We start from the raw sequence: 56,822 nt of genomic DNA on the forward strand, positions 1-56,822 counted from the left end.
ATTACACCCGGTGGATCTTCCGGGCGCTCTTCCGGACGCGCGTAGAAACGGGCACCATCTCCTTGCTCGCTCCACCTGCATCACAGCCGTCTCACAGCTCACTCAGCCCGTGCAGTCGACAGCAGGAAAGGACCCCCGATGCGCATCCGCTCGGCATTCACCGCCCTCGCGCTCACCACCGGCGCCCTCGTTGCCCCCGGCTTCGGCGTGCTCACCACGGCCACCGACGCCTTCGCCGTCACGAAGATCAGCCACGCCACCGCCACCTCGATGTTCCGCGAGGTGGGCATCACCTGGTCGTCGTCCGGCGGCTGCTCCGACCGCAACAACGCCACCTGTACGTCCTTCGACCAGCTCAATCTCCCCACGGCCCAGGGCGCCCAGACCCTCAAGCGGGCCAGCGGCTGCGCCCTGAACATCACCGGTGGCACGGAGACGGGCCATGCGAGCGGCACGTACTCGCACTGGAACGGCTACAAGCTCGACTACGGCAAGAACACCTGCGTCACGAACTACATCAAGGGCACCTTCACGTACATCGGCCTACGAGGTGACGGCGCACCGCAGTACAAGTCCGGCTCCGGGAACATCTACGCCGACGAGGGCAACCACTGGGACGTCCTCTACTACAACTGCGGCGGCTGCTGACCTCGTGGCCGCAGGGCGCGCTAGTGCGCGGCGAGCCGCTCCATGAGGGTGGCGCCGCGCGCCAGCAACTCCCGCTCCTGCGTGGTGAGTTCCCGCTCGATGGCCTGCGCCAGCCAGCCTGCCCTGCGGCCGCGCTCCGTCTCCAGGGCGGCCCGCCCGGCGGGCGAAAGCTCCACCAGGGACTTGCGGCCGTCCGTGGGGTGCGGGCGGCGGGTGACCAGGCCCTGCTCCGCGAGGAGGCCGACCGCGCGGGCCATCGACTGCGGACGCACGCGCTGGTCCGCCGCGAGATCGCTGGTGGTCATGGCGCCGTCCCGGTCCAGGACGCCGAGTACGGCGACCTGGCCGTGCGGAATCCGGTCCTCGTGCTGCACGCGGCGCGTGAGCCTGCCCATCGCGGTACGCAGTTCGACGGCTACGGCGGCGGATTCCGGGGTGGGCATAGGGCACTTTAACCCGCAGCTCTGCTGTGCAGCAGGGCTGCGCAGCCTGACTGAACAGCAGAGCTGAACAGCAGAACTGAACAGATGGACTGAACAGCAATGCTGTAGAGTTTTTCTCGTCGGGCTCAGCGCCAGCGTCGTCGCAGCCGGGGCCCGGCAGGCAACCACCCTGAGGAACTCTCATGTCCGTCAAGGCAGTTGGACCCACCGTCATCGAATCCGTCACCGCCCGCGCCGTCCTCGACAGTCGCGGCAACCCCACCGTCGAGGTGGACGTCGCCCTCGCCGACGGATCCCTGGGCCGCGCCACCGTCCCCTCCGGCGCCTCCACCGGAGCCCGCGAAGCCGTGGAACTGCGCGACGGCGACCCGAGGCGCTGGCACGGAAAGGGCGTCGACAGCGCGGTCGCCCACGTCAAGGGCGAGATCGCCGCCGCGGTCACCGGGCGCGACGCCGACGACCAGGCCGGCCTCGACGCCGCGCTGATCGCGCTCGACGGCACGCCCACCAAGGCCAGGCTCGGCGCGAACGCCCTGCTCGGCGTCTCCCTCGCCGCCGCGAAGGCGGCCGCCGCCGCACACCGCCAGCCGCTCTACCGCTACCTCGGCGGCGCCGACGCCCGCGTCCTGCCGATGCCGATGATGAACATCGTCAACGGCGGCGCCCACGCCGACAATCCGCTCGACTTCCAGGAGTTCATGATCGCCCCGGTCGGCGCGGCCACGTTCGCCGAGGCCGTCCGCATGGGCTCCGAGGTCTTCCACACGCTGCGCCGCGACCTCCTCGCCGCGGGGCACTCCACCGGCGTCGGCGACGAGGGCGGCTTCGCACCCGCGCTGCGCACCGCCGAGGAGGCCCTGGACTTCGTCATGGCCGCGATCGAGCGCACCGGGTACCGGCCGGGCGCGGACATCGGGCTCGTCATGGACCCGGCGTCGTCGGAGTTCCACCGGGACGGCGTGTACGCGTACACGGGCGAGGGCGTGCGCCGCACCTCGGCCGAACAGGTCGACTACCTGGCCAAGTTGATCGACGCGTACCCGATCGTGTCCGTCGAGGACCCGATGGCCGAGGACGACCTCGACGGCTGGCGCGCACTGACCGGCCGCGTCGGCGACCGCTGCCAGCTCACCGGCGACGACGTGTTCTGCACGAACGAGGCACTCGTCCGCGAAGGCATCCGGACGGGCGTCGGCAACGCGGTCCTGGTCAAGGTCAACCAGATCGGTACGTTGACGGAGGCGCTCGGCACGGTGTCCGCCGCGCGCCGGGCCGGCTGGGCGGTGGTCGTCTCGCACCGCTCGGGCGAGACGGAGGACACGACGATCGCGGACCTGGCCGTCGCCACGGGCTGCGGCCAGATCAAGACGGGCTCCCTGTCCCGCTCCGACCGCACGGCCAAGTACAACCAACTGATCCGGATCGAGGAGGAGTTGGGTTCCCGTGCGATCTACGCAGGGGCTCTGAAATCCAGCCCCTCCGGCGTTTGAGGAGCGGGGTCCGGGGCAGAGCCCCGCGACGGCAACTTGGACTTCCCGGAACCGATTGTTGGACTGCGGCAAGGGGTGCCGCCCGGAAACGTTGACCCGCTATGGGCTCCGCCGATACCCAGACCCCATGTCCCGAAGATCCCGAGCCCCTCATGCCCTGGCCCTGGCGACAGCCACCGTGGTCGCGCTCGCGGCCCCGGTGGCCGCGAAGGAGGCGCAGGACGAGCCCCCCGGCCTCGTCCTGGCCTCCCCGCAGCTGAAGGTCACCGTCGCCGAAGACTTCCCCCGCGTCCTGGCCTACGCGGACGCGACCGGCGCCCGCCTCCTCGGCAGCACCAGGCCCGTCACCGAGGTCACCCTCAACGGCAAGGCGTACGCCGTCCATCTCAAGGCCGCACCCGCGGTCAGCGGCGCGCAGGCGGCGTACACGCTCACGTTCCCCGACCTCCCGGGCGTCGAGATCGACGCGACGCTCGCCGTCTCCGGCCGGACCACGACCTTCAAGGTGACGGCCGTGCGCGACACCGCCGCCTTCCGGGTCGGCACGATCGACATCCCCGGCCACGACCTGGTCTCCGTGGGCAGTACGGACACCGGCGCGCAGACCGCGTTCACCAAGCTCGACCCGGACTCCACCCGCACCGCCGACGTCTTCGGCAAGGTCACCGCGGACACCCCGGCCGAGCAGTCCGCGACCGGAGCCTCGTACGCGATCGTCAACACGGGGCAGCTCGCGGCGGCCGTCGAGTCCAACTCCACGTACGACAAGCCGAGCGGCGCCACCGGCGGCGACGACGCCCGGTTCTGGCACCAGGCCCGCAAGGACGCCGACGGCAGCACGCGCGTCGGCGTCTGGTCCGGGCAGTGGACGTACCGCGGCGACGGAGCGCCGACTCCCGCCTCCGGCGCGGACCTTCCGTGGGCGAAGGTCGTCGTGACGCCCGACGCCAACGCCGACGGGAAGGTCGACTGGCAGGACGGCGCCGTCGCCTTCCGCTCCATCGGCATCAAGCCCAAGGGCGGCGAGGGGACCGCGGACCGGGTCATCACCCACATCCCGTTCAACTTCGCGAGCCAGGCCCAGCACCCGTTCCTGCGCACCCTCGACGACGTGAAGCGGATCTCGCTCGCGACGGACGACCTCGGCCAGTTCGCGCTGCTCAAGGGGTACGCCTCCGAGGGCCACGACTCCGCGCACCCCGACTACGGCGGCAACACCAACCAGCGCGCGGGCGGCCTGAAGGACCTCAACAAGCTGCTCGAGGCGGGCAAGAAGTACGGCGCCGAGTTCGGCGTCCACGTCAACGCCACCGAGGCGTACCCCGTCGCCAAGCACTTCAAGGACGACCTGATCGACCCCAAGGCGCCCGGCTGGAACTGGCTCGACCAGAGCTACTACATCAACCAGCGCCGCGACATCGACAGCGGCGACCTCGCCGCCCGCTTCAAGCAGCTGCGCGACGAGACCGACACGAACCTCACCACGGTCTACGTCGACGTGTACTACACGCACGGCTGGATCGCCGAGCAGACCGCGAAGGCCATCAACGGCCAGGGCTGGAACATGGCCACCGAGTGGGCCGACAAGTTCGAGCGGCAGTCCCTGTGGTCGCACTGGGCCAACGACCTCGACTACGGCGGCGCCACGAACAAGGGCCTCAACTCGAAGATCATCCGGTTCATCCGGAACAGCGAGAAGGACGTCTGGAACAACGACCCGGTCCTCGGTCAGAGCGCCCTCGTCGACTTCGAGGGCTGGACGGGCGAGAACGACTGGAACGACTTCTACGCCAACGTCTGGCAGCGCGACCTGCCCGCCAAGTACCTCCAGCACCAGCAGATCACCCGATGGGACGGCAACGACGTCACCTTCACCGGCGGCCTGCGCGGCACCGTCGAGAACGGCAAGCGCGCCTTCTACGATCACGGCCGCCTGGTCCTCGACGGCGACAGCTACCTGCTGCCCTGGAAGTCCGAGGACGGCGAGGCGAAGCTCTACCACTACAACAAGCAGGGCGGGACGACCAGTTGGGCCGTGCCGCGCGGCTCGTACACCGTCTACAAGCTCACCGACAACGGCCGCGTGAAGACCGGCACCGTCCGCACCGGTGCCGATGGCAAGGTCACCCTGAAGGCCGACGCCGGTCAGCCCTACGTCCTCTACCCGGCCGCCCGCACCCCGCGCGCCACCGACCCGGCCTGGGGCGAGGGCACCGGAGTGAAGGACCCCGGGTTCAACGACGCCCGCCTGACCGGCTGGGACAAGAGCGGCACGGTCGCCCGCGACACCGACGCGAACGGCCGCAACAGCGCCGCCCTCACCGGGACCGCAGCGGCCGCGATCTCCCAGCCCCTGAAGGGACTTGAGCCGGGCAAGCGCTACACCGCATCCGCCTGGGTCGAGGTCCAGCCGGGCGCCTCCCGCCGTACGACACTGTCGGCGGGCGGGGCCACCACGGGCACCGACCGCTCGACGCTGGCGAACACGATGGCGGCGAGCGACTGGAGCGGCACCCACATGCAGCGGATGAAGGTGAACTTCACCGCGCCCGCGCACGGCAATCCGACCCTGCGCATCGCCGCGGCCGCCGACACGAAGGGATCCAAGGTCCGCGTCGACGACGTACGCGTCGTCGCGAACGCCCCGACCACCGAGCCCGGCACGGTCGTCCACGAGGACTTCGAGGACGTCGACCAGGGCTGGGGCCCCTTCGACAAGGGCGACGCGGGCGGCGTCACCGACCCGCGGACGCACATCGCGCAGAAGAACGCCCCGTACACGCAGGCCGGTTGGAACGGAAAGCTGACCGACGACGTCATCGGCGACGGCTCCGAATCCCTCAAGTCGCACGAGGAGAACGACGGCGTCGTCTACCGCACGTCCACGTCCGACGTCCCCCTGAAGGACGGCCACGCCTACAAGGTCGACTTCTCCTACCAGTCGAGCCACGCGGGCGCCTACCAGTGGATCAGCGGCTACGATCGCGGCGCCGACGCCGTCGAGACGGCCGCCGTCCCGATCGCCCAGCAGCGTACGACCGGACACTTCACCACCACGGTCACGGCGGGCTGCGGCGACACCTGGACCGGTCTGCGCAAGCTGCCCGGCGCCCCGGACGGCGCGGACTTCGTCCTCGACGACTTCACCGTGACCGACCTCGGCCCGGCGAAGGAACCGGCCGCCTGCGGCACCCTCGCAGTGCGGGCGGGGGAGACCCTGGAGCCCGGACAGCCCAACAAGGTGGAGACGACCTTCACCAACTACGAGGCCCAGCCGGTCACGGACGCGTCCGTCTCCCTTGCCCTGCCCGAGGGCTGGAAGGCCGAACCGGCCGGACCCGTCGCGCTCGACCCGGTCGCACCCGGCGCCACGGCCACCACCACCTGGCAGGTCACCCCGCCCGCCGACGCCGCGTACCAGCCGTACGAGCTGCACGCGAAGGCCACGTACACGGTCGGCGGCGCGAGCCGTACCCTCGCGGCGCTCGCCGCGGTCCGCACGCTCCCGCCGCCGCCCACCAAGGACACGTACGCCAGTGACATGGACTGGACGTCGGCGGAGAACGGCTGGGGCCCGGTCGAGCGTGACCTCTCGGTCGGCGAACAGGGCCAGGGCGACGGCACCCCGCTCAAGATCGGCGGCGTCTCCTACGCCAAGGGTCTGGGCACGCACGCCCCCGCCAAGGTCCGCTACTACCTCGGCGGCCGGTGCACGTCCGTCACCGCCCAGGTCGGCGTCGACGACGTACAGACCAGCCGGGGGAGTGTGCAATTCTCGGTGGCGGCCGACGGCACCGAGAAGGTGAAGTCGCCGGTCCTCAAGGCCACCGACGCGGCCTGGTCGCTGACCGCCGACGTGACCGGCGCCAAGTATGTCGACCTGATCGTCGGGGACGGCGGCGACGGCAACGGGAACGACCACGCGGACTGGGGCGACGCCCGCTTCCACTGCGGAGTGTGACAGGCCTCTCACGCGTCGCCTTTGTGTGACCCCTACAAGCCGACGGGGGCCTGAGCAGTAGCTTCGGCTGCATGACGCCGGGGTTCTGTTCGGGCCTACCAGGAAAACGGGCCGGAGACTGTACAGAGTCGACGGCCCGTTTTCTTGGTCGGCTTCGTAAGGTCACTACATGACCGTTTTGGACGACTCCCCCGAGGGCGAGCCCACCGACGCGCGTGGGCGCGTGGCCGAGCTGCACGCGATCCGTGAGCAGGCCCTGCGCGGACCCAGCGACAAGGCGACCGAGGCGCAGCACGCCAAGGGCAAGCTGACGGCGCGCGAGCGCATCGAGCTGCTCCTGGACGAGGGATCGTTCAACGAGGTCGAGCAGCTGCGCCGGCACCGCGCGGTCGGCTTCGGCTTGGAGGCGAAGAAGCCCTACACCGACGGTGTCATCACCGGCTGGGGCACGGTCGAGGGCCGCACGGTCTTCGTCTACGCACACGACTTCCGGATCTTCGGCGGCGCCCTGGGCGAGGCCCACGCCACGAAGATCCACAAGATCATGGACATGGCCATCGCGGCCGGTGCCCCGCTGGTCTCCCTGAACGACGGCGCGGGCGCCCGTATCCAGGAGGGCGTCTCCGCCCTCGCGGGCTACGGCGGCATCTTCCAGCGCAACACCAAGGCGTCGGGTGTCATCCCGCAGATCTCGGTGATGCTCGGCCCGTGCGCGGGCGGCGCGGCCTACAGCCCGGCACTGACGGACTTCGTCTTCATGGTCCGTGAGACCTCGCAGATGTTCATCACCGGACCGGACGTCGTCAAGGCGGTCACCGGCGAGAACATCACGCAGAACGGCCTGGGCGGCGCCGACGTGCACGCCGAGACCTCGGGCGTCGCGCACTTCGCGTACGACGACGAGGAGACCTGCATCGCCGAGGTCCGCTACCTGATCTCGATGCTCCCGCAGAACAACCGCGAGAACCCGCCGACCGTCGAGTCCGACGACCCGGCGGACCGCCGCTCGGACGTCCTGCTGGACCTGGTTCCGGCCGACGGCAACCGCCCGTACGACATGGCCAAGGTCATCGAGGAGCTCGTCGACGACGGCGACTACCTCGAGGTCCACGAGCGCTGGGCGCGCAACATCATCTGCGCGCTTGCCCGCCTGGACGGCCAGGTCGTCGGCATCGTCGCCAACCAGCCGCAGTCCCTCGCGGGCGTCCTGGACATCGAGGCCAGCGAAAAAGCTGCCCGCTTTGTCCAAATGTGCGACGCTTTCAATATCCCCATCGTGACCCTCCTCGACGTGCCGGGGTTCCTCCCCGGAGTCGACCAGGAGCACGGCGGGATCATCCGGCACGGCGCGAAGCTGCTGTACGCGTACTGCAACGCCACCGTGCCGCGGATCTCGCTCATCCTGCGCAAGGCGTACGGAGGTGCCTACATCGTCATGGACAGCCAGTCCATCGGCGCCGACCTCACCTACGCCTGGCCGACCAACGAGATCGCCGTGATGGGCGCCGAGGGTGCGGCCAACGTGATCTTCCGCCGGCAGATCGCTGACGCCGACGACCCCGAGGCCATGCGCAAGAAGATGGTCAAGGAGTACAAGGCCGAGCTCATGCACCCCTACTACGCGGCCGAGCGCGGCCTCGTGGACGACGTGATCGACCCCGCGGCCACCCGCGAGGTCCTCATCCGCTCGCTCGCGATGCTGCGCAGCAAGCACGCCGACCTGCCGGCCCGCAAGCACGGCAACCCCCCGCAGTAACCCGCAGTACCCACTCCCTAGGAGACCTGCCGCATGTCCACCCCTGACATCCGCGTCGAGAAGGGCCACGCCGAGCCCGAGGAAGTCGCGGCCATCACCGCCATCCTCCTGGCCCGCGCCTCCGCCACCCCCGAGGCCCCGGCCCACCACGGCCGCAAGACCCGTGCCGCCTGGCGCCGCCTCGAGCGCGAGCCCGGCTTCCGCGCGCCGCACAGCTGGCGCTGACGCACCCCGCACGCATCGAAGGTCCCGTCTCCCGGGGAAGGAGGCGGGGCCTTTTCGTGTGCCGTTCTCGTGAGCCCGCACATTTTCGATACATCCGTTGCGAAAATCCCGGGGAGGGCTCTACGCTGCTTTACGAAACGGCCGTAGCGAAAAAGAGGGCGGGCGCATGGACACCGAGAAGGAGCCGACGGTCCGGCGCGGCAGGCCGCGCAGCGAGGGTGCGGACGCACGGATCGTCGACGCGGCTCTCGCGCTGCTGATCGAGCGCGGATACGACCGGTTCTCGGTCGACGAAGCGGCGTCGCGGGCAGGAGTCGCGAAGACCACGCTGTACCGCAGATGGCCCACCAAGGACCATCTGATCGTCGCCGTGGTCGGGCGGTTCCAGGACACCGTGCCGGTCGAGTACAGCGGCGACGTCCGGGCCGACCTCGTCCGCTACCTCACCGCGATCGTCTCCGGGCTCGACCGCATGCGCCGGGCGGGCCGCCCCGCGACGTCGGGGGACAGCTCCGCGGGGCTGGTCGCGGAGGTCGCCGCCGCGGCCGCCCGCCACCAGGACGTCGGCGCGGCCGTCCAGGAGATGTTCCGGCGCCGCAACGCGCTCGTGCTGGGCCTGCTCGAACAGGCAAGGGACCAGGGCGAGTTGCGCACCGGCATCGACCCGGAGGTCCTCTTCGACCAGCTCGCCGGCGCGCTCTACTACCGGCTCCTCATCACGGGGCGCCCCCTCGACGAGGCGTACGTGGAGCACCTCGTCGCCGACGCGCTGCGTGGCGCGTCCGCCTGACCGTCCATCATCCCCGCCGGACACCGACGAAAGAGGAACCCCTGATGGCTCGTACGTCGCTGCTCACGCGTAGACCCCGACTGCTCGTGGTGCTGGGGGCGTTGGTCGCCCTCCTCGCCGGATACACCACGTGGGCCCAGCTGCACGCCACGCGGCTGACCGCGTCGATCGAGATAGACGCCTCGCCCGAGGACGTCTGGCAGGTGCTGTCGGACCTCCCGGCCTATCGGGACTGGAACCCGTTCATGACCTCCGCCCGCGTGACCTCGTCCGGCGGCAGGCTCGACGAGGGGGCCCGGCTGAAGATCGTCCTGCACGACTCGGGCGGCGACAGCACCTTCGAGCCCCGGGTCCAAGTGGCCGACGCGGGGCGGGAGTTGAGGTGGCTGGGGAAGATGGGCCCGGGGTGGATCGCGGACGGAGAACACCGCTTCAGCATCGAGCGGCTCGGCCCCGGCCGCGTCCGCCTGACCCAGAGCGAACGCTTCACCGGAGTTGCCGTGCCCTTCGCCGCGGGCTACCTGAACTCCCGTACCCTGCCGCAGTTCCGGGCCATGAACGAGGCCCTCGCCGAGCGGGCCGAGGCCCTCGCCGGCTGAATCCGGACACGCCGAAGGGCCGCACCCAGGGGCAAGGGGTGCGGCCCTTCGGCACGAACTGGGCCGTGACTAGCGCAGTCGCGCCATCAGCGCGTGCTCGACGAGCGTGATCAGCGTCGACTTGGCGTCGGCCCGGTGTCGGGCGTCCGTCGTGATGATCGGGGTGTCGGGGCCGATCTGCAGCGCCTCGCGGACCTCGTCCGGGTTGTACGGCTGGTTGCCGTCGAAGCCGTTGAGGGCGATGACGAAGGGCAGGCCCGAGTTCTCGAAGTAGTCGACCGCGGGGAAGCAGTCGGCGAGGCGGCGGGTGTCGACCAGGACGACGGCGCCGATCGCGCCGCGCACGAGGTCGTCCCACATGAACCAGAAGCGGTCCTGTCCCGGCGTGCCGAACAGGTAGAGGATCAGGTCCTGGTCGAGCGTGATGCGGCCGAAGTCCATGGCGACCGTGGTGGTCGTCTTGTCCCCGGTGTGGGTCAGGTCGTCGATGCCCGCGGACGCGGACGTCATGACGGCCTCGGTGCGCAGCGGGTTGATCTCGGACACGGCGCCCACGAAGGTCGTCTTGCCGACACCGAACCCGCCGGCCACCACGATCTTCGCGGACGTGGTGGAACGACTTGGAGTTGCCGGCCCTCCGCTAGAGCTTGCGAAGTCCACTGAGCACCCTTTCGAGCAAAGTCACGTCTGGCTGGCCGCCGGCGTTCTCGTCGCCGCCGGGCTGATGGATGGCGACCAGGCCCGCCTCCGCCAAGTCGGCGACGAGAATCCTGGCCACGCCGAGGGGGATCGTCAGCAGGGCCGAGATCTCGGCCACCGACTTGATCTCCCGGCAGAGGTTGCAGATCCGCTGGTGCTCGGGCAGTTGGCCCTGCAACTGGTGCGGCTGCGCGGTGGTGTGCACCAGCGCCTCGATGGCGAGCTGGTAGCGCGGCCTGGTGCGGCCGCCCGTCATGGCGTACGGGCGCACCAGGGGATTGTTCGCAGCGGGCGCGGGCCTCGCGTCAGGGCGCGGCTGCGGCTGAACAGGCTGGATGCGCGGCGCCGGCGGCTGGTCGTAGGGACCGGGCTGCCGGGTCGGCCGGGCATGGCTCGGCGCCGAAGGGCCAGAAGGCACAGAGGGGGTCGAGGGGAAGTTGTACCGGTTCGAGCCGTCGCCCGCACCGGCCTGACCCTGACCCTGGGCAGGGCCGTAGGGCGGCCAGTTGGCCGACGAACCGCTCGGGGGTGTTGCTGAACCAGACACGTACTCCTCCTCCGACTGCGCTGGGCACCATCACTGTGGAGCCGCGTCCCGAAACTTTACGGCCACGGGACGCGAAAACGCACCGCCTGTCTGTTAGTTGAGAAGGCTTCCCTGAAGCTCCGCACGCAGGTCGGGGGTGAGAACCGAGCCCGCGCGGTCGACAAGAAGGGCCATCTCGTACCCAACGAGGCCAATGTCCGCCTCGGGGTGTGCAAGGACGGCGAGCGAAGAACCGTCGGAGATGGACATGATGAAGAGGAATCCCCGCTCCATCTCCACAACCGTCTGGTTCACCGCGCCGCCCTCGAAGATGCGGGACGCGCCCGCGGTCAGCGAGGTCAGTCCCGACGCGACGGCCGCCAACTGGTCGGCGCGGTCGCGGGGGAACCCTTCGGACATCGCCAGAAGGAGTCCGTCGGCGGAGACCACCACGGTGTGGGACACCCCGGGGGTGTTGTCCACGAAGTTGGTGATCAACCAGTTCAGGTTCTGTGCCGCCTGGCTCATCGGGCTCACACTAACGCTCCTGGATGTAGGTGCTGTCAGGACCACTGTGGTGAATACCGGTGGCCTGGCCGTTCGTCTGGATCACTGCTGTTCACCGCTGCCCTCGTCGCGACCCCGCTGCACGCCGCGACGCAGATTGCTCAACCTGCCCCGTACGTCCTCGGGGGCGCGGGAGACCTGCGGACCGCCCTGCGGCGTCGACTCCGCTGTGCCCTCGACCAGGTTGGCCTTGGGCACGCGGCGCGGCAGCCCGGACGAGGTGACCCCGCCCGCCTTCGGCTCCTTCAGCCGCTCCGCGCGCTCCCACCGCTCGTCGTTGGCGGAACGCCAGATGTCACTGGTGTCGCCGCCCGTCGACGGGGCGGGCGCCTGTGCCGGGGATTCCTCGCGCTGAGGGGCGCTGGAGCCCCGGCGCGGCAGACCGGCGTCGGTCATTTCGTGCGCGACGGAAGGAGAGGGGCCGGCCGAGGGTGCGGGGGTGTGCGGGGCGAAGCCTACGCTGTCCCGCTGCGCCGCGTCAGCCGCCCGATCGGATTCCGCTTCGGGTGCGTACGACGTCTGGAAGTCGCCCTGGTAGGCGTCCTGCGCCTGCCAGTCGGCCTGCTGCGCGGGCTCCTCGAAGGCGTTGTACGACTCCTGGGAGACTTCCGCATAGCCGTCCTGCGGGGCGTAGCCGGACGGGAAGCCGCCCTGCTGTCCACCGTCGTAGGCCGGCTGCGCGGGGGCGAAGGCGTCGTATCCGCCCTGCTGCCCGCCGTCGTAGGCGACCCCCTGCTCCTTGTAGACACCCTGAGCCTGATCGTCGTAGGCGACCTGCTGCTGGTGGTCGTAGCCGAGCTGCTGACCGTCGTACGCGGACTGCTGTTCTGCGTGGTCTGCGTGGTCTGCGCGGTCTGCGTACGCCGGCTGGTTCTGCTGGGGCTGCTGCGGGGCGACCTCGTCGCGGAACAGCGGGCGCTCGCCCGGCAGCTGGCCGTCCTGGCCCTGTGCGTGCGCCTCCAGGGCCGCACGCCGCTCCTCACGCATGAGGGAGCGGCCGACCGGGTCCAACTCACGGGCGTCGTCCGGGACTTCGTAGCGGCTGTCGTCGAAGCCGAGCTCGGCCGCCGTGCGCAGCGGAGCCTTCTCGAAGGCCTGCTGCGTCGGGATCATCGTCGAGACGGTGAACTCGCTGTGGTCGGGCTGCGCCTCGCCGCCGCCACCGCCGTGCGTGATCGCGTCCGGGAGCATGACCAGGGAGGTCGTGCCCGCCTGCTCGCCCGAGGGGCGCAGCTGGACGCGGATGCCGTGCCGGTCGGCGAGCCGGCCGACCACGAACAGGCCCATGCGCTGGGAGATCGCGGCGTCCACGGTCGGCGGGTTGGCCAGCTTGTGGTTGATGTCCGCGAAGTCCTCGGCGGTGAGGCCGATGCCCTTGTCGTGGATCTCGATCATGATGCGGCCGTCGGGGAGACGGGTCGCGGTGACGCGGACCTTGGTCTGCGGGGAGGAGAACGTGGTCGCGTTCTCCAGGAGCTCGGCGAGCGCGTGCACGAGGTCGGTGACCGCGCGGCCGTGGATGTCGGCCTCGGGGACGCCCTGCAGCTCGATGCGCTCGTACTGCTCCACCTCGGAGGTGGCGGCGCGCAGGACGTCGACCAGCGGGACCGGCTGGTCCCAGCGGCGGCCCGGCTCCTCGCCGGCGAGGACCAGGAGGTTCTCGCCGTTGCGGCGCATACGGGTCGCGAGGTGGTCCAGGCGGAAGAGGTTCTCCAGCTGGTCCGGGTCGGCCTCGTTGTTCTCCAGGTCGGTGATGAGGGTCAGCTGGCCCTCGATCAGCGACTGGTTGCGGCGCGAGAGGTTGGTGAAGATCGCGTTGATGTTGCCCCGCAGGAGGGCCTGCTCGGCGGCGAGCCGTACCGCTTCCCGGTGAACCTGGTCGAAGGCGCGGGCGACCTCGCCGATCTCGTCGGTCGTGGTGATCGGGATCGGCTGGACGCGGGTGTCCACGCGGCCCGGCTCGGTGCGCGAGAGCTGGTCGACCAGCATCGGCAGGCGCTGCTCGGCCACGTCGAACGCGGCGGAGCGCAGGCGGCGCATGGAGCGGGACATCTGGCGGGCCATCATCCCGGCGAGCAGGAACGCGGCGAGCAGGGCGATCACGACGGCGGCGCCGATGATGATCGCCTGGCGCTTGGCGTCGTCGGCGATGCCGGAGGCCTCGGTCACGGCCTTGTCGGCGAGATTCGACTCGATCGTGCGGTAGGCGTTGAACTTCGCGGTGTTGACCGCCCACCAGTTGTCGACCGTCACGCCCTTCTGCGCGAGCGCGAGACGGGCGCTGGGCTGGGTGCTCGGCATCGCCACCAGGTCGCCGACCATCTCGGTGGAGTCGGCCGGCGGCGGGACGTAGCTGGGGTTCTCCTGCTTGACGGCCGCGGCGCGCTTCACGCCGTCCGCCTTCAGCTGCTTGATCGCGGCGTCGAGCTTGTCGAGGTCGGCCTGCGTGCCGCCGCCCTTGTACTCCTCGATGGCGATGCCCTCGAGGTAGGCGTAACTGCCGAGCGCGGTGCGCTGCTTGGCGAAGGACGTCACGGTCGGGCCGGGCTTGACCAGCAGGTGCATGCCGATGGAGCGCTCCAGCGAGAGCGCCGCCTTGGTCAGCGAGATCGCGTAGACGGTGCGGCCGTAGCTGGTGATGTTTCCGGTGCCGAGGCCGAGCTCGTTGGCGAACTCCATCAGCGGGTGCTGGATGGCGACGTAGCCCTCTTCGGTCGCGACGCCGGGCAGCTTGGAGGTGTAGGCGGCGGCGCGCAGCTTCTCCAGGCCGCCCTCGACCTTGGTGAACTGCGCCATGCGGCGCTCGAGCCCGGCGGTGTGCGGCATGTTCTGCGCCGCGGCGTGGAACGCGGTCGCGGCGGCGTCCGTCGCCTTGCGCGCCTTGACCACCGCCGGGTCGTTCTTCTTGCCCTGGAGCAGGGGAGCGGCGGAGGCGTCGCGCTCCTGGATGAGCTGGTCGCCGTACGTCAGCGACGCCTGGACCAGGCGCGCGGTGTTCTCGGCGTCCTGGGCCTCGTGCCACGTGTCAATGGAGCTCTTCACCTGGAAGCCGCCCATGACAAGGCCGACGAGTACGGGTATGAGCAGGATCGCGTTCAGCTTCGTGGGCACGCGCCAGTTGCGCGGCGACATCCGGCCGCCCGACGGCGCGGGTGCCGCCTCGGCCGGTGCGGCCTGTGCCGCTGTGCGCGGCGGCGGGGTGAAGTTGCCCCGCGCCGACGCCGGCTCGGGACTGTTCTTGCTTCGCCTCACTCGACCAACAACCTCTCGGCGTCGGCACCTACTCCGTGCCGCTGTATGTCTCCAGGCCCGTTCTTACTGGGCAGTTCAGCGCATTCCAGCACGTCAGGAGGTGCACTTCCAAACAGTCGGAACCGGAAGCTCCGCGTGATGTATGCCCTAGATAAAACGGTCATAAAGAGCGAGCCCCGCCAAAAGGCGGGGCTCTTGTGAGCGCAGTGGAACCGGGTGTGCGCGACGTGTGTCGGCGCCACCGGAATTCTCTGTCGAAACGTTATGAACACAGTGGCCCCGCGTGTCAAAGGCCACAGGGGCCGCTGCGGGGCCTACGACAACTGCCGTACGGATCCAGCCACTTGGTGGCTGACTTCCGACCGCTTCTGTCTACTTGAGACGAGCCATCAGCGCGTGCTCCACCAGCGTGATCAGCGCACTCTTTGCATCCGCACGGTGTCGGGCGTCCGTCGTGATGATCGGGGTGTCGGGCCCGATCTGCAGCGCCTCGCGCACCTCTTCGGGAGCGTAGGGCTGGTGACCGTCGAAGCCGTTGAGGGCGACGACGAACGGCAGACCGGAGTTCTCGAAGTAGTCCACGGCCGGGAAGCAGTCGGCGAGGCGGCGCGTGTCCACGAGCACGACGGCGCCGATCGCGCCGCGCACGAGGTCGTCCCACATGAACCAGAAGCGGTCCTGTCCCGGCGTGCCGAACAGGTAGAGGATCAGGTCCTGGTCGAGCGTGATGCGGCCGAAGTCCATGGCGACCGTGGTGGTCGTCTTGTCCCCGGTGTGGGTCAGGTCGTCGATGCCCGCGGACGCGGACGTCATGACGGCCTCGGTGCGCAGCGGGTTGATCTCGGACACGGCGCCCACGAACGTGGTCTTGCCGACGCCGAAGCCACCGGCCACCACGATCTTGGCCGAGGTGGTCGAACGGGCGGCTCCCGTCGCGCCGTCAGAGCTTGCGAAGTCCACTGAGCACCCTTTCGAGCAGAGTCACGTCCGGCGCACCGCCGTTGTTCTCGTCGCCGCCCGGCTGGTGAATGGCGACGAGCCCGGCCTCGGCCAGGTCCGCGACGAGGATCCGGGCCACCCCGAGAGGCATCGACAGCAGGGCCGACACCTCCGCGACCGACTTCACCTCACGGCACAGGTGGCAGATGCGCTGGTGCTCGGGGAGCAGGGTCACCAGGGACGCCGGGTCGGCGGTCGTGGAGACGAGCGCCTCGATGGCGAGCTGGTAGCGCGGCCGGGTCCGGCCGCCGGTCATCGCGTAAGGGCGGACCAGCGGCTGGTCGCCCTCAGGACCGTAGGCGGCGTGTGCCGCGGCACTGCCGTACGGATCGTGAGGAGCGGTGGGCGGGGTCATGGATCCTCCGGGCGGGACGGCAGGTCGGGCACCTGTCGTCTGAGGGTGGGCCGGTGGGGGAGTTGTGACGGCCATTCGATGAAACGGAGCTGAAAGGGAGCTGATCGGAAGGGGATTGCGTGACTGCTGTGGTTTCCGGGGCTGGTGGTGCGTAAGACTGTGGAGACCGCCGGGGTTACCGGCCGTCACCCGCCTCAGTGCAGGAGGCTCCCCTGGAGCTCGGCACGCAGATCCGGGGTGAGCACGGCGCCCGCCCGGTCGACGAGGAGCGCCATCTCGTACCCGACGAGGCCGATGTCGCACTCGGGGTGCGCGAGCACGGCGAGGGAAGAGCCGTCGGAGACGGACATGATGAAGAGGAAGCCGCGCTCCATCTCCACGACCGTCTGGTTCACCGGCCCGCCCTCGAAGATTCTCGAGGCCCCGGCCGTCAGTGAGGTGAGCCCCGACGCCACGGCCGCCAGCTGGTCCGCGCGGTCGCGCGGGAATCCCTCGGACATCGCGAGCAGCAGACCGTCCGCGGACACCACCACCGTGTGCGAGACACCCGGGGTGTTGTCCACGAAGTTGGTGATCAACCAGTTCAGGTTCTGTGCCGCCTGGCTCATCTGGCTCAACTAACGCTCCTGCTGGTGAGTGGGGCTGGGGTAGCTGCCGGTCTGACCGGTGCCACCGGCGTTGCGACCCTGCTGGATGCCCCTACGGAGATTGGTCAGCCGTCCGCGTACGTCGTCGGGCGCACGCGAGACCTGAGGACCGGTCTGGTTCTGCTGCTCCTGTGCCGTGCCCGCCACGAGGTTCGCCCGGGGCACACGGCGCGGCAGGCCCGAGACGGTGACGCCGCCCGCGGCGGGCTTGCGCACCCGCTCGGCCTGACGCATCAGCTCGTCGTTCGGGGACTGTCGCCAATTGGCCTGGTTCTGGCCGGAGTCGGGGACGGGCGCGGCCGCGGGACGCGCGGCCGGGGCCGGCGTCTGCGGGCGCTGCGGAGCCTGCTGCGGGGCTCCGCGCTGCGGCAGCGGCTGCTGCGTGTGCTGCTGCGGCTGGGCGTACGGCTGCTGGTTCTGCGGCTGGCCCTGGACCGGCTGGCCCTGGTCCTGCTGCTGTCCCTGCTGACCGTGGAACCAGTTCGTCTCGAGCGTGTCGTACAGCGGCGTACGGCCGTCACCGATACCGGCCGGCGGCAGGTAGTCCTGCTGCGCGGGCTGCATCGGGACGCCCTGGGCACCCTGGTTCTGGCCGGACGGACGCGGCGCGGGCGGGTAGTCCTGCGCCCCGCGCTGCCGCGGCGCCGCCGGACGCTCGAACTGACCGGTGCCGGACAGGTCCTGAGGACGCTCGAACTGGCCGGTGCCCGAGGGGTCCTGAGGACGCGCGAACGGGTCCTGCGGGCGCTCGAACTGGCCGGTGCCGGACGACGAGCCGTTGCCGTTCGCCATGCCGTTGCCGTGGGACATCCCGTTCGCGCCACCGTGGTTCGGCGCGCCGCCGAAGACGTCGGAGCGGACGAACTGACCGGTGTTCTGGCCCTGGCTCTGACCCTGGCCCTGGCCGGGCTGGGGTGCGGGACGCGGCGCGTCGTAGTCGGGGCGGGCGAACTCGGCCGTGGAACCGGGGCCCTGGCGCTCGTCCTGGACCCGCGGGAACCGTGCCGTGGAGTCCGGCTCGTCGTGCTCGCGCGGGGCGTCGAGCCGCGGCTGCGCGTTCTCGTCGCTCCAACTCGGCACGCGGGGCTGCGGGTTGCCACCGGGCAGCTCGGCACGCGGGCCGCCGCGCGGGGGCAGCACCGGGCGTCGGCCCTGCTGCTCGGCGGGGTCGCTGTGCGTGCGCTGCTGCGGCGGGACCGGGCCCTGGGGGCGGGCGTCGAACATGCCCGGCTCCTGCTGGGCCCGCGCGGGCTGGGGAGCCTGCGGGGTCTGGGGCCGCTGCTGACCCTGGTGCCCGGGCTGCTGCTGTCCCTGCTGTCCCTGCTGACCTTGCTGACCGAAGTCGCGGGACCCCTGCGAGACCTGCGGGTTGTTCTGGTTGTGCTGGTTGTGCTGGGGGTTCTGGTTGTTCTGGTTGTTCTGGGGACCGCCGTCGCGGCCGGGCAGAGCGGCCCGGGGCCCACCGGTACCGGCACCGACCTGCGGCCGCGCCGCACCCGGGCCCGCACCGAGCCGGCCCGCGGCGCCACCACCGGCACCCGGCGTGACACCGCGCCGAGCGGCGGCGGCACCGGCCGCGGCCTGCGCGGCAGCGGGACCACCCGTGGTGCCGGGACCCGGAGCCTTCTTGCCGCCCTGGGCGACGTCGACGGGCAGCATGACGAGCGCGGTCGTACCGCCGGAGTCCGACGGACGGAGCTGGATGCGAATGCCGTGACGCTGCGACAGACGACCGACCACGAACAGACCCATGCGACGCGAGACGGACACGTCCACGGTCGGCGGGGACGCGAGCCGCTCGTTGATCGCGGCGAGGTCCTCGGGCGACAGACCGATACCGGTGTCGTGGATCTCGATCAGCACGCGCCCGTCGGGCAGCGCGTGACCGGTGACCTTGACCTTGGTCTGCGGCGACGAGAACGAGGTCGCGTTCTCGAGGAGCTCGGCGAGCAGGTGCACGAGGTCGTTGACGACGCGGCCGGCGACATCGGTCGCGGGCACGGCGGCCAGCTCGATGCGCTCGTACTGCTCCACCTCGGACGCGGCGGCACGCAGCACGTCGACGAGCGGCACGGGCCGCGTCCACCGGCGGCCGGGCTCCTCACCCGCGAGGACGAGGAGGTTCTCACCGTTACGGCGCATGCGGGTCGCGAGGTGGTCGAGCTTGAACAGCGACGACAGCTGGTCCGGGTCGGCCTCACGGGACTCGAGCTCGGAGATGAGCGACAGCTGACGCTGGATGAGGCCCTGGGAACGGCGCGAGAGGTTGGTGAACATCGCGTTGACGTTGCCCCGGAGGAGGGCCTGCTCGGCGGCGAGACGCACGGCCTCGCGGTGCACGTCGTCGAAGGCCGCGGCCACCTGGCCGATCTCGTCCCGGGAGTGCACACCGACGGACTCGACGGAGGTGTCGACGTCCTGCGGGTCCGACTCCGACAGCTGCTTGACCAGCTCGGGCAGCCGGTCCTGGGCGACCTTGGTCGCGGTGTCCTGCAGTCGCCGCAGCGACCGGATCATGGACCGGGCCACGACGAAGGCGCCGACGAGGGAGACGCCGAGCACGATCAGGATCAGCGCACCGTTGAGGATGGCGGACTGCTCGGAGGAGTTGCGCAGCTCGCGGGCCTGCTGCTCCATCTGGTTGAGCAGCGTCAGCTCGATCTTGGACATCTCCTGGATCCGGGAGCTGTCCGCGTCGACCCAGTCCTTGTAGGAGCGCTTGTCCTGGGTCTTGATGCCGTCCTGCTTGGCGAGGACTCGCTGTGCGTACTTGTCCGCTGCCTTGATGCTGGCGTTGTTCTCGTCCAGCGGCTTGAGGAGTTCTTCCGCGTCGATGTTGCCGTAGACGCTCTTGAAGGACTCCAACTGCGACGTCTGGTTCTCCTGGGCGGCTGCGGCATATTGCCGGTCGACCTCGGAGAGGGTGCCGAACGTGGTGCTGTTGGCCGGCAGCGCGGCGGCGATGACAGCACGCTGTTCGGACGCGTACTCCTTCGCGGAGGAGAACGCCGAGAGGGCGCGGGTGCGCTGGATCATCTCGGGGTTGCTGGTCGCCTGGGCCATGTCCGTGGACAGGGACAGCAACTGCTCGATGATGCGGGCGTACGCCTCGACGGTCTGCGAGGAGTTCGCCTTGCTGGCGTAGGCGTCCTGCCGGATCTTGTTGAGCGTGATCAGCTCGTGGGCGATCTGCACGGCGTGCTCGCGCACACCGTTGAGGCTGCCGGACTCGCCGTCGCTCTCGATGTTCGTCGTGCTCTGCAGGAAGGTGTCACGGGCGCGGTCGGTCTTGGTCCGCGAGGCCTTGATGCCGAAGTCTTCCGTCGCCTTGGAGCCGTTGGACAGCGGCCCCGCCGACTGGTCGCGCTCCTCCTGGAGCGCCGACGCCAGGTCGGTGGCCTGCTTCGTCATCTCGGTCAGCAGCTTCATGTTGTCGAGCTGCTGGATGTCGTCCAGGGACTCCGCGATGCGCAGTGCGCCCAGTGAGGTCGCGGCGACCACGGGCAGCGTCAGAAGCGCCACCAGACGGGTCGAGATGCGCCAGTTGCGCAGGGCTATTCGCGGACCGGGCCCGGTGGGTCCCTTGGCCTTCACCGAGGGTGCCGCGGGCGCGGTCGGGCCACCGGCCACCGTGGAGCGCCCGTCGCGCTCCCCGGTGTCGACGGACGCCGTGCGCCCCGGGTTCTGGGCGTGCGGGGCCTGGGAACCGCCGGCTATCGGGCCGGTCCCGCCGCGCGGCTCCGGCTCCGCCGCAGCGCTGCCATCCCTGTTCTTACGTCCCTGCACTAGCGTCGCAACCTCTGGACCAGGCGTCCCGCCCGCATGCGCGGCCAAGACGGTGTCGGCGTAGTTCGAGGGGCGACCTGAAACGCCCCCCTGTGGTCGTGAGTGACCGGCGCTGGCTCCCCCTCCCCGCCGCTGTTCGGCGCTCTTTCGCGCCCCTGCGCGCCGGTTCGATCCCGCGGCGGTCCCGCGAATTCCAGCACAGTGCAGGATCTCCAACAAGGCCCGAGGGGCGCACCGCCCCCTCCGTGACACCATGTGAGGGGAGTGTCACGAGACGTAGAAAGTGATCTAGAGGAAAGCGGTCATATGCGGCCATTCCAGGTACGGTCGGGGGGTGTCCCAGTCGCCATGATCGGGAGCGGAATGGTGGCTTCAGGGATGCAATGTCCGTTTCTCGTACGGGAGTTGACGGCCCGAAGTGCCCCATTTGCGTACGCGCTCGTGAGCAAACTCACACGAGCTGGATCACAACTTCCCGGCTTTCGGCGGGAATCAGATGTTTAGCCTGACGCTTTACAGGGATGGCCCAACAGACAACCGAGCAGTCGACCGAGAAGGTTCCAGAGCGAAGCCATGAAGACGACGACGATGTTCCTCAACCTCGCGAACCCGCGGCGCACCACGCTCGCGCACCTCAAGGACGCGGACGAGATCCAGGCGGCCCCGGCCCTCCCGGACCACGCGACGACGCTCCCCACGAACACGGCGAACCCGCGCCGCACCATCCTGATGGTCGCCCCGGAGGCAGCCCCCGTCGTCTGACGGACCACGCCCCCGCGCACCGCGTTAGCCTGGGACCCGTACCAAGACCCAGGCCCACCGGCACAGACAAAGGGGCGCAGCCACCCGTGCGCATCGCCAGATTCTCCATCGACGGGAACGTCGCCTTCGGCGCGGTCGAAGGCGACAAGCCTGAAGAGCTCGTCCTCGACATCATCAAGGGCATCCCGTTCGCGGACTTCGAGCTGAGCGGCACCAAGGTCCCGGTCAGCAAGGTCCGGCTGCTGCCGCCCGTGCTCCCGAACAAGGTGATCGCCTTCGGCCGCAACTACGCGGAGCACGCGAAGGAACTCGGCAACGAGGTCCCGGACGCCCCCTTCGCCTTCTTCAAGCCGTCGACCTCCGTGATCGGCCCCGGCGACGAGATCCAGTACCCGACCTTCTCCGAGGACCTGCACCACGAGGCGGAGCTCGCCGTGGTCATCGGCCGCATGTGCCGCGAGGTCCCGCGCGAGCGCGTCAACGACGTGATCCTCGGATACACCGCGGCGAACGACGTGACCGCCCGCGACGTCCAGAAGCGCGAGAAGCAGTGGGCCCGCGCCAAGGGCTTCGACACCTCCTGCCCGCTCGGCCCCTGGGTGGAGACGGACCTGGACGTGGCGGCGGCCTCCGACCTCACGATCCAGTGCACGGTCAACGGCCAGCAGCGCCAGCTCGGCCGTACGTCGGACATGATCACGCCCATCGCGGACCTGATCGCGAACATCTCCGAGGCCATGACGCTGCTTCCCGGCGACGTCATCCTCACGGGCACCCCGGAAGGGGTCGGCCCGCTCCGTGTCGGCGACGAGGTCGCCGTCACCATCGAAGGCATCGGCACTCTCACCAACAAGGTTGTCAAGCGTGGCTAGCGCATCCGCCCCAGCAGTCCGTGTCCGTTTCTGCCCCTCGCCCACTGGTAACCCGCACGTGGGCCTGGTCCGCACCGCCCTGTTCAACTGGGCCTTCGCGCGCCACAACCAGGGCACCCTGGTCTTCCGCATCGAGGACACCGACGCGGCCCGCGACTCGGAGGAGTCGTACGAGCAGCTCCTGGACTCGATGCGCTGGCTCGGCTTCGACTGGGACGAGGGCCCCGAGATCGGCGGCCCGCACGCGCCGTACCGCCAGTCGCAGCGGATGGACATCTACAAGGATGTCGCGCAGAAGCTTCTGGACAACGGGCGCGCGTACTACTGCTACTGCTCCACGGAGGAGCTGGACGCCCGCCGCGACGCCGCCCGCGCCGCCGGCAAGCCGTCCGGCTACGACGGCCACTGCCGCGAGCTGACCGCCGAGCAGAAGCAGGCGTACGAGGCGGAGGGTCGCAAGCCCATCGTCCGCTTCCGCATGCCCGACGAGACGATCACGTTCACGGACCTGGTCCGCGGCGACATCACGTACGAGCCGGAGAACGTCCCGGACTACGGCATCGTCCGCGCCAACGGTGCCCCCCTCTACACCCTCGTCAACCCGGTCGACGACGCGCTGATGGAGATCACGCACGTCCTGCGCGGCGAGGACCTGCTGTCCTCCACCCCTCGCCAGATCGCCCTCTACGCGGCGCTCAAGGACCTCGGCATCGCGAAGCAGACGCCGGTCTTCGGCCACCTCCCGTACGTCATGGGCGAGGGCAACAAGAAGCTCAGCAAGCGCGACCCCCAGTCGTCGCTGAACCTCTACCGCGAGCGCGGCTTCCTCCCCGAGGGCCTGCTCAACTACCTCTCGCTGCTCGGCTGGTCCCTCTCGGCGGACCGCGACATCTTCTCGATCGACGAGATGGTGGCCGCCTTCGACGTCAAGGACGTCCAGCCGAACCCGGCCCGCTTCGACCTCAAGAAGTGCGAGTCGATCAACGGCGACCACATCCGCCTGCTCGACCCCAAGGACTTCGCGGCCCGCTGCGAGCCCTGGCTGAAGGCGCCCTTCGCGCCCTGGGCCCCGGAGGACTTCGACGAGGCGAAGTGGGCGGCGATCGCCCCGCACGCGCAGACCCGCCTCAAGGTCCTCTCCGAGATCACGGACAACGTCGACTTCCTGTTCCTCCCCGAGCCGGCCTTCGACGAGGCCAGCTGGACGAAGGCCATGAAGGAAGGCTCCGACGCCCTCCTCACCACGGCCCGCGAAAAGCTGGAGTCCGCGGACTGGAACTCGGCGGAGTCCCTGAAGGAGGCCGTCCTGGCCGCAGGCGAGGCCCACGGCCTCAAGCTCGGCAAGGCCCAGGCCCCGGTCCGCGTGGCCGTCACCGGCCGCACGATCGGCCTCCCGCTCTTCGAGTCCCTGGAGATCCTGGGCAAGGAGCGGACACTGACCCGCATTGACGCGGCGCTGGCGAAGCTCGCGGGCTGACCGGTTGACATGAGGAAGGGGGCGACGACCAGCCGGGTCGTCGCCCCCTTCCTCATGCCCACAAGGCAGTGCTACGCGTAGGCGTGCCGCCAGCTGGTGCACGTTCCCGATACGACGGTCCCGTTGTCACGGAGACAGACCTTGAAGTAGACGTCCGCGTACTCGGCGATCTCCTCGTCCCGCTTTTCGCAGGTCTGCGCGCCCCCACCGTTGTAGATCGAGTGCACGGTGCCGCCGCTGCCGACCTTCCAGTAGCCGATGACTCCAGCACCGTCGGGCCAGTTGTCGCAGACGTAGAAGAGCTCGCCATAGTTGTCGAAGCGCATGGATCCCTGAGCGGGGGAGGAGTACTTGCCGCTCGCGGCGGTGTCGGCCTCGTAGGTAGTGGCAGAAGCGGGCGTGGCCGCGAAGGCCATGGCCGCAGTCAGCGCAGCCGCCGCGCCCGCCCCCGCGAACATGCGCCGTTTGAACGTGGACATAGTTCCCCCTCGATGTGTTAATCGAACGAACTGTCGATCAATCTTAGGTGGATGAGGCTCAAGGGGTGGGGATTTTCCCTGCACTGGGTGGGACTGTTGAGGGCGGTGGGTCGACCGCACCCGTGGGTATCGTCCCCTCATGCCCATCCGCGCCATCGTCTGGGACATCGACGACACCCTCTTCGACTACGCCACGGCGGACACCACCGGCATGCGCGCCCACCTCACCACCGAGGGTCTCCTCGATGACTTCGGCACCGCCGAGCGCGCCCTCGCCCACTGGAAGGCGCTGACCCGCGAGCACTGGGCCCGCTTCGAGGCGGGGGAGGCCGACTGGGAGGGGCAGCGCAGGGACCGGGTGCGGGCCTTCGTGCGGCAGCGGGAGATGGACGACGCGACGGCCGACGCCTGGTTCGCCCGCTACCTCACCCACTACGAGGCGGCCTGGGCCCTGTTCCCGGACACGGTGCCCGCCCTCGACACCCTCGCCGACGACTACCGGCACGCGGTCCTGTCGAACTCCTCCCTGCACAACCAGGACCGCAAGCTCCGCGTCCTCGGCGTGCGAGACCGCTTCGAGGCCGTCCTGTGCGCGGCGGAGCTGGGCGTGGCCAAGCCGGACGCCGCCGCCTTCCACGCGGTGTGCGAGCAGCTGGCCCTGGAGCCGCACGAGATCGCGTACGTCGGTGATCAGCCGGACACCGATGCCCGCGGGGCGACGGAAGCGGGCCTGGTCGGCATCTGGCTGGACCGCGCGGAGATCGGCGGCCGGCCCGAGCTGGTTCGCATCACGGGTCTTGACCAGCTGCCCCCGCTGTTGGCGCGGGATACCCGTTTTGGAGCGCCGGACACCTTCGGGTAATGTTCTTCCTGCGCCGAGGGGAGCGGGACGAAAGCCCAGGACCCGGAAGCGCAAGCCAAGCAAAGATCCCCTAGGGATTGGCGTTTTGGTGGCCTATGGTGTAATTGGCAGCACGACGGTTTCTGGTTCCGTTAGTCTAGGTTCGAGTCCTGGTAGGCCAGCTCGCAGAGCTCATCTGCACCGTGGATTCCAGATCCACAAAGCCCCCGTTGTGTAGCGGCCTAGCACGCTGCCCTCTCAAGGCAGTAGCGCCGGTTCGAATCCGGTCGGGGGTACAGATCCTTCCCGTGGGGACGGTTATGGGTAGCTCCCGCCGACCTCAATGCAGGATCGCTAGGGCCCCCGTTGTGTAGCGGCCTAGCACGCCGCCCTCTCAAGGCGGTAGCGCCGGTTCGAATCCGGTCGGGGGTACTGGTCAAGATCTGAAAATGGTCTAAACCACCATGGCCTATGGTGTAATTGGCAACACTACGGTTTCTGGTACCGTCATTCTAGGTTCGAGTCCTGGTAGGCCAGCTCGCAGAGCTCATCTGCAACCGCGGATCTCGCATCCGCAAGGCCCCCGTTGTGTAGCGGCCTAGCACGCCGCCCTCTCAAGGCGGTAGCGCCGGTTCGAATCCGGTCGGGGGTACGCGCGAACGATCAGAGGCCCTTCCCGAGCAATCGGGAAGGGCCTCTTCGTGTGCGGCAGTTGAGCGGCAGTTGTGCGGTGGCTGAGCGTCTGCGGACACAACTCCGGCCGGCCGCTGCGGCGTTGGAGCGACCGGCCGGAACTGGCAGGAACGTAAAGGGAGTTGTGGATCAGCCCGTGCGGCGCAGGGCCTCGGAGAGGCGGCCCGCGGCGTCGATGACGGCCTGGGCGTGCATCCGGCCCGGGTGACGCGTCAGACGCTCGATGGGTCCGGAGACCGAGACGGCGGCCACCACGCGGTTCGACGGGCCGCGCACCGGCGCGGAGACGGACGCGACGCCCGGCTCCCGCTCGCCGATCGACTGGGCCCAGCCGCGACGGCGTACGCCCGAGAGCGCGGTCGCGGTGAAGCGGGCGCCCTGCAGACCGCGGTGCAGGCGCTCCGGCTCCTCCCAGGCCATCAGGATCTGCGCGGACGAGCCGGCCTTCATCGTGAGCGTCGAACCGACCGGGACGGTGTCCCGCAGTCCGGACAGCCGCTCCGCCGCGGCGACACAGATGCGCATGTCGCCCTGGCGGCGGTAGAGCTGGGCACTCTCGCCCGTGACGTCCCGCAGGTGAGTCAGAACGGGCCCTGCCGTCGCGAGGAGGCGGTCCTCGCCCGCCGCCGCCGCGAGCTCCGCGAGGCGCGGGCCGAGAATGAAACGACCCTGCATGTCGCGCGCCACCATGCGGTGGTGCTCCAGGGCGACCGCAAGGCGGTGAGCTGTGGGTCTTGCCAATCCGGTGGCCGCGACAAGGCCTGCGAGGGTCGCGGGTCCGGACTCCAGGGCGCTCAGGACAAGGGCTGCCTTGTCCAGAACGCCGACGCCGCTACTGTTGTCCATGCGTCGATACTCCCGTCTCACTCTGTGAAACGCAAGTTCAATTTCCCGTGGAACTTGCCACTCTGTACGGACACCGGCCCGCGGACCAACGGGCTCGGCAGCCGACGTCCGGTACGAGGGGTACGAGCGACGGCGATCCGAATCTCTAGTTGGGTCGGCGCACAACAAGCCGACCGGAGGGAAAGCGATGGGTAGGACACTCGCGGAGAAGGTCTGGGACGACCACGTCGTCCGGCGCGCCGAGGGCGAGCCCGACCTCCTCTTCATCGATCTGCACCTGCTGCACGAGGTGACCAGCCCGCAGGCCTTCGACGGGCTGCGCAAGACCGGTCGCACGGTGCGGCGCCTCGATCTCACCATCGCCACCGAGGATCACAACACCCCGACCCTCGACATCGACAAGCCGATCGCCGACCCGGTCTCGCGCGTCCAGCTGGAGACGCTGCGCAAGAACGCGGCCGAGTTCGGTGTGCGCCTGCACTCCCTGGGCGACGTCGAGCAGGGCGTCGTCCACGTCGTGGGACCGCAGCTGGGCCTGACCCAGCCGGGCACGACCGTGGTCTGCGGCGACTCGCACACCTCCACGCACGGTGCCTTCGGCGCCCTCGCGTTCGGCATCGGCACCTCGCAGGTCGAGCACGTCCTCGCCACCCAGACGCTGCCGCTGGCCCGCCCGAAGACCATGGCCATCACGGTCGACGGCGAACTGCCCGAGGGCGTCACGGCCAAGGACCTCATCCTGGCCATCATCGCCAAGATCGGCACCGGCGGCGGCCAGGGCTACATCCTGGAGTACCGCGGCTCGGCCATCGAGAAGCTGTCGATGGAAGCGCGGATGACGATCTGCAACATGTCCATCGAGGCCGGCGCCCGCGCGGGCATGATCGCCCCGGACGAGACCACGTTCGCGTACCTCGAGGGCCGCGCCCACGCGCCCCAGGGCGCCGACTGGGACGCCGCGGTGGAGTACTGGAAGACGCTGAGGACGGACGACGACGCGGTCTTCGACGCCGAGGTCTTCATCAAGGCCGACGAACTCTCCCCGTTCGTCACCTGGGGCACCAACCCCGGTCAGGGCGCGCCCCTTTCGGCCTCCGTCCCCGATCCGGCTTCGTACGAAGACGCTTCGGAGCGCCTCGCCGCCGAAAAGGCCCTGGAATACATGGGGTTGACCGCCGGGCAGCCGCTGCGCGACATCAAGGTCGACACCATCTTCGTAGGTTCCTGCACCAACGGCCGCATCGAGGACCTGCGCGCCGCCGCCGAGATCCTCAAGGGCCGCAAAGTCGCCGACGGCGTACGGGCGCTGATCGTCCCGGGCTCCGCGCGCGTGGGTCTGCAGGCCGTCTCCGAGGGCCTGGACAAGGTCTTCAAGGAGGCCGGCGCCGAATGGCGGCACGCGGGCTGTTCCATGTGCCTGGGCATGAACCCGGACCAACTCGCCCCCGGTGAGCGCTCCGCGTCCACCTCCAACCGCAACTTCGAGGGCCGGCAGGGCAAGGGCGGCCGTACGCACCTGGTCTCGCCCCAGGTCGCCGCCGCCACCGCCGTGCTGGGCCATCTGGCCTCCCCGGCGGACCTCGCCGAAGCCGACGACCGTACGCCCGCTGGAGTCTGATCAGCCATGGAAGCATTCACCACGCACACCGGCCGGGCCGTCCCGCTGCGCCGCAGCAACGTCGACACCGACCAGATCATCCCTGCTCACTGGCTCAAGAAGGTCACGCGGGACGGGTTCGAGGACGGGCTGTTCGAGGCCTGGCGCAAGGACCCCGAGTTCGTGCTCAACAAGCCCGAGCGCGAGGGTGCCACCGTCCTGGTGGCCGGTCCCGACTTCGGCACCGGTTCGTCCCGTGAGCACGCGGTGTGGGCCCTGCAGAACTACGGCTTCAAGACCGTCATCTCCTCCCGTTTCGCGGACATCTTCCGCGGCAACTCCCTCAAGAACGGCCTGCTGACCGTGGTCCTGGACCAGAAGGTCGTGGACGCGCTGCAGGAACTGGTGGAGAACGACCCGCAGGCCGAGATCACGGTCGACCTGCAGGAGCGCGAAGTTCGGGCCGAGGGCGTCACCGCGTCCTTCGAACTCGACGAGAACTCCCGCTGGCGGCTGCTCAACGGGCTCGACGACATCAGCATCACCCTGCAGAACGAGTCGGACATCGCGGCTTACGAGGCCAAGCGCCCCGCGTTCAAGCCGCGCACCGTCCAGGTCTGACCGGCCGGTTCAGTCACCGAGCAAGGCTCATTCAGGCCAGATCCGCAGACCACGTACCCCCAATCGTGCACCGGTTGGGGGTACTTCTGTGTCCGCCTCCGGGCGCTTCCCGATGACCTGAACGGGTGGTCTCTGCGACCTCTCAACTCCCTTGAATACCAAGGGTGTTCCGCGGGTACGCGAGCCTCGGTGCCGCGCTGAGCGGGCATGTCGTGGCAGAGCCCAGGAAGCCCTCGTGGGGCGGGAGTTACCCCCTGCGGAGGCGACAACTCGCCCCAGATGGCACAATCTGTGCATGGACCACGACGGCCAACTCCAGCTGTACGCGGCAGTCGCGGACCAACTCAAGGAAGCGCACACCAGAGTGCGTGCACTGCAAGTCCCGGAGGGCGTACGGATGGCGCTGACCCGGAAGCTGCTGGCCATTACGGCTGCGGCCAAACACGATCTCGCCGGTGCGGCAAGGCGTCTGGAGCGATTCAGGGCGGACCTCGACGACTTCGAAGAGGGCTCCGTCACTGAAGAGGAACTCTGAGACAGCCGAGTTCGTTGCGGCACAAGGGTGATTAGCCCGTTTCGCGTTTGATTTGCGGTATATATCTGCCTAACGTGCGAAAAAGCCGGATCGAAAGAGATTCGTTCCGGCAATGTCTCCGAAGGGGAAGACGTGAACAAGGCGCAGCTCGTAGAAGCGATTGCCGACAAGGTCGGTGGCCGTCAGCAGGCCGCCGAGGCTGTCGACGCGGTACTCGACGCCATCGTCCGTGCCGTGGTCCAGGGTGACCGCGTTTCGGTCACCGGCTTCGGTTCGTTCGAGAAGGTCGACCGCCCGGCCCGTTACGCCCGCAACCCGCAGACGGGTGAGCGCGTCCGGGTCAAGAAGACGTCGGTGCCGCGCTTCCGTGCGGGCCAGGGCTTCAAGGACCTCGTCGCGGGTTCGAAGAAGCTCCCGAAGAACGACGTGGCCGTCAAGAAGGCGCCCAAGGGCAGCCTGACCGGCGGTGCTTCGGCGACGGTCAAGAAGGCCGCGGCCAAGAAGACGACGGCGAAGAAGGCCGCCGCCAAGAAGGCCACGCCGGCGAAGAAGACCGTCGCGAAGAAGGCCACGGCGAAGAAGACCACCGCCAAGAAGGCCACCGCCACCGCCAAGAAGGCCGCGGCGAAGAAGACCACGGCCAAGAAGGCGGCTCCGGCGAAGAAGGCGGCCACCGCCAAGAAGGCCACCGCCAAGAAGACCGCGCCCGCGAAGAAGGCCACGGCCAAGAAGGCCCCCGCCAAGAAGTCGACGGCGCGCAAGACCACCGCCAAGAAGGCCACCGCCCGCAAGAAGTAAGGGCACCTGCCTTCTTGGGCGTACGCCACAAGGCTGCTCACGCGCCGGGCCGGGCTCCCCTCGGGGAGCCCGGCCCGCGGCATGTGAGCGGCCTTTTTGGTTGTGCGGTTCAGAAGGTCTGCAGCGTCACGAGCGTGATCTGCCGTGCCTGGGCGCCGTCTTCGTCGCCTTGGACCTCGATCCGCACCCGCTGGCCGGGCCGCAGCAGCCGGAGGCCGCCCGCGTCGAAGGCGGCGGCGTCGAACGGCACCGGGGTGCCGTCATCCAGAAGGACGCTGCCGGAGCGGGAATCGGGGTCGTACGTGTACGCGGTGGCCTGCATGCAGGCAGCGTACTCAGTCCACCGGCAGGAGCCCCGCCGTGGCCTTGGCCGTGTACGCGCCCACGCCGAGGGCGAGCGCGGCGCGCAGGTCGTCGCCGGTGTCGACGTCCTGGCGCACGGAGTCGACGCCGTCGAGGGGGAGTTCCGCGGCGCCGGACGCCGTGTGCCGGGCGCGTGAGGCCGTGCCGAATGCGGGGCGCAATTCCGCGCCGGGGGCCGCGGACAAGAGTGTTGTGCCGATTCCGGCGGCATCGGGCAGAAATGCCCGGGGAAATGCGGCGGCCGCAGCGAGAACGCGGGCCAATTCCATGGGGCGCAGCGCCGGCAGATCGGCGTTCAGGGCCGCGAGAGCGGCCGCGGGGCGCAGGGAGCGTACGGCAGCGGCTCCGTGCGCGAGAGCGGCGTTGAGGCCCGCCTGCGGGGTGTCGGGGACGATGCGGGCGCCCAGGGCAGCCAGTTCGCGTCCGGCGCGGGCGTCGTCCGTGACGACCACCACATCGCGCACCGCCGCACAGGCCCGCGCCGCCGCCACGGTGTCCTGGGCGAACGCCAGGGCGAGGCCCGGGCGCAGGCCCCCGGCCGCGGGCGCCAGCCTGCTCTTGGCCCGCACCAGCGGTTTCAGCGGTATCACCAGGGTCCACTGCACGCGCCTATTGTGACCTGTGCATGAGGTGGCCCGAGTGGGGCGGGCGTACGGTGTTCTCGACAGACCGGTGACCCGGGGCGACACTTGTGCGGCCCGTCAGGTCTCACCTGCCAGGTCCTAGAGGAAGGTGTCCGAGTGTCCCGCCGCAGAATCGGCTTCTGGTACCGCTTCGCAGCGGTCCTCTGCAAACCGCCGCTGGTGGTTCTGTTCAAGCGGGACTGGCGCGGAATGGAGAACATTCCTGCCGACGGCGGATTTATCACCGCGGTGAACCACAATTCGCATCTGGACCCGTTCCTGTATGCCCACTTTCAGTACAACAGTGGACGAGTCCCGCGTTTCCTCGCCAAGCACGGCCTCTTCAAGAAGGGGTTCGTGGGCGCCGCGATGCGTGGCACCGGGCAGATTCCCGTCTATCGCGAGTCGACGAACGCACTGAGCGCCTTCCGCGCCGCGATCGACGCCGTGGAGCGCGGTGAGTGCGTGGCCTTCTATCCCGAAGGAACGCTCACCCGGGATCCCGAACTGTGGCCGATGACCGGTAAGACGGGCGTCGCCCGCGTCGCTCTGCAGACGAAGTGCCCGGTCATTCCCGTCGGCCAGTGGGGCGCCACCGACGCGCTCGCCCCTTATGCGAAGAAGCCGGATTTCTTCCCGCGCAAGACGCACCATGTCCTCGCCGGTGAACCCGTCGACCTGTCGCGTTACTACGACAAGGAGATGACGCCGGAACTCCTCAAGGAGGTCACCGAGGTCATCATGGTCGAGATCACCTCGCTGGTGGCGCAGCTGCGCGGCGAGAAGGCTCCGGCCAAGCGGTACGACCCGCGTGAGGCGCGGATCCAGCAGCGTCGCAAGTCCCAGGCGGGCAGCGGCAGTTCGGCAGTCGAGGGAACCCCTGAGGAGAGCAAGTGAGCCGTCCCGCGAAGGTCGCCGTCTTCGGGACCGGCTCCTGGGGCACGGCGTTCGCCATGGTGCTCGGTGACGCGGGCTGTGACGTCACGCTGTGGGCCCGCCGCGCCGACCTCGCCGAGACGGTCAACTCCACGCGTACGAACCCCGATTACCTGCCGGGCGTCGAACTCCCGCAGAGCGTGCGCGCGACCAACGACCCGGCCGAGGCCGCGGCGGGCGCCGACTTCACCGTGCTCGCCGTGCCGTCGCAGACGCTGCGCGGCAACCTCGCCGCGTGGGCGCCGCTGCTCGCCCCCGACACCGTGCTCGTCTCCCTGATGAAGGGTGTGGAGCTCGGCTCGGCCATGCGGATGAGCGAGGTCGTCGAGGACGTCACCAAGGTCGGCGAGGACCGCATCGCGATCGTCACCGGGCCGAACCTCGCCCGCGAGATCGCCGCCCGCCAGCCCGCCGCCGCGGTCGTCGCCTGCCGCGACGAGGCCGTCGCCCAGCGGCTCCAAGTCGCTTGCCACACCCCGTACTTCAGGCCGTACACGAACACGGACGTGGTCGGCTGCGAGCTCGGCGGCGCCGTCAAGAACGTCATCGGCCTCGCCGTCGGCATCGCCGACGGCATGGGGCTCGGCGACAACACGAAGGGCTCGCTCATCACGCGCGGCCTCGCGGAGACGACGCGCCTCGGACTCGCCATGGGCGCCGACCCGATGACGTTCTCCGGGCTCGCGGGCCTCGGCGACCTGGTGGCCACCTGCTCGTCCCCGCTGTCGCGCAACCACACCTTCGGCACCAACCTCGGCAAGGGCATGACCCTCGAGGAGACCATCGCGGTCACCAAGCAGACCGCCGAGGGCGTGAAGTCCTGTGAGTCCGTGCTCGATCTGGCGCGCCGGCACGGTGTCGACATGCCGATCACCGAGACCGTCGTCAGCATCGTCCACGAGGGGAAGCCGCCGGTCGTCGCGGTGAAGGAGCTCATGTCGCGCTCCGCCAAGTCCGAGCGACACTGAGCGACGGTCGCACGGCTCGGCTCTTCGGGCGCTGACTCCGGTAGTACCAGCAGGTACGCTCAACGCGATATGAGCAGCGAGAACCTCCCCCAGAGCCCTGCGTCCGCCGCGTCCTCCGCGTCCTCTGTGAGTGGTGCGAGCGGGCAGAAGCCGTGTGTCGCCGTCGTCTTCGGTGGTCGTAGCTCCGAACACGGCGTCTCCGTCGTCACCGCGGGCGCCGTGCTGCGCGCCATCGACCGCTCCAAGTACGACGTGCTGCCGATCGGCATCACGCGCGACGGGCGGTGGGCGCTGACGTCGGACGACCCGGAGCGGATGGCCATCGTCGACCGCCAGGTGCCGGACGTCGACCAGCTCGCCGAGTCGCCCGAGGGCGGCGTGGTGCTCCCCGTCGACCCGTCCTCGCGCGAAGTCGTCTACACCGAGCCGGGATCCGTCCCCAAGGCGCTCGGTGACGTCGACGTCGTCTTCCCCGTGCTGCACGGCCCCTATGGCGAGGACGGCACGATCCAGGGCCTCCTGGACCTGTCGGGAACGCCGTACGTCGGCTGCGGTGTGCTCTCCTCGGCCGTCGGCCAGGACAAGGAGTACATGAAGCGGATCTTCACGTCCTTCGGGCTGAAGGTCGGCCCCTATCTGGTGATCCGGCCGCGCGAGTGGGAGAGCGACCAGGAGGGCGCGCGGCGCCGCATCGCGGACTTCGTCGGCGAGCAGGGCTGGCCGCTGTTCATCAAGCCCGCACGCGCGGGCTCGTCGTTCGGCATCACGAAGCTCGACTCCTTCGAGGGGCTCGACGAGGCCATGGAGACGGCCCGCGCCCACGACCCGAAGGTGATCGTCGAGGCGGGCATCGTGGGGCGCGAGATCGAGTGCGGGGTCCTGGAGTTCGAGGACGGGCCGCGCGCCTCCGTCCCGGCCGAGATCCCGCCCGTACAGGCCCATGACTTCTACGACTTCGAGGCCAAGTACATCGACTCCGCCGCCGGGATCGTGCCCGCGCCGCTCACGCCGGAGGAGACGGCCGAGGTCCAGCGGCTCGCCGTCGCGGCCTTCGACGCGGTGTCCTGCGAGGGCATCGTGCGCGCGGACTTCTTCCTCACCGAGGACGGCGAGTTCGTGATCAACGAGATCAATACGCTGCCGGGCTTCACGCCCATCTCCATGTACCCGCGGATGTGGCAGGAGAGCGGAGTCAGCTACCCGGAGCTGGTGGACAAGCTCCTGCAGGCGGCGCTGCGACGCCCGACCGGGCTGCGCTAGCCCGTCCCGCAGAGCACGGTGTCAGGAGGCGATCCCCTTGGGGATCGCCTTCTTCATGGCCGGGGCCAGATCGACGAGGATGCTCGAACTGTCCCGTCCCTTCTCCGCGCTCACCTCGACATAGGCCTGCCGATTGGCGGTGGTGAACCGGTACGTGCCGTCGTCCTGCTTCTCCATCAGCCAGTCCACCCCGTTCACCCCGCCCGCGACGGCGTCGTCGTCCGCGCCCTCGGCGACCTTGGGGTCGATCATCTTGGGGGGTTGCGCGACACCGCAGCGCAGTATGATCGCGTTGCCTCCCCAGGCCGCGGTCAACGCGGACGCGGGCTTCGGGTCCTCGCGACCCAGACCGTCCACCTTCGCCGGCAGTACCTTGTCCAGGTTCTGGCACAGCTTCGCAACCGTCGCGTCCGGGCGGGGAACCACGATCGACGCGCTGCCGTCTGCTGAGGAGCAGCCCGCCGCAGCGATCAGGCAGAGTGCGGGCAGCCCGAGGACGAGGCGGGGCCGGTGACGGAAAGAGTTCACCGGCACAGGGTAGACGGGGGCTACAGGTGGACGACCGGGCAGGTCAGGGTGCGGGTGATGCCGTCCACTTGCTGGACCTTGGCGACCACCATGCGACCCAGCTCGTCGACCGTGTCGGCCTGTGCGCGCACGATCACGTCATAGGGGCCGGTGACGTCCTCGGCCTGAATCACTCCTGCGATCTTGCCGATCAGCTCGGCGACGGTCGACGCCTTGCCGACTTCGGTCTGGATCAGGATGTACGCCTGTACCACGGAACCTCCAGGGCGGCCACGAGGATCATGTGGGGAGAAGGGACGCCACGGTATCGCGTCGTTGGTCGCCGCGGGGAGACCCGGGGTGGCTGTGGCGTAGAGACCGCGTTTGCGCTTGACGCGCACCAGATCGTAGAGGCAGGCCCATGACGGAAGCAGAGGGCACGCCCGTGACAAAAACCGTACCCATGACAGAGACGGCCCGCGACCGCGAGCAGGCCGGGGCAGAAGGGGCAGTACGCGCATGAAGGGCACCGTCGGCGAGCTGGGCGAGTTCGGCCTCATCCGAGAGCTGACCTCACGGCTCACCACCACCCCGGCCGTACGGATCGGCCCCGGCGACGACGCCGCCGTGGTCGCCGCGCCGGACCGCAGGGTCGTCGCCAGCACGGACGTCCTGCTCGAGAACAGGCACTTCCGGCGCGACTGGTCCACGGCGTACGACGTCGGCCGCAAGGCAGCCGCACAGAACCTCGCCGACATCGCGGCCATGGGTGCCGTGCCCACCGCGCTGCTGCTCGGCCTCGTGGTGCCCGCCGAGCTGCCCGCGTCCTGGCCCTCGGAGCTGATGGACGGGCTGCGCGACGAGTGCCAGGTGGCCGGTGCCGCGGTCGTCGGCGGCGATGTCGTCCGCGGTGACACCATCACCATCGCGATCACCGCGCTCGGCGATCTGCGCAACCACGAACCGGTGACCCGCGCCGGCGCCCAGCCCGGGGACGTCGTGGCCGTCACCGGCTGGCTCGGCTGGTCCGCCGCGGGGTACGCCGTGCTCTCCCGCGGCTTCCGCTCGCCGCGCGCCTTCGTCGAGGCCCACCGCAGGCCCGAACCGCCGTACCACGCGGGCCCCGCCGCGGCCGGGCTCGGCGCGACCGCCATGTGCGACGTGAGCGACGGGCTCATCGCCGACCTGGGCCACATCGCCGAGGCCAGCAAGGTCCGCATCGACATCAAGTCCGGGAAGGTGGACGTGCCTTCGCAGATGAACGACATCGGCCAGGCCGTCGGCGTCGACCCGCTGCAGTGGGTGCTGACCGGGGGAGAGGACCACGCCATCGTGGCCACTTTCCCGCCGGACGTGAAGCTGCCCGCCCGCTGGAAGGTGATCGGCGAGGTGCTCAACCCCTCCGCGCTGCCGCAGGTCACCGTGGACGGTGCACCCTGGACCCGCAAGGGCGGCTGGGACCACTTCGGGGACGATCTCCCCGGTGGGGAGATCGAGTCGTGACCGCTGCCCCTACCGCCTCCGGTGCCGCCACCGCTTCTGCTCCCGCGCCGATACGTGTGCTGACCGTGGCCGGGTCCGACTCCGGCGGCGGGGCCGGGATCCAGGCCGATCTGAAGACGATGCTCGCCCTGGGGGCGCACGGCATGAGCGTCGTCACGGCGGTCACCGCCCAGAACTCCCTTGGTGTGCAAGGCGCTTGGGAGCTTCCGGTGGAGGCGGTGCGTGCGCAGTACCGCAGTGTCGTCGACGACATCGGGGTGCAGGCCGTCAAGACGGGGATGCTCGCGTCGCCCGAACTCGTGGAATGCGTGGCCGAGTTGCTCGCCGGGACCGATGCGCCGGTCGTGGTCGACCCGGTCGGTGTGTCCAAGCACGGCGACGCGCTGCTCGCCGCGTCGGCGCTGGACTCCGTGCGCACCAAGCTGCTGCCCACGGCCACGGTCGCGACCCCGAACCTCGACGAGGTGGCCCAACTCACCGGCATCCAGGTCGAGTCGGAGGACGGGATGCGGCGCGCCGCGGCAGCCGTACTCGCCTACGGACCGCGCTGGGTGGTCATCAAGGGCGGACATCTGGGGCTCGGGCCCGGACGTGGGGAACATGCGGGACACGGGTCCTCCAGTGGTTCGGGATCAGGGTCTTCAGAGGCGGTGGATCTGCTCACGGACGGGTCCGAGGAGTACTGGCTGCGCGCCCCGCGCCACGACAACCGGCACACGCACGGCACGGGCTGCACCCTCGCCTCCGCGATCGCGGCACAGCTGGCGAAGGGGCAGTCGGTGCCCGAGGCCGTGCATGCGGCCAAGGAGTACGTGACCGGGGCGATCGCCGCCGGGTTCGCACTCGGCGGGGGGATCGGTCCCGTGGATCACGGCTGGATGTTCAGGGCGGGGGAGCGCACCGGGTCGGTCATGGGGGCAGCGGGCGCCTCGGGTATTGAGGGTGCCGAGGGCATCGACGGCATCGACGGCATCGAGGGTGCCGACGGCGTCGACGGTGCCGACTCTCCGGCCAGGCCGTAGTCCTTCAGCGTCAGATCGCTCGCCGTCTTCTCGGTGAGGCGCTTGAAGAAGCCGGCCAGGAAGCGCGAACCGAGCATCCGGTACGCCCGGTCGCGACTGCGGATCTTCTTCTCGGTGGGCGGGGCGAAGAACGGGCCCGCGTTGGCGGAGAGCTTCTGGCAGCCCTTCGCGTACTTCGTGATCTCCGCTTCGAAGGCCGCGAACGCGGTGCGGTGGTCACCGCGCGCCGCCACGAGCTCGCCCGCCAGGACGTAGGCCGACACCAGCGCCGTCCCGGTACCTATCCCGCCCATCGTGGCGCCGTGACCCGCGTCGCCGAGCAGGATCACGCGCCCCTTGGAGAGCCGGTCCATATGGATCTGGGCGATCGCGTCGAAGTACAGGTCGTCCGTCTTCTCGAGAGCGTCGAGGATCTGCTCGACATGGGGCCAGGCCAGGCCTCGGAGCTTGTCGGCGACGATCTGCTTCTGCCCGTCGACGTCCTTGCGGTCGTACGTGAACTCCTGCGACCGGAAGACCACGGCCGCGCCGGCACGGTCGGGATTCCCGTCGTAGTTGTTGATCACCGCGGCGCGGCCGGGTTCGCAATAGAGCCGGGCCGTGCGGTCCAGGCCCAGGTGGTTGGGCATGTCGAACCCGGCGACGTAGTAGTCGAAGAACTGCAGGTACTGGGACTCGTCGCCGAAGACGAGACGCCGGGTGTTCGAGTGCAGCCCGTCCGCGCCGACGACCAGGTCGAAGGTGCGCGGTGCGCCGTGGTCGAAGGTGACGTCGATGCCGGTCGCGGTCTCCGTGAGCGAGGCGATCGAGTCGCCGAAGACGTAGGTGACGCTGTCCTTCGTGCGCTCGTACAGGAGACGGGACAGGTCGCCGCGGAACACCTCGACGTCGCCGCTCATCAGATACGCGGGGAGGTCGACGCGCTCGCTGTCGTCCGCGTTGACGATCGTCTGACGGCCCATGTCCGTCTGGATCCTGTGCAGTTCGTCCCAGATGCCCATGCGGGTGAGGACGGTGCGGTGGACGTGACCGCGGAAGTCGACCGCGAAGCCGCCTTCACGCAGGGCGGGCGCCCTCTCGACGACCGTGACGCGGGCGCCCTGGCGGGAGAGCCAGAAGGCGATCGCGGGGCCGGCGATGCTGGCGCCAGAGACCAGTACGTCGAGGTGGGCGAGGGAGTCGGTGGCGCGGTTGCTGACGGGGTCGTGGTCGACAGTTCCGCTGTCGGTGATGTGGTGGTGATCGGCCGTGGTGTGCGTCTGCTTCGTCATGCCAGTGAGCTTGCGGGTGGGCGCTTACCGTTCGCTGACCAGTCGCTGACCGTGCCTTACCGCCCGCTGACCAGCGTGCGTTCGACCAGGGTGCAGTTCGGTCGGGGTGCAGTTCGGTCAGGATGCGTCGGGGCAGGGGCGTTCGGCCAGGCCCGAGGCGCGTGCGGTGCTACCGCTCACGCACCGTGTTCTGCCGCAGGCTCATACCCATCGCACACCGCGTCCTGCCGCAGGCTCATGCCCAGGGCGAAAGCCTTCCGGTACGCCTCGGGCGCCAGCAACTGTCGCAGGCGTCGCTCGAGCGGGGTGACGTCCGGGTCGTCCACGATCAGCTGTCCGCGCAGCGCCGCCGCAGCGCCGAGCAGGGTCGCCGCACACTCGGGGCCGTCCGCCCGGGCTGCCAACGCCTCGGCCACCTGGGCGAGTTCGAGCCCCTGCGTCTCGTCCTCCGCCGACAGCGTGCGGGCCTGTGCGAACCAGTCGTCCGCCTCCTCGTCACGCCCCTCGGCGAGAGCGGTGCGCCCCAGCCCCAGGAAGATGTGCACCGTCTGCCCGACGCTGTACCAGGAGCGCGCGCTGATGGCCAGCGCCGCCTCGTAGTGCTCCCGCGCGCGGGCCGTGTCCTTGGACAGGCGTGCCGCGTCGCCCATGCCCCACAGGGCTCCGGCCACCTTTTCGGGGGCGCCCGCCGTGCGAGCCAGGTCGCAGGCCCGCTCGAAGTCCGCGATCGCCTCCGCGTACCTGCCGCTGCGCAGCAGGACGGTGCCGCGTCGGCACAGCAGGTCGGCGATCTCCTCCGGGGCCGTCAACTCCCTTGCGTAGCCGAGTGCTTCGTCGAGCAGCTCCAGCGCGCGCGTGCGCTCGCCGCGCCAGTCGGCGTACATTCCCAGCTGGTCGAGGGAGTTGGCCATGCCCCAGCGGTCCCCGGTCGCCCGGAAACCCGCGAGGGCCTGTCCGAACAGCGCCTCCGACGCAACGGGACGTCCCGCGAACTGCTCCTGGAACCCGAGCCCGACACAGAGCAGAGCCCGGCCCCAGGGATCGCTGCCGACCTGGGCCTGCACCAGATCGTCGCGCGACTTCCCGGGTCCGACGGCGAGTGTCCACAGCACCACCGTGAACGGCAGTCTCAACTGGCGGTCGATCCCCGCCAGGACCCGGTCCGCGTGCGAGAGCCGCTCCTCGTCACCGTCGCCCGTCACGGAGTTGAGCGCGCACAGCGCGTACTCCTCCTCCAGGCCAGGCGGTGCCTTCGGCCCCACCGCGGCCATCAGCTCACGTGCCAGGGGCACGCGCTCACCGGCCAGGCCGTGCAGCCGCCAGAACCAAGAGAGGGCAGCCATGAGGCGCAGCCCGTCGGAGGGGGAGGCTGCGAGGAAGTGGCGCAGCGCGGCATCCAGATTGCCGCGCTCCGTGGACATCCGGGCCAGCCAGGGGAGTTGGCCGTGTCCGCGCAGGCACGGCTCCGCTTCCTCCGCGAGTCGCAGAAAGTAGGCGGCGTGTGCGTCCCGCAGGTCGTCCAGGACGCCGACCGCCACTTGCTCGGCACAGAAGGCGCGGATCGTCGCCAGCATCCGGTACCGCCCGTCGGACGCCTCCAGGAAGGACTTCTCGGCGAGCGAGGCCAGCAGATCCTCCGGATACGGGATGCCGCACACCGCCTCGACGGCATCCAGCGTCGCGCCACCGGACAGACCGCTGCCCACGAACACCGTCATGCGGCGCGCCAGGTCCCGCTCCTCCTCGTCGAGCAGCTCCCAGCTCCACTCGACGACGGCTCGCAGGGTGCGGTGGCGGGGCGCCTTCGTGCGGTCCCCGCGCGACAGGACCCGGAAGCGGTCGCCGAGCCGCCCGGCCAGCTCGTCGACCGTGAGCGTACGCAGTCGGGCCGCCGCCAGCTCGATCGCCAGCGGCAGCCCGTCGAGCGCCTCGCAGATACCGGCGATCGCCGCCACGCGCGCGTGGCCGTCCGCCTCGAAGTCCGGCCGCACGGCGGCCGCTCGGTCCCGGAACAGCTGGGCCGCCGGGCCCGCGGCGAGCGGTGGCACCGGGCACAGCACCTCGCCCGTGATGCCGAGGGCCTCCCGACTTGTCGCGAGGATCCGCAGACCGGGACAGCTGCCCAGGAGCAGGCCCGCCACCCGGGCCGCGCCGTCGATCACATGCTCACAGTTGTCGAGCACCAGCAGCAGCTCACGGTTTTCCAGGACGGACGCGAGCCGTTGCACGGCCTCCTCGCCCTGTGGGCCGCGCAGCCCCTCGCGCACGCCGAGCGCGGTGAGGATCGCGTACGGGATGCCCTGGCCGTCGGCGAGCGGCGCCAGCTCCACGTAGCAGACGTCCTCGCGGGCCCGCCCCGATTCGATCGCCAGGCGCGTCTTGCCCGCGCCGCCGGGTCCGGTCAGCGTGATCAGACGGGCGCCCGTCAGCAGCTCGTCGATCCTGGCCAGCTCTTCCGTCCGCCCCACGAAGCGGGTCAACTGGGCCGGCACCCCGCGCTGCCGTACGGGCGGTCGGCCCTGCAGCAGCTCCAGGTGCAGCGCCGACAGTTCGGCCGACGGATCGGTGCCGAGCTCGTCCGCGAGCAGACGCCGCGCCTCCTCGTAGACCTGAAGTGCCTCGGCAGGCCTGCCCGCCGTGTGCAGCGCGCGCATCAGCAGCCCGTACAGACGCTCGCTGAGCGGGTGCCGTGCGATCAGCTCGCGCACCTCCGCGACGAGGTCCGCGTCGCCGCCGAGCGCCAGGTCGGCCTCGATCCGGTCCTGGACCGCGCCGAGCCGCAGCTCGTCGAGGTGCGGCAGACCGTCCGGCGCCGCACCCCGCCACAGACCGAGGCCCTCGCGCAGCAGTGCTGCCGCACGCGCGTGGTCCCCAGTGCCCAGTGCCTGCCTGCCCTCGCGCGCGAGGCGCTCGAAGCGGTGCACGTCCACCGCGTCCGGGTCGATCACGAGCCGGTACCCGGCCGGTCCCGCCTCGATGTCCACGCCCAGCCGCCTGCGCAGCCGGGAGACCTGCGACTGCAGCGCGTTCGCCGCATGGGCCGGGGGGTTCTCGCCGTACAGGCCGTCGATCAGGCGCTCCACCGAGATCGTCCGGCCCGCGTCCAGGAGCAGCTCGGTGAGCAGGGCACGCGGCCGGGGCCCTCCGGGGTCCAGAGGGCTGCCGTCGTGGGCCCGCACGTCGAGAGGGCCGAGGATGCCGAACCGCATGCGCAGAGTCTGGCAGCCGCCACTGACAGTCGTGATCGGAGTCCGGATGTGCCGCGCCGGACCACGGGACCGCGCGTGGGCGCACGAAAAAGCCGGCCCCCGAGGGGACCGGCTTTTTCAAGCAACCAGCGAGGTGGCCGCGCTACGCGTTACGTCAGCGCGAGACCTTGCCGGCCTTGATGCACGAGGTGCAGACGTTGAGCCGCTTCGGCGTCCGCCCGACCACTGCACGCACACGCTGGATGTTCGGGTTCCAGCGACGGGACGTACGGCGGTGCGAGTGCGAAATGTTGTTGCCGAAGCCCGGCCCCTTGCCGCAGACGTCGCAGTTGGCAGCCACGGGTCACTCCAAAGACTTCAGATGCACTTACGGTTGATCCCGGCATGCCGGGATCAAGATCGATGATCTGAGTGGCGGTGCCAGGGGAGAGCCCGATGGATATCGGGCAACCGGAGCAGCATACAACGGCTGCTTCGGTACAACGAAACTACCATGGCTGCCCGGACCGATGCCCAGGCCCCCAGGTCGGGGGCCTTTCCCGGGGGTCTCCCGGCGGGGTCTACTCTGCGAGGCCAATCCAGCTGTCCAGCTGCTCAAGGAGGCGCAGGTGCCGCATGTGCGACACGTGCTCGACGTAGCCGCGGTGCGCGCCTGGTGCTCATTCGCCCTTGAGGCACTGGGCCGGGACCGTGCGGAGATCGACGCGATCAACGTGTATCCCGTGGCCGACGGGGACACCGGGACCAACCTCTACTTGACCGTCGAGTCCGCGCACCAGGCCGTCGAGGCGGTCTTCGCCGGTCTTCAGGCCGGTCCCGAGCCGGTCGTGCCCACGCTGCCCGAAGTGATGCGCGCGATGGCGCACGGCGCGCTCATCGGCGCCCGCGGCAACTCCGGGACGATCCTCGCGCAGCTCCTGAGGGGCATGGCGCAGGTGCTTGCCGATGATGCGGGCCGTGACGGAGATCACGCCGACGGGGCCGGGGCGAGCGAGCTTCGGGTGGCGCTGCGCCGGGCCGCCGAGTCCGCGCGCGAGGCGGTCGCCCACCCCGTGGAAGGCACCGTCCTGACCGTGGCGACGGCGGCCGCGGACGCGGCGTCGGACGCCGAAGGCGACTGCCGGGCCGTGGCCCGTGCCGCCTACGAAGGCGCGTGCGCGGCACTTGAGGCGACCCCCGGGCAGCTCGCCGTGCTGAGCAGGGCCGGGGTCGTGGACGCGGGCGGGCGGGGTCTCGTCGCCGTGCTCGGGGCGCTGAGCCAGGCCGTGTCGGGGGAGACCGCACCTCTACGTAGCCGCGCGAACGGTGCCCACGCGCGCGCGGGCGCCATGGCCGACAGTGCCTACGAGGACGCCGACGGTGCCGCCGCTCTCGAGTGCCCGGAGGAGCCCGGCGCCGCCGGGCCCGCCTTCGAGGTCATCTATCTGCTTGAAGCCGACGACCGTGCCGTGGCCCGGCTGCGGACGCGGCTCGACGCCCTCGGGGACTCGCTGGTCGTCGTGGGCGGGGACGGCCTGTGGAACGTCCATGTGCACGTCGACGACGCGGGCGCGGCCGTGGAGGCGGGCGTCGAGGCCGGCCGGCCGTACCGCATCCGCATCACGCACTTCGGGGTCGGTGACGCGCACGCGGCCCGTTCCTCGGCGCCGCCGCGCGAGCGGGCACAGCGAGCCGTCGTGGCCGTCGTGCCGGGCGACGGGCTCGCCGGTCTGTACGCGGAGGCCGGCGCGACGACCGTGCCCGACCGGCCCGGCGAACCCCCGGCCAGCGGTGAACTGGTCGACGCGATCCGGCGCGCCCACGCGCGCGAGGTGGTGCTGCTGCCGAACGACGCGGAGCTGCGCCACACGGCCGCCGCCGCGGCCGAACAGGCCCGTTCCGAGGGCGTACGGGTCGCCCTCATCCCGACCAGGTCCGCCGTCCAGGGCATCGCGGCGCTCGCCGTGCACGAGCCCGACCGGCGCTTCGACGAGGACGTCGTCGCCATGACCTCGGCCGCGGGAGCGACCCGGTACGGCGAACTGGCCGTCGCCGAGCGGCAGTCGTGGACCATGGCCGGGATCTGTCAGGCCGGGGACGTCCTCGGCCTCATCGACGGCGATGTCGCGGTCATCGGCGGCGAGGTCCCGGTGACGGCCCGCGCCGTCCTCGACCGGATGCTCTCGGCAGGCGGCGAGCTCGTCACGCTCGTCCTGGGCGACGAGGTCCCGGACGAGGTCGCGGACGGCCTCGAACGGCATGTCCGCGAGTCCTATCTGGCCGTGGACACCGTCGTGTACCGGGGTGGGCGGCAGTCGGCGCTGATGCTGATCGGCGTCGAATAGCCGCCCTCCCCGCCCCTACCGCGCGCGTGCCGCCCGGGCCTCGTCACGCCGCTCCGCGTCCCCCGCCCCGTCGAACGCGGCCGCCGCACGCTCCAGCTGGACCGCGCTCCCGGCGTCGTCGCGCCGCTGCAGAAGATCGGCGAACTGCCGGTGCGTATGGCCGAGTTCGGACAGCAGGGCCGTACGGTCGGCGCCGGCCGCGGACAGTGCCTCCTCGCAGGCGCGGATCGCCGCGGTCATGAACTCCCGCTCCTCGTCCGCCGACGCGGAGTCCAGCCAGGCACGCGCGCGTAGGCAGCGCACCACCGCGTACACGTGCCCCAAAGAGGCCCACAGCTCGCCCGCGCGCGCGTAGGCACGGTCCGCGTCCTCGGGGCGGCCGCCCCGGTCGAGGGCGTCCGCCGCCAGGTTCGCGAGCATCGCGTGATCGCGCTGCTCGGGCCAGTGCTGGGCGATCTCCGCCGCCTTCAGCCAGGCCTCGGCGGACTGCAGGTGCTCGCCCAGGGCGCGGGCGCAGTCGCCGAGCCACCACTGTGCCTGCACGATCGCCCCGTCGCCGTGGTCCTCGGCGCTGAGGTCGGCCAGCGCCGACTCCAGCACCTCGGCGGCCTCCGCCATGCGCTCCTCGCGCAGCAGGTGCCCGCCCAACTGGAAGCGCGCCCAGGCCCCGAACCCGGCGCTCTCGCCCGCCTCGTCGGCCCAGTGCGCCGCCTCCAGAGCGTGCGCGGAGGCCGCCCCGAACTGCTCGGTGGCCGCCAGCACGTCGGCCAGCTGGAGATGCAGCTGTGCCGAGTGGAACGGGTCCAGATACCCGGCGCCGTGCTCCACCGCGGCCCGCAGCGCCTGCTCGGCACCCTCCGCGTCGTCCCGCTCCCGCGCGAGCCCCGCGAGCCGCACTTCGCAATCCACGGCCAGCCAGGGCCGCCGCGCCGCCACATGCGCGGCCGCGGCCTCCTCGTACAGCGTCACCGCCGTCTCCCGGTCGCCGCGGTGCACGGCGACGTCCCCGAGCAGCGACCGCGCGGACGTGGCCTGCGAGGCCAGTCGCGGGACGTCCGCGAACGGCTCGGTGACAGCGAGCAGTTGACGTACGCACTCCTCGGCCGCCGCGATGTCGGCGTCCGCCGAGTCGCCGGAGTGGGCCTGCAGCAGGATGCGCGCGCGACATGCCAGAACGGCTGCCGCGGGGCGGGCCGTGCCGGCGTCGAGGTCCTCCAGGACGGCCAGCACCTGCTCGTACGGCTCCTGGATCGCGGCGCGGGCCTCGTCCAGGCGTCCCTCTCGGGCCAGTGCGTATGCGCCACGCGCGCGTGCCGCCCTCGCCTCGGCCGGGACGCCGGCCTCCTCGTACAACTCGGCCGCCCGCGCGAACAGTTCGAGCGCGTCCTCGGAGTCCATCGCCCGGTAGTCGGCGATCTCCGCCCGGTCGTGGACGGTGAGCTCCAGGCCCTCCGCCCCGGCGGCCTGTGCGGCTGCCTGCCAGGCGCGGGCCGCGTCGGGCCCGCCCTCGGTCTCCGACAGCCGTCGCGCCTCGGCCACCAGGGCCGCCGCGTCCAGGGCCGGAGCCGTAGGCGCAGCGGCCACGGAGGTCACGGGCTTCGACGCCGTGGTGCGCACGACGCGTACGCCCAGCGGCAGCCGGTCGAGGAGCGGCTGCTGGTCCATGCGCTGCCGGATCCGGCGGCCTATCCGGGAGGTGCCGTTGCGCTCGTCGAAGCGGGCCGCGAGCGCCAGTGCCTCGCCGCGCGCGTGGCCGGCCAGTTCGGCGGCCGTCCAGGCGCGGTCCGCCGGCCCGGGGACGCTCTGCTCGCCCAGACCCAGCACGACCAGCCGGTCCATCACCAGCGCGGTCACCGCGAGGAAGTCCATCAGGGCCTGCGGATTGCCGCTGTCGGTGAAGTACGCGGGCCGCTCCCCGAGCAGCTCGAGCGCCCGCGCCTCGTTGCCCGTCAGGGCACAGAACTCCACGTGCGCCGCGAACGCGCCCCGCATGGACTCCATCTGCCGTACGAGGCGGTAGCCGCGCAGGTGGTGCGCGCGGGCCTCCTCGGGACGTCCAAGACGCAGCAGGGGCAGCAGCGAGTCGGCGAGCGTGGCGTGCGGCTCGTGGGCGCACGTGAACTCGCCCTCCAGGACGGGCCGCCACAGCTCCAGGGCGCGCTCGTCGTGGCGCAGGTCGGACTGCCGGGCGCCCTGCCCGTTCAGCTCGCAGGCGTGGCAGTCGGCCTTGTCGTCGCGGTCGGCCGCCAGCCATGCGTCGTACGCGCGCGTGGCCCGCTCCTCGTCGCCGATGTGGTCGGCGACGTAGAACTCGCTCATACGGACGGCCCGTTCGGAATGACCGGCCACCCTGTAGCGGTGCTCCATCTCGCCGAGCCACTTCTCTATGGAGGCGAGCGGAATGTGCGGCTGGTGCAGCATGCCGCCGGACATCCACTTGAAGACCCAGTGCAGCGAGTGCGTCTCGTAGGCGTCGAAGTCCTCGGGGCGCTCGTCCCACATGCGCAGCAGGCGCGCGAAGGGGACGAACATCTTGTCCTTCTCGGAGCTGTAGTTGTACATCTGCAGCTGGTGACCGAGCGCCTCGATCACGGCGAGCGGGACATCGAGCTTCTCGGCCTCGGCGAGCAGCGCCTCGGCGCGGGCGCCACGGGCCGGGCCCTCGGGCAGCGAGGCGTTCTCCGCCATGGCCCTGCGCAGTGCGTCCAGATCCATCGTCCCGTTCATCGGGCGTCGTCCTTTCCGGTGCCGGGGTACGTGGCCCACTCCAGGAGGCCGATGAACGAGCGGTTCAGCAGTGCCGAGTCGGCGGGGCGCAGCGGGCGCTGTGCCATCAGGAGCGCCTGCCCGTACAGGGCCTCGGTCGCCGTGCCGATCAGCTCCGCGTCGGTGAGTGAACTCACCCTGCGGATCAGCGGGTTGAGGTGGTTGAGCACCAGCCGCGCGCGCGGGGCGCTGCCGCGCAGCGAGCCGAGGATGCCCGCCCACAGGTCGTCGGCCTGCGCCTCGGCCTCCGCGCGCGCCTGCTCGTGCCGGGCCGCCCGGTCGTCCAGATGCAGCGCGGGCACCGTGAGCGGGTGGAACGCGCGCAGGGAGACATCGCAGCCGAGCGGGTCGAGCGTGGCCCGCGCGGCCGCCAGGAACGCCGAGAGGGCCAGCTCCTCGGCCGGATCGACGGCGTCCAGATGTGCCGTCACCGTGTCCGCGTCGAGCTCCGAGACGGCCGTGCCCGGGCGCACCGAGGGCAACGCCTCGACCAGATCGGCGTCATACGTGTAACCCCCGTTGACCACCCCGATGCCCTGCGCGGAGGCGATCGGCGCGACCTGCCGGTACTCCTCCACGGTCCGCGTGAAGTGCACGACGGGGTGCCGCTGGGCGAACTCCTCCAGGGAGAGCTGCCCGTCCGTCGTCTCGAACGGCAGCCAGGGAAGCATCGTGCGCAGCATCTCCTTGTCGTGCCGCGCAAGGGACTTGACGCCCAAGTGGTGCACGGACAAGAAGGCGGCCAGCCGCTCGGGATCACCGGCGGCCAGCGAGGTGAGCCACTCCCGGATGCGCTCGCCCAGGGCCTCCCGCACGGCGGCCAGTGTCTCGTCCTCGTAGAGCGACTCGCGCGACGCCGTGGGACGCAGGCTGTCGGTGTCGATCACACAGCGCACGAAGAAGGCCCAGTCGGGCAGGAGCTGCTCGGCGCGATCGGTGAGCAGCATGCCCTTGAGGTGGACGCGATGGCCCGCGCGCTGCGCCGGGCTGACCGCCTGCGGCAGCACATGGGCGACACCACGGATGCCGGCGAGCGGCACGTCCAGGTCGATCGAGTCCAGCGGCGTGAAGCCGAACAGCTCGTGGCAGTGCCGGGCCAGGGCGACCCGGCGCGCGACCGGGCCGGGATACGTACGGTTCCAGGCCGCCGGCAGGTCGGTCACCGCCGCGTCCCCGACGCGCACGTCGTACGGCAGCAGTGAGCCGAAGTCCCGTGCCAGGGACAGGACCCGCTCCTCGCGCAGCCAGTCGGCGGCGCCCGCGCGGGCCTCCAGGTGCACGGTCGTGCCCGGCTCGGTGCGGGCCGCGTCCGGCAGCGTACGCACCGTGTAGGAACCGTCGTCGCGGGCCGTCCACTCGACCGGCGGCGCGTCCGGCGTGCGGGCGCTGCGGCTGACCACGCGGATGCGCTCGGCGACGACGAAGCAGGCGAGCAGGCCGATGCCGAACTGCCCGAGGAAGTCGGCGCGGGCCGACTCCAGTCCTTCGCCGCGCTTGGAGCTGCGGCCGATCGTCGCGAGCAGGTTGTGCACGTCGGCCTCGGTCAGGCCGACGCCGGAGTCCTCGACGCGCAGCGACCCGCCCTCGGCGAACAGCCGCACCGTGGCGGGGGAGTCGGGCTCCTCGGCGCGACGGGCGGTGATGGCGTCCACCGCGTTCTGCAGGAGCTCGCGCAGATAGACCTTCGGGCTGGAGTACAGGTGATGGGAGAGCAGGTCGACGAGACCGCGCAGGTCGACCTGGAACGTGTGCGGTGCCTGGGCACGCGAAGGATGCTGGGAATCCTGGGGAGTCTGTGAGTCCATCGTCGCAGCGCCGGTGGGGGGACGGGCGACGGCGCGGGTCGGGCGGTCCCGCGAGAGGTGACCGCGATCAAGGGCCGGGCCGGTCATCCTAGGGCCGGGGAGTCTCGCGTGACCAGCGGTTTTCAGGGATGTTCGCGGGGATGGGACGGGATTGTCAGTGGCGTGGTGTGCAATGGATCTCGTGCCTGTGCTCGAAGAACCGCTGAAGAAAGTGCTCGGCCCGCCCACCGCGAAGGTGATGGCCGAGCACCTAGGCCTGCACACCGTCGGTGACCTGCTCCACCACTACCCGCGCAGATACGCGGAGCGCGGGGAGCTCACGCGCCTCGCGGAGCTGCCGCTGGACGAGCACGTCACGGTCGTCGCGCAGGTCGCCACGGCCCGCATCCTGAAGTTCAACGGAGGCAGCGGGCAGCGCCTCGAGGTCACCATCACCGACGGCAGCGGCCAGCTCCAGCTCGTCTTCTTCGGCCGTGGCGTCCACAAGCCGCACAAGGACCTGCTGCCGGGCACGCGCGCGATGTTCGCCGGCAAGGTCGGCGTCTTCAACCGAAAGATGCAACTGGCGCACCCCGCCTACCAGTTGCTGACCGCGGACTCCACGGAGGACGCGGCCGAGGCCGTCGGCTCCTGGGCCGGCGCGCTGCTGCCGATCTACCCGGCCACCGCCAAGCTGGAGTCCTGGAAGATCGCCAAGGCTGTCGACCTGGTGCTGCCCAGCGCCCAGGAAGCCGTCGATCCGCTGCCCGAGTCGCTGCGGGAGGGCCGCGGACTCGTCCCGCTCACCGAGGCCCTCCTCAAGATCCACCGGCCGCACACGAAGGACGACATCGCCGACGCCAGGGCCCGCCTGAAGTGGGACGAGGCGTTCGTCCTCCAAGTCGCGCTCGCCAGACGCCGGTTCGCCGACACCCAGCTCACCGCCGCCCCGCGCGTGGCGAAGCCGGACGGACTGCTGACCGCCTTCGACGCGAAGCTGCCGTTCACCCTCACCGACGGCCAGCAGAAGGTCTCCAAGGAGATCTTCGACGACCTGGCCACCGAGCACCCCATGCACCGGCTGCTCCAGGGCGAGGTGGGCTCCGGAAAGACGATGGTGGCCCTGCGCGCCATGCTCGCCGTCGTCGACGCGGGCGGTCAGGCCGCGATGCTCGCGCCCACCGAGGTCCTCGCCCAGCAGCACCACAGGTCGATCACCGAGATGATGGGCGAGCTCGCCGAGGGAGGCATGCTCGGCGGCTCCGAGCACTCCACCAAGGTCGTGCTGCTCACCGGCTCCATGGGCACCGCCGCGCGCAAGCAGGCGCTGCTCGACCTGATCACCGGCGAGGCCGGGATCGTCATCGGCACGCACGCGCTGATCGAGGACAAGGTGCAGTTCCACGACCTGGGCCTGGTCGTCGTGGACGAGCAGCACCGGTTCGGCGTGGAGCAGCGCGACGCCCTGCGCTCCAAGGGCAAGCAGCCCCCGCACCTCCTCGTCATGACCGCGACGCCGATCCCGCGCACGGTCGCCATGACGGTCTTCGGCGACCTGGAGACCTCGGTCCTCGACCAGCTCCCCGCCGGACGCTCGCCGATCGCCAGCCACGTCGTGCCCGCCGCCGACAAGCCGCACTTCCTCGCCCGCGCGTGGGAGCGCATCCGGGAGGAAGTGGGCAAGGGACACCAGGCTTACGTCGTCTGCCCGCGCATCGGTGACGACGAGGACGAGAAGGCGGCGAAGAGCAAGGCCAAGAAGAAGTCGGCCGAGGACGAGGCGGAGAAGCGGCCGCCGCTCGCCGTCCTCGACGTCGCACAGGAGCTGGCGCACGGCCCGCTCCAAGGCCTCAAGGTCGAGGTCCTGCACGGCAGGATGCACCCCGACGACAAGGACGCGGTGATGCGCCGCTTCGCCGCGGGCGAGACCGACGTCCTGGTGGCGACGACGGTCATCGAGGTCGGGGTGAACGTGCCGAATGCGACGGCGATGGTGATCATGGATGCCGACCGCTTCGGCGTCTCCCAGCTCCACCAGCTGCGCGGCCGCGTCGGCCGCGGCTCCGCGCCCGGTCTGTGCCTCCTGGTCACCGAGATGCCCGAGGCCAGCCCCGCCCGCGCCCGCCTCGGCGCCGTCGCCTCCACGCTCGACGGCTTCGAGCTGTCCCGGATCGACCTGGAGCAGCGCCGCGAGGGCGACGTCCTCGGACAGGCCCAGTCCGGAGTGCGCTCCTCCCTGCGGATGCTCGCCGTCATCGAGGACGAGGAGATCATCGCCGAGGCGCGCGAGGAGGCGACCAGAGTGGTCACGGCCGACCCGGACCTCGAGCGCCTGCCCGGACTGCGCACCGCGCTCGACGCCCTGCTGGACGAGGAGCGCGAGCAGTACCTCGACAAGGGCTGAGAGACTGATCCCCACAGCCCCTCATACGGACAAGGACCGAGATGACCCGCGTGATCGGCGGCCGCGCCGGCGGACGCCGCCTGGCCGTACCGCCGGGCAACGGCACCCGCCCCACCTCCGACCGGGCACGCGAGGGCCTCTTCTCCACCTGGCAGGCGCTGCTCGGCACCCTCGACGGCACCCGCGTCGCCGACCTGTACGCGGGCTCGGGAGCCGTCGGCCTGGAGGCGCTGTCCCGCGGCTCGGCGCACGCGCTCCTGGTCGAGGCCGACGCGCGTGCCGCTCGCACCGTGCGCGAGAACATCAAGGCGCTCGGTCTGCCCGGAGCAGAGGCACGTACCGGAAAAGCGGAACAAGTCGTCGCGGGTCCGCCTCCGGCCACCCCCTACGACCTGGTCTTTCTCGACCCCCCGTACGCCGTCTCGGACGACGATCTTCGGGAGATCCTGCTCACACTCCGGACTCAGGGGTGGCTCACGGACGACGCGCTCGTCACCGTTGAACGCAGCACCAGAGGCGGCGAATTCCGGTGGCCGGACGGCTTTGAGGGGCTGAGGTCCCGTCGCTACGGCGAGGGCACGTTTTGGTACGGTCGCGCCGCCTTGAACACCACCCTCACGTGCGACGACGCACGATGACCGGACCGGAGAGCGAGGGACTTCCCGTGCGCCGCGCAGTCTGTCCCGGGTCGTTCGACCCCATCACCAACGGCCACCTCGACATCATCGGCCGAGCATCCAAGCTCTACGACGTCGTGCACGTCACGGTGATGATCAACCAGTCCAAGCAAGGACTGTTCGCGGTCGACGAGCGGATCGACCTGATCCGCGAGGTCACCGCTGAGTTCGGCAACGTGGAGGTGGAGTCCTTCCACGGCCTCCTCGTCGACTTCTGCAAGCAGCGCGACATCCCCGCCATCGTCAAGGGCCTGCGCGCCGTCAGCGACTTCGACTACGAGCTGCAGATGGCCCAGATGAACAACGGCCTGTCGGGCGTGGAGACCCTCTTCATCCCCACCAGCCCCACCTACAGCTTCCTGTCCTCCTCGCTCGTCAAGGAGGTCGCGGCCTGGGGCGGTGACGTGTCGCACCTGGTCCCGCCACTGGTGCACGAGGCCCTGACCGAGCGCATCCCCAAGAAGTGACACCCACCCGCCAGTTGGGCATACAGTCGTCCCGTCCGTCTCCAAAACCCCTGTCACACCCGTGACAAGACGAGAGAGTGGCGAGCACACGGTGGACGTGCAGAAGAAGCTCGACGAAATCGTCGCCGCGGTCGGCAACGCCCGGTCCATGCCCATGTCGGCCTCGTGCGTGGTCAACCGCGCCGACCTGCTCGCGATGCTCGAAGAGGTGCGCCAGGCCCTGCCCGGCTCCCTGGCCCAGGCCCAGGAGCTCATCGGGGGGCGCGAGCAGATGGTCGAGCAGGCCCGTGCCGAGGCCGAGCGGATCATCGAGACCGCGCACGCCGAGCGCGGCTCCCTGATCTCCGACACCGAGATCGCCCGCCGCTCGCAGAACGAGGCGGACCGGATCCTCGAGGAGGCCCGCCAGGAGGCCGAGGAGGTCCGCGCCGAGGCCGACGACTACGTCGACTCCAAGCTGGCCAACTTCGAGGTCGTCCTGACCAAGACCCTCGGCTCGGTCGGCCGCGGCCGCGAGAAGCTGCTCGGCACCGGCCCGGGCGTCGACGAGCAGGGCTACGAGGACGAGGACGCCCCGGAGCGCAGCCACGACCCCGAGACGCTGCGCCGGGACGCCGACGCGTACGTGGACGTCAAGCTCGGCGCCTTCGAGGCGGTGCTCGCCAAGACCCTGGAGGCCGTCGGCAAGGGCCGCCAGAAGCTGCACGGCCGCATCGCCAGCGACGACCTGAGCGCGCTGTCCCTGGACGGCGAGGGCGGCGCCCAGGCGCACACCAGCGACGCCGACTACCTGGCGGGCCTGGCCGAGATCGGCGGCCAGATCCCGAGCCAGGACCAGCCGGAGCCCGCCGCCGCACAGATCCCGGCCCAGCCCCAGCAGCAGCCGGCCGCCGCCGCGGCGTACGTGCAGCAGCCCGAGCAGTACGGGTACCAGCAGCAGGACCCGTACGCACAGCAGGACCCGTACGCCGCCACCGCGTACCAGCAGGACCCCTACGCGTACCAGCAGCCGCAGCAGGACCCGTACGCCGCGTACCAGCAGCAGCCGCCGCAGCAGCAGGATCCGTACGCCGCGTACCAGCAGCAGCCGCCGCAGCAGCACGATCCGCAGCAGGCCGCCCAGGGCGGTGCGCTCGACGAGACCAGCCTCTTCGACACCAGCATGATCAACATGGATCAGGTGCGGGAGTACGAGCGTCAGTACGAACAGGGCCGCTGAGCCGGACCGGGACCGGACCAGGACCGGATTGGGCCGAGAGCGAAAGGTCCAGTATCCTGGCTCTTCGGTCGCGCGTACACGTGCGATCCGAGCTGCCCGGAAAATTCGGGGCAGCGCCCCATGAGCTTCGAAGAACGAAAGCAGGACCAGCCCTGAACACCCACCTCGACCACCGCAACCCTCTCGTGTTCGATACGCACGAGCTGGGCCGGCGTCCTGGTGCCATGCAGCGGCTGTCCCGCACGATCGACGCTCCCAAGGACTTCGGTATCCAGGGAGTCATCGAGGTGCCGGAAGGCGCCCCGGTGGAGCTCGACCTCCGTCTGGAGTCGGTCATGGAAGGGGTGCTTGTCACAGGCACCGCCCGTGCATCGGCGAAGGGGGAGTGCGTAAGGTGTCTGGAGCCGCTCGACCAAGAGGTCGACGCGGACTTCCAGGAGATGTTCTCGTACCCTGACGCCGACGACCGGGGCCGCGTGAAAGCGGAGCCGGCCGACGACGCCGAGGAAGACGAGGACAGGCTCTTTCTCGAGGACGGCATGTTCGACCTCGAGCCTGTGCTGCGTGATGCGGTGGTGCTCGCACTGCCGATGCAGCCGGTGTGCCAGGACGACTGTGAAGGGCTGTGCTCCGAGTGCGGAGTGCGGCTCGCGGACGACCCGGGCCACCACCACGACGCCGTCGACATCCGTTGGGCGGCATTGCAGGGACTCGCTGGCACCATCCAGGACGGCGAGAAGGACGAGATGAGCGGCGCCGAAGCACAAGCGGGCGTCGACGAGAAGCAGGAGAAGTAGCCGTGGCTGTTCCGAAGCGGAAGATGTCGCGCAGCAACACGCGCCACCGCCGGTCGCAGTGGAAGGCTGCGGTCCCCACCCTGGTTTCGTGTGAGCGTTGCCAGGAGCCCAAGCTGCAGCACATCGCGTGCCCCGCTTGTGGCACCTACAACAAGCGCCAGGTCCTCGAGGTCTGAGCGGCTGGTGAGAGGCACAGTGGCTAGCCATAAATCGGCGGATGACGCCAAGAAAAAGGCCGACACCACAGCCTCGTCCCACACGCTTCTGGAAGGGCGGCTCGGGTATCAACTCGAGTCCGCCCTTCTGGTGCGTGCGCTGACCCATCGCTCGTACGCGTACGAGAACGGTGGCCTGCCCACGAACGAGCGCCTCGAGTTCCTCGGGGACTCCGTGCTCGGTCTCGTGGTCACCGACACCCTGTATCGCACCCACCCCGACCTGCCCGAAGGCCAGCTGGCCAAGTTGCGGGCCGCGGTGGTCAATTCGCGTGCACTGGCGGAGGTCAGCCGCGGGCTCGACCTGGGCTCCTTCATCCGGCTCGGCCGGGGCGAAGAGGGCACGGGCGGCCGGGACAAGGCGTCCATCCTTGCCGACACCCTCGAAGCGGTGATCGGCGCGGTGTATCTGGACCAGGGTCTGGACGCGGCGGGCGAACTCGTCCACCGTCTCTTCGACCCGTTGATCGAGAAGTCCTCGAATCTGGGTGCCGGCCTGGACTGGAAGACCAGTCTCCAGGAGCTCACGGCGACCGAGGGGCTCGGTGTTCCCGAGTACCTGGTCTCCGAGACCGGTCCGGATCACGAGAAGACCTTCACTGCTGCCGCCCGCGTCGGAGGCGTCTCGTACGGCACCGGCACCGGCCGCAGCAAGAAGGAAGCGGAGCAGCAGGCCGCGGAATCCGCCTGGCGGGCCATTCGTGCCGCCGCGGACGAGCGGGCCAAGGCCGCGGCTGCGGCAGCTGCCTCGGAAGGGGCGGCCGCCGACACCGCCCCCGGGGCGTAGCTCTTCGGTTCCTGACGCCCGCCCCCATCGGCTCACGCCGGTGGGGGCGGGCGTTTTTTGGGCCCCTTCAGGGCGCGATACGCTCCCGGAAGCCATCTCCCTGTTCCGTCTTGTTCCGTCTTGTTCCGTCCGGAGGACCACCGTGCCCGAGCTGCCCGAAGTCGAGGTCGTCCGGCGGGGGTTGGCCCGATGGGTGGCGCAGCGGACCGTCGGCGACGTGGAGGTGCTGCACCCCCGTGCCGTGCGCCGGCACGTCGCGGGCGGCGAGGACTTCGCGCACCGCCTCAAGGGGCAGCGGATCGGGGAGCCCAGCAGGCGCGGGAAGTATCTGTGGCTGCCGCTGGAGACGACGCACCTGTCCGTCCTCGCGCACCTCGGCATGAGCGGCCAGCTGCTCGTTCAGCCGCACGCGGCCCCGGACGAGAAGCACCTGCGGATCCGGGTGCGGTTCGAGGACGACCTGGACACCGAACTGCGCTTCGTCGACCAACGCACCTTCGGTGGGCTCTCGTTGCACGAGACCGCCGCGGACAGCCCGGACGGTCTGCCCGACGTCATCGCGCACATCGCCCGCGATCCGCTCGACCCGCTCTTCGACGACGCCGCGTTCCACGAGGCGCTGCGCCGCAAGCGCACCACCATCAAGCGCGCCCTGCTCGACCAGTCGCTCATCAGCGGCGTCGGCAACATCTATGCCGATGAGGCGCTTTGGCGCGCGAAGGTGCACTACGAGCGTCCCACCGCCACCTTTACGCGCCCGCGCACGGCTGAACTCCTCGGCCACGTAAGGGATGTGATGAACGCGGCGCTCGCGGTGGGCGGGACGAGCTTCGACTCCCTCTACGTGAATGTGAACGGGGAGTCCGGCTACTTCGACCGGTCACTCGACGCCTACGGGCGCGAGGGACTGCCCTGCCGGCGCTGCGCCACCCCCATGCGCCGCCGGCCCTGGATGAACCGGTCGAGCTACTTCTGCCCGCGCTGTCAGCGCGCCCCGCGCGTCTCGTCGTAGCGCTCGCGCGACACCAGGACGTCGTCCATCCGCCCCTCCACGAAGTGGATGAGGGTCAGCAGGCGCTCGGCCACCTCCCGGCCCAGCGGCGTCAGTTCGTAGTCCACGCGCGGCGGGTTCGTCGGCTGGGCGTCGCGGTGCACCAGGCCGTCGCGCTCCAGCGCGTGCAGCGTCTGGGAGAGCATCTTCTCGCTCACCCCGTCGACGCGACGGCGCAGCTCGTTGAAGCGGAACGTGCCCTCGTGCAACGCCCCCAGGGTGAGCGCGCCCCAGCGTCCCGTGACGTGCTCCAGCGTGCCGCGGGACGGACACGCCTTGGAGAAGACGTCGTAGGCGAGGTCTGTGGAGTCCATGCCTGAGAGCATACTCCTACGCAGCGCAATCTATTGGGTTGCGCTTTCCAAAAGTTAGTGCTTTCCTTCGGTGGTCGCTTCCCGATGCGCT

The 56,822-nt window shown here is 70.3% G+C and carries 48 protein-coding genes, 5 tRNA genes and 2 pseudogenes; 34 read left to right on the forward strand and 21 right to left on the reverse strand.

Going from position 1 to position 56,822, the window contains the following annotated elements:
• The first annotated feature begins 138 nt into the window (after positions 1-138).
• Entirely contained in the window at positions 139-648 is a 510-nt protein-coding gene (locus ACIBUY_RS29525; protein WP_399154244.1) for a hypothetical protein, read from the forward strand.
• A gap of 20 nt (positions 649-668) precedes the next feature.
• On the opposite strand, the gene ACIBUY_RS29530 is transcribed toward ACIBUY_RS29525, so the two are convergent.
• Positions 669-1,091, reverse strand: a complete 423-nt coding sequence (locus tag ACIBUY_RS29530) for a MarR family winged helix-turn-helix transcriptional regulator (protein WP_399154245.1) — start codon at positions 1,089-1,091, stop codon at positions 669-671.
• A 182-nt stretch (positions 1,092-1,273) separates the two neighbouring features.
• Between ACIBUY_RS29530 and eno the strand changes: the two genes are divergently transcribed.
• From eno to ACIBUY_RS29560, 6 genes are all read left to right on the forward strand, one after another.
• A complete protein-coding gene (gene eno, locus ACIBUY_RS29535) occupies positions 1,274-2,581 on the forward strand; it encodes a phosphopyruvate hydratase (protein ID WP_365572785.1) in 1,308 nt (435 codons plus the stop codon).
• A 127-nt stretch (positions 2,582-2,708) separates the two neighbouring features.
• Positions 2,709-6,542 (forward strand): endo-alpha-N-acetylgalactosaminidase family protein, encoded by a 3,834-nt coding sequence (locus ACIBUY_RS29540; protein ID WP_399154246.1) that lies wholly within the window; start codon positions 2,709-2,711, stop codon positions 6,540-6,542.
• A gap of 169 nt (positions 6,543-6,711) precedes the next feature.
• A complete protein-coding gene (locus ACIBUY_RS29545; RefSeq protein ID WP_399154247.1) occupies positions 6,712-8,298 on the forward strand; it encodes an acyl-CoA carboxylase subunit beta in 1,587 nt (528 codons plus the stop codon).
• A gap of 33 nt (positions 8,299-8,331) precedes the next feature.
• Complete coding sequence (locus ACIBUY_RS29550; RefSeq protein ID WP_365572776.1) at positions 8,332-8,523, forward strand: acyl-CoA carboxylase subunit epsilon; 192 nt, start codon at positions 8,332-8,334, stop codon at positions 8,521-8,523.
• Between the two features lie 166 nt (positions 8,524-8,689).
• Positions 8,690-9,313, forward strand: coding sequence for a TetR/AcrR family transcriptional regulator (locus ACIBUY_RS29555; RefSeq protein WP_399154248.1), 624 nt, complete (start codon positions 8,690-8,692; stop codon positions 9,311-9,313).
• 44 nt (positions 9,314-9,357) lie between these two features.
• Entirely contained in the window at positions 9,358-9,912 is a 555-nt protein-coding gene (locus ACIBUY_RS29560) for an SRPBCC domain-containing protein (protein ID WP_365572770.1), read from the forward strand.
• Positions 9,913-9,981: 69 nt separating this feature from the next.
• On the opposite strand, the gene ACIBUY_RS29565 is transcribed toward ACIBUY_RS29560, so the two are convergent.
• The 8 genes and pseudogenes from ACIBUY_RS29565 to ACIBUY_RS29600 all read right to left on the reverse strand — a co-directional run bounded on the left by ACIBUY_RS29565 (position 9,982) and on the right by ACIBUY_RS29600 (position 20,743).
• Complete coding sequence (locus ACIBUY_RS29565; RefSeq protein WP_207826694.1) at positions 9,982-10,572, reverse strand: ATP/GTP-binding protein; 591 nt, start codon at positions 10,570-10,572, stop codon at positions 9,982-9,984.
• A complete protein-coding gene (locus ACIBUY_RS29570) occupies positions 10,553-11,158 on the reverse strand; it encodes a DUF742 domain-containing protein (protein ID WP_365572767.1) in 606 nt (201 codons plus the stop codon). Before ACIBUY_RS29570 ends, ACIBUY_RS29565 begins: the two co-directional genes overlap by 20 nt.
• A gap of 93 nt (positions 11,159-11,251) precedes the next feature.
• A complete protein-coding gene (locus ACIBUY_RS29575; RefSeq protein WP_005311461.1) occupies positions 11,252-11,665 on the reverse strand; it encodes a roadblock/LC7 domain-containing protein in 414 nt (137 codons plus the stop codon).
• Positions 11,666-11,675: 10 nt separating this feature from the next.
• Positions 11,676-14,956, reverse strand: a pseudogene (locus ACIBUY_RS29580) (nitrate- and nitrite sensing domain-containing protein).
• A 372-nt stretch (positions 14,957-15,328) separates the two neighbouring features.
• On the reverse strand, positions 15,329-15,916 hold the full coding sequence (locus ACIBUY_RS29585) for an ATP/GTP-binding protein (RefSeq protein WP_365572764.1): 588 nt from the start codon (positions 15,914-15,916) through the stop codon (positions 15,329-15,331).
• On the reverse strand, positions 15,897-16,310 hold the full coding sequence (locus tag ACIBUY_RS29590) for a DUF742 domain-containing protein (protein WP_365572761.1): 414 nt from the start codon (positions 16,308-16,310) through the stop codon (positions 15,897-15,899). Before ACIBUY_RS29590 ends, ACIBUY_RS29585 begins: the two co-directional genes overlap by 20 nt.
• 194 nt (positions 16,311-16,504) lie before the next feature.
• On the reverse strand, positions 16,505-16,918 hold the full coding sequence (locus tag ACIBUY_RS29595) for a roadblock/LC7 domain-containing protein (RefSeq protein ID WP_003951074.1): 414 nt from the start codon (positions 16,916-16,918) through the stop codon (positions 16,505-16,507).
• 9 nt (positions 16,919-16,927) lie between these two features.
• Positions 16,928-20,743, reverse strand: a complete 3,816-nt coding sequence (locus tag ACIBUY_RS29600) for a nitrate- and nitrite sensing domain-containing protein (RefSeq protein WP_399154249.1) — start codon at positions 20,741-20,743, stop codon at positions 16,928-16,930.
• Between the two features lie 573 nt (positions 20,744-21,316).
• Here ACIBUY_RS29600 and ACIBUY_RS29605 point away from each other — a divergent pair.
• From ACIBUY_RS29605 to gltX, 3 genes are all read left to right on the forward strand, one after another.
• Positions 21,317-21,505, forward strand: coding sequence for a hypothetical protein (locus ACIBUY_RS29605; protein ID WP_365572755.1), 189 nt, complete (start codon positions 21,317-21,319; stop codon positions 21,503-21,505).
• A gap of 86 nt (positions 21,506-21,591) precedes the next feature.
• Positions 21,592-22,377, forward strand: a complete 786-nt coding sequence (locus ACIBUY_RS29610) for a fumarylacetoacetate hydrolase family protein (protein WP_399154250.1) — start codon at positions 21,592-21,594, stop codon at positions 22,375-22,377.
• Positions 22,370-23,854 (forward strand): glutamate--tRNA ligase, encoded by a 1,485-nt coding sequence (gltX, locus tag ACIBUY_RS29615; RefSeq protein ID WP_399154251.1) that lies wholly within the window; start codon positions 22,370-22,372, stop codon positions 23,852-23,854. The genes ACIBUY_RS29610 and gltX overlap by 8 nt, the downstream gene beginning before the upstream one ends.
• 71 nt (positions 23,855-23,925) lie before the next feature.
• Here the strand turns inward: gltX and ACIBUY_RS29620 are convergent, their stop codons facing one another.
• Positions 23,926-24,333, reverse strand: a complete 408-nt coding sequence (locus ACIBUY_RS29620) for a hypothetical protein (protein ID WP_365572746.1) — start codon at positions 24,331-24,333, stop codon at positions 23,926-23,928.
• Positions 24,334-24,472: 139 nt separating this feature from the next.
• Between ACIBUY_RS29620 and ACIBUY_RS29625 the strand changes: the two genes are divergently transcribed.
• From ACIBUY_RS29625 to ACIBUY_RS29650, 6 genes are all read left to right on the forward strand, one after another.
• Positions 24,473-25,195, forward strand: coding sequence for an HAD family hydrolase (locus ACIBUY_RS29625; RefSeq protein WP_399154252.1), 723 nt, complete (start codon positions 24,473-24,475; stop codon positions 25,193-25,195).
• 89 nt (positions 25,196-25,284) lie between these two features.
• Positions 25,285-25,356: transfer RNA gene (locus ACIBUY_RS29630), tRNA-Gln, on the forward strand.
• Positions 25,357-25,397: 41 nt separating this feature from the next.
• Positions 25,398-25,470: transfer RNA gene (locus ACIBUY_RS29635), tRNA-Glu, on the forward strand.
• 63 nt (positions 25,471-25,533) lie between these two features.
• A tRNA-Glu gene (locus ACIBUY_RS29640) sits at positions 25,534-25,606 on the forward strand.
• A 33-nt stretch (positions 25,607-25,639) separates the two neighbouring features.
• Positions 25,640-25,711 (forward strand) — tRNA-Gln (locus ACIBUY_RS29645).
• Between the two features lie 42 nt (positions 25,712-25,753).
• A tRNA-Glu gene (locus ACIBUY_RS29650) sits at positions 25,754-25,826 on the forward strand.
• A gap of 170 nt (positions 25,827-25,996) precedes the next feature.
• Here the strand turns inward: ACIBUY_RS29650 and ndgR are convergent.
• Complete coding sequence (gene ndgR, locus ACIBUY_RS29655; protein WP_010984119.1) at positions 25,997-26,713, reverse strand: IclR family transcriptional regulator NdgR; 717 nt, start codon at positions 26,711-26,713, stop codon at positions 25,997-25,999.
• Between the two features lie 187 nt (positions 26,714-26,900).
• On the opposite strand from ndgR, the gene leuC reads away from it, so the two are divergent.
• From leuC to ACIBUY_RS29675, 4 genes are all read left to right on the forward strand, one after another.
• Positions 26,901-28,331, forward strand: a complete 1,431-nt coding sequence (leuC, locus tag ACIBUY_RS29660; protein WP_365572740.1) for a 3-isopropylmalate dehydratase large subunit — start codon at positions 26,901-26,903, stop codon at positions 28,329-28,331.
• A 6-nt stretch (positions 28,332-28,337) separates the two neighbouring features.
• The gene (gene leuD, locus ACIBUY_RS29665; protein ID WP_365572737.1) at positions 28,338-28,931 is read left to right on the forward strand and encodes a 3-isopropylmalate dehydratase small subunit; all 594 of its coding nucleotides are present in this window, start codon (positions 28,338-28,340) and stop codon (positions 28,929-28,931) included.
• Between the two features lie 295 nt (positions 28,932-29,226).
• Entirely contained in the window at positions 29,227-29,466 is a 240-nt protein-coding gene (locus tag ACIBUY_RS29670) for a hypothetical protein (protein WP_365572735.1), read from the forward strand.
• 132 nt (positions 29,467-29,598) lie between these two features.
• Entirely contained in the window at positions 29,599-30,264 is a 666-nt protein-coding gene (locus ACIBUY_RS29675) for an HU family DNA-binding protein (protein WP_365572732.1), read from the forward strand.
• A 109-nt stretch (positions 30,265-30,373) separates the two neighbouring features.
• Here ACIBUY_RS29675 and ACIBUY_RS29680 read toward each other — a convergent pair whose 3' ends face one another.
• Entirely contained in the window at positions 30,374-30,586 is a 213-nt protein-coding gene (locus tag ACIBUY_RS29680; RefSeq protein WP_365572729.1) for a hypothetical protein, read from the reverse strand.
• Positions 30,587-30,599: 13 nt separating this feature from the next.
• Positions 30,600-31,232, reverse strand: a complete 633-nt coding sequence (cofC, locus tag ACIBUY_RS29685; RefSeq protein WP_365572726.1) for a 2-phospho-L-lactate guanylyltransferase — start codon at positions 31,230-31,232, stop codon at positions 30,600-30,602.
• A gap of 135 nt (positions 31,233-31,367) precedes the next feature.
• Here cofC and ACIBUY_RS29690 point away from each other — a divergent pair, with 135 nt between their 5' ends.
• From ACIBUY_RS29690 to ACIBUY_RS29700, 3 genes are all read left to right on the forward strand, one after another.
• Positions 31,368-32,147 (forward strand): lysophospholipid acyltransferase family protein, encoded by a 780-nt coding sequence (locus ACIBUY_RS29690; protein WP_365572723.1) that lies wholly within the window; start codon positions 31,368-31,370, stop codon positions 32,145-32,147.
• A complete protein-coding gene (locus tag ACIBUY_RS29695; RefSeq protein WP_365572720.1) occupies positions 32,144-33,154 on the forward strand; it encodes an NAD(P)H-dependent glycerol-3-phosphate dehydrogenase in 1,011 nt (336 codons plus the stop codon). Before ACIBUY_RS29690 ends, ACIBUY_RS29695 begins: the two co-directional genes overlap by 4 nt.
• Positions 33,155-33,223: 69 nt before the next feature.
• Positions 33,224-34,414, forward strand: a complete 1,191-nt coding sequence (locus ACIBUY_RS29700; RefSeq protein ID WP_399154253.1) for a D-alanine--D-alanine ligase family protein — start codon at positions 33,224-33,226, stop codon at positions 34,412-34,414.
• Between the two features lie 21 nt (positions 34,415-34,435).
• Here the strand turns inward: ACIBUY_RS29700 and ACIBUY_RS29705 are convergent, their stop codons facing one another.
• Together ACIBUY_RS29705 and ACIBUY_RS29710 are read right to left on the reverse strand one after the other, a co-directional pair.
• Complete coding sequence (locus ACIBUY_RS29705; RefSeq protein ID WP_365572714.1) at positions 34,436-34,942, reverse strand: DUF3515 domain-containing protein; 507 nt, start codon at positions 34,940-34,942, stop codon at positions 34,436-34,438.
• Between the two features lie 20 nt (positions 34,943-34,962).
• Positions 34,963-35,196: an Lrp/AsnC ligand binding domain-containing protein gene (locus tag ACIBUY_RS29710; RefSeq protein WP_361720591.1), complete on the reverse strand. Its 234-nt coding sequence runs from the start codon at positions 35,194-35,196 to the stop codon at positions 34,963-34,965.
• A 244-nt stretch (positions 35,197-35,440) separates the two neighbouring features.
• Between ACIBUY_RS29710 and ACIBUY_RS29715 the strand changes: the two genes are divergently transcribed.
• A complete protein-coding gene (locus ACIBUY_RS29715) occupies positions 35,441-36,424 on the forward strand; it encodes a thiamine-phosphate kinase (protein ID WP_365572711.1) in 984 nt (327 codons plus the stop codon).
• The gene (gene thiD / locus ACIBUY_RS29720; protein WP_399154254.1) at positions 36,421-37,446 is read left to right on the forward strand and encodes a bifunctional hydroxymethylpyrimidine kinase/phosphomethylpyrimidine kinase; all 1,026 of its coding nucleotides are present in this window, start codon (positions 36,421-36,423) and stop codon (positions 37,444-37,446) included. Before ACIBUY_RS29715 ends, thiD begins: the two co-directional genes overlap by 4 nt.
• Here thiD and ACIBUY_RS29725 read toward each other — a convergent pair.
• From ACIBUY_RS29725 to rpmB, 3 genes and pseudogenes are all read right to left on the reverse strand, one after another.
• Positions 37,434-38,717 (reverse strand): annotated as a pseudogene (locus ACIBUY_RS29725) (FAD-dependent monooxygenase); the annotation flags it as partial. The gene thiD and the pseudogene ACIBUY_RS29725 overlap by 13 nt on opposite strands.
• Positions 38,718-38,893: 176 nt before the next feature.
• The gene (locus ACIBUY_RS29730; RefSeq protein WP_399154255.1) at positions 38,894-41,926 is read right to left on the reverse strand and encodes a BTAD domain-containing putative transcriptional regulator; all 3,033 of its coding nucleotides are present in this window, start codon (positions 41,924-41,926) and stop codon (positions 38,894-38,896) included.
• A 154-nt stretch (positions 41,927-42,080) separates the two neighbouring features.
• Complete coding sequence (gene rpmB, locus ACIBUY_RS29735; RefSeq protein WP_003957616.1) at positions 42,081-42,266, reverse strand: 50S ribosomal protein L28; 186 nt, start codon at positions 42,264-42,266, stop codon at positions 42,081-42,083.
• A gap of 268 nt (positions 42,267-42,534) precedes the next feature.
• Between rpmB and ACIBUY_RS29740 the strand changes: the two genes are divergently transcribed.
• A complete protein-coding gene (locus tag ACIBUY_RS29740; protein WP_399154256.1) occupies positions 42,535-44,250 on the forward strand; it encodes a DAK2 domain-containing protein in 1,716 nt (571 codons plus the stop codon).
• Positions 44,251-44,265: 15 nt separating this feature from the next.
• Here ACIBUY_RS29740 and ACIBUY_RS29745 read toward each other — a convergent pair whose 3' ends face one another.
• Positions 44,266-46,977: a tetratricopeptide repeat protein gene (locus ACIBUY_RS29745; protein ID WP_399154257.1), complete on the reverse strand. Its 2,712-nt coding sequence runs from the start codon at positions 46,975-46,977 to the stop codon at positions 44,266-44,268.
• Complete coding sequence (locus ACIBUY_RS29750; RefSeq protein WP_399154258.1) at positions 46,974-48,821, reverse strand: HSP90 family protein; 1,848 nt, start codon at positions 48,819-48,821, stop codon at positions 46,974-46,976. The genes ACIBUY_RS29745 and ACIBUY_RS29750 overlap by 4 nt, the downstream gene beginning before the upstream one ends.
• A gap of 172 nt (positions 48,822-48,993) precedes the next feature.
• On the opposite strand from ACIBUY_RS29750, the gene recG reads away from it, so the two are divergent.
• The 8 genes from recG to mutM all read left to right on the forward strand — a co-directional run bounded on the left by recG (position 48,994) and on the right by mutM (position 56,378).
• Positions 48,994-51,204, forward strand: coding sequence for an ATP-dependent DNA helicase RecG (recG, locus tag ACIBUY_RS29755; protein WP_365572693.1), 2,211 nt, complete (start codon positions 48,994-48,996; stop codon positions 51,202-51,204).
• A 41-nt stretch (positions 51,205-51,245) separates the two neighbouring features.
• Positions 51,246-51,842 (forward strand): 16S rRNA (guanine(966)-N(2))-methyltransferase RsmD, encoded by a 597-nt coding sequence (gene rsmD / locus ACIBUY_RS29760; protein ID WP_365572690.1) that lies wholly within the window; start codon positions 51,246-51,248, stop codon positions 51,840-51,842.
• Positions 51,843-51,868: 26 nt separating this feature from the next.
• Positions 51,869-52,348: a pantetheine-phosphate adenylyltransferase gene (gene coaD / locus ACIBUY_RS29765; protein ID WP_365572687.1), complete on the forward strand. Its 480-nt coding sequence runs from the start codon at positions 51,869-51,871 to the stop codon at positions 52,346-52,348.
• Between the two features lie 91 nt (positions 52,349-52,439).
• Positions 52,440-53,567, forward strand: coding sequence for an ATP synthase F0 subunit B (locus ACIBUY_RS29770; RefSeq protein WP_399154322.1), 1,128 nt, complete (start codon positions 52,440-52,442; stop codon positions 53,565-53,567).
• Between the two features lie 152 nt (positions 53,568-53,719).
• Positions 53,720-54,364: a DUF177 domain-containing protein gene (locus ACIBUY_RS29775; RefSeq protein ID WP_365572934.1), complete on the forward strand. Its 645-nt coding sequence runs from the start codon at positions 53,720-53,722 to the stop codon at positions 54,362-54,364.
• A 2-nt stretch (positions 54,365-54,366) separates the two neighbouring features.
• Positions 54,367-54,540 carry a 50S ribosomal protein L32 gene (gene rpmF, locus ACIBUY_RS29780; protein ID WP_030361955.1) on the forward strand — a complete coding sequence of 58 codons (174 nt, stop codon included), beginning with the start codon at positions 54,367-54,369 and terminating at the stop codon, positions 54,538-54,540.
• 7 nt (positions 54,541-54,547) lie between these two features.
• Positions 54,548-55,366, forward strand: coding sequence for a ribonuclease III (rnc, locus tag ACIBUY_RS29785; RefSeq protein WP_365572684.1), 819 nt, complete (start codon positions 54,548-54,550; stop codon positions 55,364-55,366).
• Positions 55,367-55,508: 142 nt separating this feature from the next.
• Entirely contained in the window at positions 55,509-56,378 is an 870-nt protein-coding gene (gene mutM / locus ACIBUY_RS29790; RefSeq protein WP_365572681.1) for a bifunctional DNA-formamidopyrimidine glycosylase/DNA-(apurinic or apyrimidinic site) lyase, read from the forward strand.
• Here the strand turns inward: mutM and ACIBUY_RS29795 are convergent.
• Positions 56,351-56,731, reverse strand: coding sequence for a helix-turn-helix domain-containing protein (locus ACIBUY_RS29795; RefSeq protein ID WP_365572678.1), 381 nt, complete (start codon positions 56,729-56,731; stop codon positions 56,351-56,353). The two genes, mutM and ACIBUY_RS29795, sit on opposite strands and share 28 nt — an antisense overlap.
• Positions 56,732-56,822: the final 91 nt, after the last annotated feature.

Origin of the sequence: Streptomyces sp. NPDC050085 (assembly GCF_044460595.1) — a bacterium.
In the GTDB taxonomy this organism is placed as follows: Bacteria; Actinomycetota; Actinomycetes; order Streptomycetales; family Streptomycetaceae; genus Streptomyces.

What these genes read in the sequence shown, in the direction of transcription:
- ACIBUY_RS29555 (WP_399154248.1), top strand. Translation starts at nt 8,690, where the DNA reads ATGGACACCGAGAAGGAGCCGACGGTCCGGCGCGGCAGGCCGCGCAGC.
- ACIBUY_RS29545 (WP_399154247.1), top strand. Translation starts at nt 6,712, where the DNA reads ATGACCGTTTTGGACGACTCCCCCGAGGGCGAGCCCACCGACGCGCGT.
- ACIBUY_RS29620 (WP_365572746.1), bottom strand. Translation starts at nt 24,333, where the DNA reads ATGTCCACGTTCAAACGGCGCATGTTCGCGGGGGCGGGCGCGGCGGCT.
- rsmD (WP_365572690.1), top strand. Translation starts at nt 51,246, where the DNA reads ATGACCCGCGTGATCGGCGGCCGCGCCGGCGGACGCCGCCTGGCCGTA.
- ACIBUY_RS29795 (WP_365572678.1), bottom strand. Translation starts at nt 56,731, where the DNA reads ATGGACTCCACAGACCTCGCCTACGACGTCTTCTCCAAGGCGTGTCCG.
- ACIBUY_RS29560 (WP_365572770.1), top strand. Translation starts at nt 9,358, where the DNA reads ATGGCTCGTACGTCGCTGCTCACGCGTAGACCCCGACTGCTCGTGGTG.
- ACIBUY_RS29680 (WP_365572729.1), bottom strand. Translation starts at nt 30,586, where the DNA reads ATGCAGGCCACCGCGTACACGTACGACCCCGATTCCCGCTCCGGCAGC.
- ACIBUY_RS29605 (WP_365572755.1), top strand. Translation starts at nt 21,317, where the DNA reads ATGAAGACGACGACGATGTTCCTCAACCTCGCGAACCCGCGGCGCACC.
- ACIBUY_RS29540 (WP_399154246.1), top strand. Translation starts at nt 2,709, where the DNA reads ATGTCCCGAAGATCCCGAGCCCCTCATGCCCTGGCCCTGGCGACAGCC.
- ACIBUY_RS29595 (WP_003951074.1), bottom strand. Translation starts at nt 16,918, where the DNA reads ATGAGCCAGGCGGCACAGAACCTGAACTGGTTGATCACCAACTTCGTG.
- recG (WP_365572693.1), top strand. Translation starts at nt 48,994, where the DNA reads ATGGATCTCGTGCCTGTGCTCGAAGAACCGCTGAAGAAAGTGCTCGGC.
- ACIBUY_RS29575 (WP_005311461.1), bottom strand. Translation starts at nt 11,665, where the DNA reads ATGAGCCAGGCGGCACAGAACCTGAACTGGTTGATCACCAACTTCGTG.
- ACIBUY_RS29700 (WP_399154253.1), top strand. Translation starts at nt 33,224, where the DNA reads ATGAGCAGCGAGAACCTCCCCCAGAGCCCTGCGTCCGCCGCGTCCTCC.
- leuC (WP_365572740.1), top strand. Translation starts at nt 26,901, where the DNA reads ATGGGTAGGACACTCGCGGAGAAGGTCTGGGACGACCACGTCGTCCGG.
- eno (WP_365572785.1), top strand. Translation starts at nt 1,274, where the DNA reads ATGTCCGTCAAGGCAGTTGGACCCACCGTCATCGAATCCGTCACCGCC.
- ACIBUY_RS29745 (WP_399154257.1), bottom strand. Translation starts at nt 46,977, where the DNA reads ATGAACGGGACGATGGATCTGGACGCACTGCGCAGGGCCATGGCGGAG.
- ACIBUY_RS29530 (WP_399154245.1), bottom strand. Translation starts at nt 1,091, where the DNA reads ATGCCCACCCCGGAATCCGCCGCCGTAGCCGTCGAACTGCGTACCGCG.
- leuD (WP_365572737.1), top strand. Translation starts at nt 28,338, where the DNA reads ATGGAAGCATTCACCACGCACACCGGCCGGGCCGTCCCGCTGCGCCGC.
- ACIBUY_RS29715 (WP_365572711.1), top strand. Translation starts at nt 35,441, where the DNA reads ATGAAGGGCACCGTCGGCGAGCTGGGCGAGTTCGGCCTCATCCGAGAG.
- ACIBUY_RS29730 (WP_399154255.1), bottom strand. Translation starts at nt 41,926, where the DNA reads ATGCGGTTCGGCATCCTCGGCCCTCTCGACGTGCGGGCCCACGACGGC.
- ACIBUY_RS29550 (WP_365572776.1), top strand. Translation starts at nt 8,332, where the DNA reads ATGTCCACCCCTGACATCCGCGTCGAGAAGGGCCACGCCGAGCCCGAG.
- ACIBUY_RS29625 (WP_399154252.1), top strand. Translation starts at nt 24,473, where the DNA reads ATGCCCATCCGCGCCATCGTCTGGGACATCGACGACACCCTCTTCGAC.
- ACIBUY_RS29590 (WP_365572761.1), bottom strand. Translation starts at nt 16,310, where the DNA reads ATGACCCCGCCCACCGCTCCTCACGATCCGTACGGCAGTGCCGCGGCA.
- ACIBUY_RS29525 (WP_399154244.1), top strand. Translation starts at nt 139, where the DNA reads ATGCGCATCCGCTCGGCATTCACCGCCCTCGCGCTCACCACCGGCGCC.
- ACIBUY_RS29750 (WP_399154258.1), bottom strand. Translation starts at nt 48,821, where the DNA reads ATGGACTCACAGACTCCCCAGGATTCCCAGCATCCTTCGCGTGCCCAG.
- ndgR (WP_010984119.1), bottom strand. Translation starts at nt 26,713, where the DNA reads ATGGACAACAGTAGCGGCGTCGGCGTTCTGGACAAGGCAGCCCTTGTC.
- ACIBUY_RS29670 (WP_365572735.1), top strand. Translation starts at nt 29,227, where the DNA reads ATGGACCACGACGGCCAACTCCAGCTGTACGCGGCAGTCGCGGACCAA.